The 49,607-nt window shown below is 56.8% G+C and carries 48 protein-coding genes (1 of these 48 only partly in view); 32 read left to right on the plus strand and 16 right to left on the minus strand.

Annotated elements, in window-relative coordinates; translation table 11 throughout:
- From JXO48_07810 to JXO48_07820, 3 genes are all read left to right on the plus strand, one after another.
- Nucleotides 1-837, plus strand: the 3' portion of a protein-coding gene (locus JXO48_07810; protein MBN2283780.1) for an alpha/beta hydrolase. Its footprint begins 90 nt before the window's first position; the window shows 837 of its 927 coding nt (coding positions 91-927); the start codon falls outside the window, past its left edge; it ends in the stop codon at nt 835-837.
- A 66-nt stretch (nt 838-903) separates the two neighbouring features.
- Entirely contained in the window at nt 904-1,659 is a 756-nt protein-coding gene (locus JXO48_07815; GenBank protein ID MBN2283781.1) for a SagB/ThcOx family dehydrogenase, read from the plus strand.
- Nucleotides 1,660-1,985: 326 nt separating this feature from the next.
- Nucleotides 1,986-2,282 (plus strand): hypothetical protein, encoded by a 297-nt coding sequence (locus tag JXO48_07820; GenBank protein MBN2283782.1) that lies wholly within the window; start codon nt 1,986-1,988, stop codon nt 2,280-2,282.
- 57 nt (nt 2,283-2,339) lie between these two features.
- On the opposite strand, the gene JXO48_07825 is transcribed toward JXO48_07820, so the two are convergent.
- Together JXO48_07825 and JXO48_07830 are read right to left on the minus strand one after the other, a co-directional pair.
- Nucleotides 2,340-2,990, minus strand: a complete 651-nt coding sequence (locus tag JXO48_07825) for a nicotinate-nucleotide adenylyltransferase (protein MBN2283783.1) — start codon at nt 2,988-2,990, stop codon at nt 2,340-2,342.
- The gene (locus JXO48_07830) at nt 2,987-4,243 is read right to left on the minus strand and encodes a glutamate-5-semialdehyde dehydrogenase (GenBank protein ID MBN2283784.1); all 1,257 of its coding nucleotides are present in this window, start codon (nt 4,241-4,243) and stop codon (nt 2,987-2,989) included. The genes JXO48_07825 and JXO48_07830 overlap by 4 nt, the downstream gene beginning before the upstream one ends.
- Nucleotides 4,244-4,398: 155 nt before the next feature.
- On the opposite strand from JXO48_07830, the gene JXO48_07835 reads away from it, so the two are divergent.
- Genes JXO48_07835 through JXO48_07845 form a run of 3 tightly spaced genes read left to right on the plus strand, consistent with a single transcriptional unit; the run spans nt 4,399 to nt 6,919 of the window.
- Nucleotides 4,399-5,466: a hypothetical protein gene (locus tag JXO48_07835; GenBank protein MBN2283785.1), complete on the plus strand. Its 1,068-nt coding sequence runs from the start codon at nt 4,399-4,401 to the stop codon at nt 5,464-5,466.
- The gene (locus JXO48_07840; GenBank protein MBN2283786.1) at nt 5,463-6,476 is read left to right on the plus strand and encodes a 4Fe-4S cluster-binding domain-containing protein; all 1,014 of its coding nucleotides are present in this window, start codon (nt 5,463-5,465) and stop codon (nt 6,474-6,476) included. Before JXO48_07835 ends, JXO48_07840 begins: the two co-directional genes overlap by 4 nt.
- A complete protein-coding gene (locus tag JXO48_07845) occupies nt 6,473-6,919 on the plus strand; it encodes a CGGC domain-containing protein (protein MBN2283787.1) in 447 nt (148 codons plus the stop codon). Before JXO48_07840 ends, JXO48_07845 begins: the two co-directional genes overlap by 4 nt.
- Before the next feature lie 77 nt (nt 6,920-6,996).
- Here the strand turns inward: JXO48_07845 and JXO48_07850 are convergent, their stop codons facing one another.
- From JXO48_07850 to JXO48_07860, 3 genes are all read right to left on the minus strand, one after another.
- Nucleotides 6,997-7,686, minus strand: coding sequence for an outer membrane lipoprotein carrier protein LolA (locus tag JXO48_07850; GenBank protein ID MBN2283788.1), 690 nt, complete (start codon nt 7,684-7,686; stop codon nt 6,997-6,999).
- Nucleotides 7,687-7,871: 185 nt separating this feature from the next.
- On the minus strand, nt 7,872-8,948 hold the full coding sequence (locus tag JXO48_07855; GenBank protein MBN2283789.1) for a branched-chain amino acid aminotransferase: 1,077 nt from the start codon (nt 8,946-8,948) through the stop codon (nt 7,872-7,874).
- A gap of 139 nt (nt 8,949-9,087) precedes the next feature.
- Nucleotides 9,088-10,617, minus strand: coding sequence for a YifB family Mg chelatase-like AAA ATPase (locus tag JXO48_07860; protein ID MBN2283790.1), 1,530 nt, complete (start codon nt 10,615-10,617; stop codon nt 9,088-9,090).
- 337 nt (nt 10,618-10,954) lie between these two features.
- On the opposite strand from JXO48_07860, the gene JXO48_07865 reads away from it, so the two are divergent.
- The 4 genes from JXO48_07865 to JXO48_07880 all read left to right on the plus strand — a co-directional run bounded on the left by JXO48_07865 (nt 10,955) and on the right by JXO48_07880 (nt 13,655).
- The gene (locus tag JXO48_07865) at nt 10,955-11,992 is read left to right on the plus strand and encodes a nitronate monooxygenase (GenBank protein MBN2283791.1); all 1,038 of its coding nucleotides are present in this window, start codon (nt 10,955-10,957) and stop codon (nt 11,990-11,992) included.
- A 133-nt stretch (nt 11,993-12,125) separates the two neighbouring features.
- Nucleotides 12,126-12,605, plus strand: coding sequence for a cyclic pyranopterin monophosphate synthase MoaC (moaC, locus tag JXO48_07870; protein ID MBN2283792.1), 480 nt, complete (start codon nt 12,126-12,128; stop codon nt 12,603-12,605).
- A gap of 24 nt (nt 12,606-12,629) precedes the next feature.
- Complete coding sequence (locus tag JXO48_07875) at nt 12,630-13,157, plus strand: hypothetical protein (GenBank protein MBN2283793.1); 528 nt, start codon at nt 12,630-12,632, stop codon at nt 13,155-13,157.
- A 222-nt stretch (nt 13,158-13,379) separates the two neighbouring features.
- Nucleotides 13,380-13,655, plus strand: a complete 276-nt coding sequence (locus tag JXO48_07880; GenBank protein MBN2283794.1) for a Fis family transcriptional regulator — start codon at nt 13,380-13,382, stop codon at nt 13,653-13,655.
- 4 nt (nt 13,656-13,659) lie between these two features.
- Here the strand turns inward: JXO48_07880 and JXO48_07885 are convergent, their stop codons facing one another.
- Nucleotides 13,660-14,460 (minus strand): inositol monophosphatase, encoded by an 801-nt coding sequence (locus JXO48_07885; GenBank protein ID MBN2283795.1) that lies wholly within the window; start codon nt 14,458-14,460, stop codon nt 13,660-13,662.
- A 243-nt stretch (nt 14,461-14,703) separates the two neighbouring features.
- Here JXO48_07885 and JXO48_07890 point away from each other — a divergent pair, with 243 nt between their 5' ends.
- Both JXO48_07890 and tatA read left to right on the plus strand, forming a co-directional pair.
- Complete coding sequence (locus tag JXO48_07890; GenBank protein ID MBN2283796.1) at nt 14,704-15,591, plus strand: DUF4115 domain-containing protein; 888 nt, start codon at nt 14,704-14,706, stop codon at nt 15,589-15,591.
- Between the two features lie 137 nt (nt 15,592-15,728).
- The gene (tatA, locus tag JXO48_07895) at nt 15,729-15,920 is read left to right on the plus strand and encodes a twin-arginine translocase TatA/TatE family subunit (protein MBN2283797.1); all 192 of its coding nucleotides are present in this window, start codon (nt 15,729-15,731) and stop codon (nt 15,918-15,920) included.
- A 99-nt stretch (nt 15,921-16,019) separates the two neighbouring features.
- Here tatA and JXO48_07900 read toward each other — a convergent pair whose 3' ends face one another.
- A complete protein-coding gene (locus tag JXO48_07900; GenBank protein MBN2283798.1) occupies nt 16,020-16,436 on the minus strand; it encodes a single-stranded DNA-binding protein in 417 nt (138 codons plus the stop codon).
- A gap of 222 nt (nt 16,437-16,658) precedes the next feature.
- Between JXO48_07900 and JXO48_07905 the strand changes: the two genes are divergently transcribed.
- From JXO48_07905 to JXO48_07965, 13 genes are all read left to right on the plus strand, one after another.
- Nucleotides 16,659-17,465 (plus strand): undecaprenyl-diphosphate phosphatase, encoded by an 807-nt coding sequence (locus tag JXO48_07905; protein MBN2283799.1) that lies wholly within the window; start codon nt 16,659-16,661, stop codon nt 17,463-17,465.
- Nucleotides 17,458-19,689 carry a DNA translocase FtsK 4TM domain-containing protein gene (locus tag JXO48_07910; protein MBN2283800.1) on the plus strand — a complete coding sequence of 744 codons (2,232 nt, stop codon included), beginning with the start codon at nt 17,458-17,460 and terminating at the stop codon, nt 19,687-19,689. Before JXO48_07905 ends, JXO48_07910 begins: the two co-directional genes overlap by 8 nt.
- Nucleotide 19,690: 1 nt before the next feature.
- Nucleotides 19,691-21,034, plus strand: a complete 1,344-nt coding sequence (gene rimO, locus JXO48_07915; protein MBN2283801.1) for a 30S ribosomal protein S12 methylthiotransferase RimO — start codon at nt 19,691-19,693, stop codon at nt 21,032-21,034.
- 307 nt (nt 21,035-21,341) lie between these two features.
- Complete coding sequence (locus JXO48_07920; protein ID MBN2283802.1) at nt 21,342-21,953, plus strand: TetR/AcrR family transcriptional regulator; 612 nt, start codon at nt 21,342-21,344, stop codon at nt 21,951-21,953.
- A 73-nt stretch (nt 21,954-22,026) separates the two neighbouring features.
- Nucleotides 22,027-23,820 (plus strand): long-chain fatty acid--CoA ligase, encoded by a 1,794-nt coding sequence (locus tag JXO48_07925; GenBank protein MBN2283803.1) that lies wholly within the window; start codon nt 22,027-22,029, stop codon nt 23,818-23,820.
- A 27-nt stretch (nt 23,821-23,847) separates the two neighbouring features.
- Nucleotides 23,848-24,309 carry a MaoC family dehydratase N-terminal domain-containing protein gene (locus JXO48_07930; GenBank protein MBN2283804.1) on the plus strand — a complete coding sequence of 154 codons (462 nt, stop codon included), beginning with the start codon at nt 23,848-23,850 and terminating at the stop codon, nt 24,307-24,309.
- 25 nt (nt 24,310-24,334) lie between these two features.
- On the plus strand, nt 24,335-24,766 hold the full coding sequence (locus tag JXO48_07935; GenBank protein ID MBN2283805.1) for a MaoC family dehydratase N-terminal domain-containing protein: 432 nt from the start codon (nt 24,335-24,337) through the stop codon (nt 24,764-24,766).
- A 17-nt stretch (nt 24,767-24,783) separates the two neighbouring features.
- A complete protein-coding gene (locus JXO48_07940; GenBank protein ID MBN2283806.1) occupies nt 24,784-25,929 on the plus strand; it encodes an acyl-CoA dehydrogenase family protein in 1,146 nt (381 codons plus the stop codon).
- A 59-nt stretch (nt 25,930-25,988) separates the two neighbouring features.
- A complete protein-coding gene (locus JXO48_07945) occupies nt 25,989-27,173 on the plus strand; it encodes a thiolase family protein (protein ID MBN2283807.1) in 1,185 nt (394 codons plus the stop codon).
- Between the two features lie 4 nt (nt 27,174-27,177).
- Entirely contained in the window at nt 27,178-27,597 is a 420-nt protein-coding gene (locus JXO48_07950) for a Zn-ribbon domain-containing OB-fold protein (GenBank protein ID MBN2283808.1), read from the plus strand.
- Between the two features lie 25 nt (nt 27,598-27,622).
- Nucleotides 27,623-29,002 carry an NADH:flavin oxidoreductase gene (locus JXO48_07955; GenBank protein MBN2283809.1) on the plus strand — a complete coding sequence of 460 codons (1,380 nt, stop codon included), beginning with the start codon at nt 27,623-27,625 and terminating at the stop codon, nt 29,000-29,002.
- Nucleotides 29,003-29,074: 72 nt separating this feature from the next.
- Nucleotides 29,075-30,004, plus strand: coding sequence for an amidohydrolase (locus tag JXO48_07960; GenBank protein ID MBN2283810.1), 930 nt, complete (start codon nt 29,075-29,077; stop codon nt 30,002-30,004).
- 199 nt (nt 30,005-30,203) lie between these two features.
- On the plus strand, nt 30,204-31,199 hold the full coding sequence (locus JXO48_07965; GenBank protein ID MBN2283811.1) for an MBL fold metallo-hydrolase: 996 nt from the start codon (nt 30,204-30,206) through the stop codon (nt 31,197-31,199).
- Nucleotides 31,200-31,205: 6 nt separating this feature from the next.
- Here the strand turns inward: JXO48_07965 and JXO48_07970 are convergent, their stop codons facing one another.
- Nucleotides 31,206-32,168 carry a patatin-like phospholipase family protein gene (locus tag JXO48_07970; protein ID MBN2283812.1) on the minus strand — a complete coding sequence of 321 codons (963 nt, stop codon included), beginning with the start codon at nt 32,166-32,168 and terminating at the stop codon, nt 31,206-31,208.
- Between the two features lie 243 nt (nt 32,169-32,411).
- Here JXO48_07970 and JXO48_07975 point away from each other — a divergent pair, with 243 nt between their 5' ends.
- The 3 genes from JXO48_07975 (at nt 32,412) to JXO48_07985 (ending at nt 34,769) form a co-directional block, all read left to right on the plus strand.
- Nucleotides 32,412-33,101: an SOS response-associated peptidase gene (locus JXO48_07975; GenBank protein MBN2283813.1), complete on the plus strand. Its 690-nt coding sequence runs from the start codon at nt 32,412-32,414 to the stop codon at nt 33,099-33,101.
- Nucleotides 33,102-33,179: 78 nt separating this feature from the next.
- Entirely contained in the window at nt 33,180-34,154 is a 975-nt protein-coding gene (locus JXO48_07980; protein MBN2283814.1) for a polyprenyl synthetase family protein, read from the plus strand.
- An 87-nt stretch (nt 34,155-34,241) separates the two neighbouring features.
- Nucleotides 34,242-34,769, plus strand: coding sequence for a gamma carbonic anhydrase family protein (locus JXO48_07985; protein ID MBN2283815.1), 528 nt, complete (start codon nt 34,242-34,244; stop codon nt 34,767-34,769).
- Between the two features lie 38 nt (nt 34,770-34,807).
- Here JXO48_07985 and JXO48_07990 read toward each other — a convergent pair whose 3' ends face one another.
- A complete protein-coding gene (locus JXO48_07990) occupies nt 34,808-35,485 on the minus strand; it encodes a lysophospholipid acyltransferase family protein (GenBank protein ID MBN2283816.1) in 678 nt (225 codons plus the stop codon).
- A gap of 191 nt (nt 35,486-35,676) precedes the next feature.
- Here JXO48_07990 and JXO48_07995 point away from each other — a divergent pair, with 191 nt between their 5' ends.
- Complete coding sequence (locus JXO48_07995) at nt 35,677-36,165, plus strand: MGMT family protein (GenBank protein ID MBN2283817.1); 489 nt, start codon at nt 35,677-35,679, stop codon at nt 36,163-36,165.
- Between the two features lie 86 nt (nt 36,166-36,251).
- On the opposite strand, the gene JXO48_08000 is transcribed toward JXO48_07995, so the two are convergent.
- Genes JXO48_08000 through JXO48_08010 form a run of 3 tightly spaced genes read right to left on the minus strand, consistent with a single transcriptional unit; the run spans nt 36,252 to nt 40,620 of the window.
- The gene (locus tag JXO48_08000) at nt 36,252-37,817 is read right to left on the minus strand and encodes an AMP-binding protein (GenBank protein MBN2283818.1); all 1,566 of its coding nucleotides are present in this window, start codon (nt 37,815-37,817) and stop codon (nt 36,252-36,254) included.
- A gap of 46 nt (nt 37,818-37,863) precedes the next feature.
- The gene (locus tag JXO48_08005; GenBank protein ID MBN2283819.1) at nt 37,864-39,012 is read right to left on the minus strand and encodes an acyl-CoA dehydrogenase family protein; all 1,149 of its coding nucleotides are present in this window, start codon (nt 39,010-39,012) and stop codon (nt 37,864-37,866) included.
- Nucleotides 39,013-39,066: 54 nt separating this feature from the next.
- Entirely contained in the window at nt 39,067-40,620 is a 1,554-nt protein-coding gene (locus tag JXO48_08010) for a long-chain-fatty-acid--CoA ligase (GenBank protein MBN2283820.1), read from the minus strand.
- A 439-nt stretch (nt 40,621-41,059) separates the two neighbouring features.
- On the opposite strand from JXO48_08010, the gene JXO48_08015 reads away from it, so the two are divergent.
- From JXO48_08015 to JXO48_08025, 3 genes are read left to right on the plus strand one after another with little or no spacing between them, the layout of a single operon-like run.
- A complete protein-coding gene (locus tag JXO48_08015; protein MBN2283821.1) occupies nt 41,060-44,188 on the plus strand; it encodes a transporter substrate-binding domain-containing protein in 3,129 nt (1,042 codons plus the stop codon).
- Entirely contained in the window at nt 44,160-44,528 is a 369-nt protein-coding gene (locus JXO48_08020) for a response regulator (GenBank protein MBN2283822.1), read from the plus strand. The genes JXO48_08015 and JXO48_08020 overlap by 29 nt, the downstream gene beginning before the upstream one ends.
- Before the next feature lie 18 nt (nt 44,529-44,546).
- Nucleotides 44,547-46,973: a PAS domain S-box protein gene (locus JXO48_08025; GenBank protein MBN2283823.1), complete on the plus strand. Its 2,427-nt coding sequence runs from the start codon at nt 44,547-44,549 to the stop codon at nt 46,971-46,973.
- Between the two features lie 40 nt (nt 46,974-47,013).
- Here JXO48_08025 and JXO48_08030 read toward each other — a convergent pair whose 3' ends face one another.
- The 4 genes from JXO48_08030 to JXO48_08045 all read right to left on the minus strand — a co-directional run bounded on the left by JXO48_08030 (nt 47,014) and on the right by JXO48_08045 (nt 49,337).
- On the minus strand, nt 47,014-47,487 hold the full coding sequence (locus JXO48_08030; GenBank protein ID MBN2283824.1) for a hypothetical protein: 474 nt from the start codon (nt 47,485-47,487) through the stop codon (nt 47,014-47,016).
- 12 nt (nt 47,488-47,499) lie between these two features.
- Nucleotides 47,500-48,279 carry an enoyl-CoA hydratase/isomerase family protein gene (locus JXO48_08035; protein MBN2283825.1) on the minus strand — a complete coding sequence of 260 codons (780 nt, stop codon included), beginning with the start codon at nt 48,277-48,279 and terminating at the stop codon, nt 47,500-47,502.
- A gap of 158 nt (nt 48,280-48,437) precedes the next feature.
- Nucleotides 48,438-48,647, minus strand: coding sequence for a molybdopterin-binding protein (locus JXO48_08040; GenBank protein MBN2283826.1), 210 nt, complete (start codon nt 48,645-48,647; stop codon nt 48,438-48,440).
- 186 nt (nt 48,648-48,833) lie between these two features.
- Nucleotides 48,834-49,337 carry a hypothetical protein gene (locus JXO48_08045; GenBank protein MBN2283827.1) on the minus strand — a complete coding sequence of 168 codons (504 nt, stop codon included), beginning with the start codon at nt 49,335-49,337 and terminating at the stop codon, nt 48,834-48,836.
- Nucleotides 49,338-49,607 lie beyond the last annotated feature (270 nt).

Consider the following 49,607-nt stretch of genomic DNA (forward strand, 5'->3'; position numbering starts at 1 on the left):
CCGCCCATGCTGCTGATCATGGGGTACAACTCCCAGATGATCGTCTGGGAGGAGCATTTCTGCGACATGCTCGCGTCCCGGGGGTTCCGTGTCATCAGGTTCGACAACCGTGATGTGGGGCTGTCCACGAAACTCGACTGGACGGGGCGGCCCGATATCAGGGCCCTCCTGGAGGGACGGCCGGGGGCGGGGGAAAAGGTGCCTTACACGCTTCACGACATGGCCGGTGATGCCGTCGGTCTTCTCGACGCGCTGGGGATCTCATCGGCTCACATAGCGGGTGTGTCGATGGGGGGTATGATCGGCCAGCTCATGGCGATAGGGTATCCCCATCGGGTGCTGTCCCTGGCATCAATGATGTCCACCACGGGGGACCTGATCCTTCAGCTTCGGAAGCAGGGGGTCAACCCGCTTCTGCTCACGCCCATGCCGGAAGAGCGGGATGCCTATGTGTCGGTCTTCGTCGAAGCATGCAGGCTCCTGAACGGTGACCGGTATCCGATCGATGAAGAGGCCGTCAGGACCCTGGCCGAGAGGAGCTTTGCCAGGGGCGTGTATCCCGACGGCGGTGCCCGGCAGATGGCGGCCATGATCGCGTCGGGAAGCAGAAAACGGGACCTTGCGGCCCTGTCTCTGCCCGTGCTGGTGATACACGGGTCCGATGATCCCCTCATCCCCGTCGCATGCGGTGTCGAGACGGCGGCTGCCGTTGCCGGCGCGAAGCTCATGATAATCGACGGACTGGGACATTCGGTCCCCATGCAGTTGTGGCCGGACATCATTGACGCACTCGCGGACAACGCCCGCGAAGCGGATGCGAAAAAGGAAGGAAGATAGCAAGGTTCGGGCCGGCGTGTTCCGGGGAGGCGGGAGACACACTACCCCGGCGGAAAGGAGAAGGCCATGGAAGAGTCCCTGAAAGAACGGCACCGGTTTTTTCTCAAGGACAGTGTCCGGAAACAGATCGATTTTTCCCGGACCGACCAGAGCCTCGGAAAGGCCCCGCCGCCCATTGAAAAACCTTATGATGCCGGGTCCGTCAGGATCGATCTTCCTTCACGGGATTCCTGGAAGGGGATCGGGGACATCGGCCTCATCAGGGCTATCGACAACCGGAGAAGCCGGCGCAGCTTTCTGAAGGAGCCGCTCACCCTCGATGAGCTGTCCTTTCTACTCTGGGCGACACAAGGTATCCGCATGCGGATCGACGCGGGACACGCCTACCGAACGGTCCCCTCGGCCGGGTGCCGGCACGCCCTGGAGACTTATCTCTGCGTTCTCAACGTAAGCGGCCTTGCCCAGGGCCTGTACCGGTATCTTCCCCTCGAACATCAGCTTCTTGTGGAGTACCGGGATACTGGCCTGGCGGGCAGGATCGTCAGGGCATCCTTCGGCCAGCCCTATCCGGGCGAGGCGGCCGTCACGTTCATCTGGACGGCCGTTCCCTATCGGATGGAATGGCGGTACGGCCCGGCGGCCCACAAGGTGATCGCCATCGACGCGGGTCACGTCTGCCAGAACCTGTATCTTGCCTGCGAGGCGATCGGCGCCGGGACCTGCGCCGTGGCGGCCTATGACCAGGATGGGATGGACGAATTCCTGGGGATCGACGGGGATGAGGAATTCGTCGTCTATTGTGCCCCGGTGGGCAGGGTGTGAGGAACACGGTACCGGAAGTGTCCATGGAGAAGATAGAGCTTATCCTTTTTGATTTCGGCGGCGTGACTTTTTCAAATACTTTGACATAATCGTGAACAGCTATTATGAAGAGAAGAGCAAGCAGGACCTGACCCTCTTCGACGGGGTCGTTCCGCGCAGGGGGGGTGCCGGACGGTTACCGGCAGCCTGAAACGAACACGCATCGGTACAGGAAAATGCGAGACCGGTCCGGAAGAACCGGGACCGGGTAAAGGGGGATTTTTCGCTTCGGTCACAGGAAGCGGTGCCGCCGGCGGGACAGGTCCCCCGGCGCGCGGGGGGTGAAAATGGAAGTCCTTTTCTTTCCCGGAGAGAGGGTTCTCAGGCCCATGCCGCAGGGCGGCTGCCTTGACGTGCAGCTCTCGCTCCTGGACGATCGGGCACTGCAGGTCAAAAAGCCCATTTTTTCCTTTGATGTCCTGGTTTCCTTTGAGAGCGGCGCCATGGTCAGGATATATGGTCTCAGTTACGTGAGGCTCGCCCTCTACAGGAACGTCCATGATTACGTTAAAGGGATAATCGAACGGCAGTGGCACCGTTCAAAGAACGAAAAGGTCCGCCTTGTCCTGATGCTCAATCGCTGAATCGACTGCGCGGTCCGGTTCTTCACGGCACGGACATGAAGATGTGCCGCGATATCGTCATGTTTCCCGGTACAGTTTCTGTTCGTTGATGTATTCCCTGACGGGTTCGGGGACCAGGTACCGGATTGACCGCCCCGCCCGGACACGGCTTCTGATATCCGTGGAAGAGATGTCGAGCTGGGTGACGGCCCGAAAGAGGATGAGATATCCCGTCGGTCCTCTGAAACCGCCCGCTGGGGCGTCATAGACGAACCGAAGGGGGCAATCCCGGGGCAGGATCTTTGACAGGTCGCTCCGGTCGTATCCCGGGCGGGTCATGACGACAAAGTGGCAGAGCGTCAGGAGCTCCTGCCAGTCCCGCCATTTTCTGATATCGGCAAAGGCGTCCCTGCCGAGGATAAAGTAGAGCTCGGTTCCCGGTGGTGCCGTTTCGCGGAAGTCGCATACGGTGTCGATCGAGTACGAAGACCCCTGCCGCCGGCCTTCCATGTCGGAACAGGTGAAAGTCGGGGCCCCCTCGATGGCCCGCCGTACCATTTCCCGGCGGTGAGAAAAGGGGGTTGTTTCCGCACCGGTTTTCAGCGGTTGCTGCAGCGCGGGTATCAGGATCATCCGATCCAGCGACTCCGATTCGATGATCTCCTCGGCACACCTGAGATGACCGTAGTGAACGGGATCGAAGCTGCCCCCGAACAATCCCCATTTCATGACCGTACCTGTCCGTTTCCGTAAATGATGAACTTGGTCGTCGTCAGCTCCTCCAGACCCATGGGGCCGAAGGCGTGCAGTTTTGTGGTGCTGATACCGATCTCGGCGCCCAGTCCCAGCTGGAACCCGTCGCTGAAGCGCGTCGACGCGTTCACCAGGACCGTCGAGGAATTGACCTCGCGCAGGAATCGCTGAGAATTCTCATAGTCCCGGGTAACGATCGATTCCGTGTGCAGCGAACCGTACCGCTCGATATGGGCCATCGCTTCGTCGATGTCTTCAACGACGCGGACGGCGAGGATGAGGTCCAGGTATTCCTCGTACCAATCCTCCTCTCCGGCTGCCTCCATGTCGGGGATGACGGCCCGGGTCCTGTCGCACCCCTTCAGCCGGACGCCGGACGCCCTCATTTTTTCGGTTATGACCGGCAGGAACCGCCCGGCGATGCCGGCATGGACGAGAAGCGTTTCCATGGCGTTGCAGACACCGGGTCGCTGGACCTTGGCGTTCATGCAGATGTCGCAGGCCATGCCGGGGTCGGCCGTCTCGTCGACGAACACGTGGCAGACACCCTTGTAGTGTTTGATAACGGGGATCCGCGACTGGCGGACCACCGCCCTGATCAGCTCCTCACCGCCGCGGGGGATGATGAGATCGATGTATTCTTCCTGGGAAAGCATTACCTCCACCGCCTGCCGGTCCGTGACGGGAATGATCTGTATGGCCGTTCCGGGGATGCCGTGTTTCTCGCAGGCGTCCCGAAGGATGCCGGCGATCGCCAGGTTCGAATTGATCGCCTCGGACCCTCCCCGGAGAATGACGGCGTTCCCCGATTTCATGCAGAGGGCCGCCGCGTCGGCGGTCACGTTGGGACGGGATTCATAGATGATGCCGATGACACCCAGGGGGATGCGCATCCGCCCCACCATGAGCCCGTTGGGTCGTTTCCACATGGAAGTTATCGAACCCACGGGATCGGGAAGGGCCGCGATCTCTCTCAATCCTTCCGCCATTGCGCCGATCGCTGTTCCCGTCAGCGTCAAGCGGTCGATCATTGCCGCTGAAAGGCCCTTCTCCCGCGCATAGGAGAGGTCCCTGGCGTTTTCTTCAATGATGAGGTCGCCCTGCCGGACAAGTCCATCCGCCATATCGTGAAGGGCTTCGTTCTTCCTGTTCGACGGAACCGTTGCAAGCCTGTTTGCGGCCGCCCGCGCCTGTTTCGCTATGGTGATCACTTCATTGCCGACGTCCATGGGTGCCTTTTTCTCCTGTCCGCATCGTGCGGTGTGACCGATGCCCTGAATTTCATGCCCTTTTTGCATTGAACCAAAGAACTTTATAGGATATGAAATGCCCTGTCAAGATTCCAGGGGCTATGGTCTTCAATTGATCCCGGCGGGGAATGCCGATGAGCGATATCCGTGTCAAGGCGGGAAAACATGTCTTTGCCATGATCCAGGACGGAGGATTCGATTTAGACCGGGTGACCACTTTCATCGGTCCCGGCGCCGGCCCCCGCTGGCTCATCGCATCCGGTTTCGACAGCACCCTCGTACGAAGTGACCTGCTGGGGAGAAGAAAACCGGTCCTCCTTGTCGGTTCATCGGCGGGGGCCCTTCGATTGGCCGCCTGGTTGCAGCCGGAGTTTGAAAAAAGTTACCAGGCCCTGGTGGATTCATACCTGTCCCTCGTGTTCAGCCGCCGGGACAACCGCCGGACCATCCTGCGGGCGATCTCGAATCTTATCGACGAGTATGTTGAAAACGACGCGCTTCCCTTTGCCTTGAGAAACCGGCGGTTCCGCATCGCCGTCATTACGGCCCGGTCGCGTGCCATGACGGCCTCCGAGATACCGCCGATCCTGGGCGCCGGCCTCGGGGCGGCCTTTCTTGCCAATGCCGTCCATAGCTCGCTCATGCACCGGTTTTTCAGCCGCGTCGTCTTTTATAACGGCCCCATCGTTCCCCGTTTCTGCCTGGACAGGTCCTTCAGGGGAGAGACGGTTGCGTTGAACGAAATAAATTTCAAGCATGCCCTGCTGGCGACATCGGCGATCCCCCTTGCCGTCTCCGGGGTGAGGGATATATACGGCGCCCGTACGGGCGTGTACCGGGACGGCGGCCTGATGGATTATCACCTGAATCAGCGGTATGCGGCGACCGATGAGGAGGTGACCCTGTTCTTCCACCATCAGGAACGGATCATTCCGGCCTGGATGGATAAAAAACTGCCCTATCGAAAGCCGCGTCCGGGAGTCCTGGATTCCGTCCTGATGGTCCATCTCTCGGAGGACTTCGTCGAGAAGCTGCCCGGCGGCAGAGTGCCGGACCGGACCGATTTCCGTACCTATGCGGGTGATCCGGAGACGAGGATCGCATACTGGCGGAAGGCCGTGGAGCTTGCGGCGCCTTTGGGGGAACAGTTCCTGGACCTGGTTGCCGGCGGCAGGCTGCGGCAGGTCGTTGAGAAACTATGAATTACCGGGACCGGAAACAGGATCATCAGGCCATCCTGCGGGACCGGGCGGAACGGCTTGCGGCCATGCTGTGCGACTGCACGCTCTGCCCGCGCCGGTGCCGTGTCAACCGGCTGAAAGGGGAGAAAGGGTTCTGCGGGATCGGAGACAGGGCCCTCGTCAGCTCCGTCCTCGCCCATCATGGGGAAGAGCCTCCCATTTCCGGCAGCGGCGGTGCCGGAACGATCTTTTTTGCGTCCTGCAACCTTCGCTGCCGCTTCTGCCAGAACTACCAGATCAGCCACCGGGCGGCGGGGACGCCGATGGACGGTGCCGCCCTGGCCGATGAAATGCTGCGGCTGCAGGATGACGGCTGCCATAATATCGAGGCCGTGACGGCGACCCCCCAGGTCGCCGCCCTTGTCGGATCCCTCAGCCGTGCCGTCGAGAAGGGGCTTTCGCTGCCCCTTGTCTATAACTGCGGCGGCTACGAGGACCCGGATGTCATCGATCTCCTTGAGGGGATCGTCGATGTCTATCTGCCCGATCTCAAGTTCGGGCTCGCGGAGGATGCCCTGCGCTTCACCGGGGTCGAGGATTATGTGGAGACGGCCCTGGCGGCGATCGGAAAAATGCTGGCACAGGTGGGGCCTGAGCCGGAGTTCGAGGGGGGGATTATGAGGAAGGGCATGATAATCCGGCACCTGGTCCTGCCCGGAAGTATGGAGAACAGCCGCCGGGTGCTGCGGCTCATCAGGGAGCACCTGTCGGCGGCGGTGCCCCTCAGTATCATGTCCCAGTACACGCCGGTGCCTCCCGTGGCGGATGATCCCGTCCTGGGAAGGAGGGTGACACGCCGGGAGTATGAAGAAGTGGTGAATGAAGCACTCGACCTGGGATTCGAATACCTCTTCGTGCAGGAAGTGAGCGACCTGGCGCTCGCTCCCGACTTTGACCGGGGAAAACCCTTTCAATGGGCCGGCCCCGGTGATACAAAGGAGCCAACAGAAACGTCGAGAGGTGAAACATGAGCGACATAACGAAAATAGGGATCATCATCTGTGATCGCTACCGCCGGTGCGCCGGAGGAAAATGCATCCGGGCCATGAAGAACCGGGAAGGTGCCTTCAGCATATACGGAGACACCCCGCTGGAACTGGTCGGATTCACCACCTGCGATGGATGCCCGGGAGGGAATATTGAATACGCCGGCGAAGAAATGGTGAAGAACGGGGCGCAGGTCATCCACCTGGCCACGGGTTTTATCGTCGGGTATCCGCCCTGTCCTTACATTGACACTTTCAGGAAGTTTCTGGAGGCCCGATATCCCGTAAAGGTGGTTGTCGGCACGCACCCGATCCCGAAAAAATACCTCGACATGCACACATCCCTCGGTACCTGGGACGATCCGGCGACCGAACCCCTTCTGGATCCGATCATGGCTGACGATACCATTCGGCGGGCCTACGATTGACGGCTTCGTGAGAAGTTCCCCCGTGGCGCCCGGCGTTACCCCTTGCCATTGCGACGTGTACGCGAAGGACCCGGGGATCAGGGGACCTCATACACCTCCGCTCCCGGCGGCGGGGTGAAGCTGAAGAGCGGATCGGGAAGGCCGGTATTTGTTTCGATGTTTTCGAGAGAGAGGTCCGTTGTATTGTCGTAGAGGTCCGTAAAGCGGCACCGGATCACGCGGTATCGCTCATCTTCCACCGTCAACCGGAGCGTCTTGATACCCTCGGCGTAATCGGCCGGTGTCAGTATCAGTCCATACTGCCCCGCGGCATCGACGGCGGGTTCGGCGTAGGTGATGGTGAAGTCCTCCGTGAATTTTCCGATCCCGGCGAGGAACCGCAGGGTGATCTTCGAGGTGAGGATCCGCCGTGAATCCTGAACGTAGACCATATTGTCCGCCGGTATGTAAAGCCAGGCCTTCTCCGGATTAACGACGAGTTTCTTGGGGGCGGGGTGTTGATAGTCCCAGACCATGCAGGACGGTTTTTTGATGAAGACGACGCCTTCCTCCCGGATGGTCCGTCCCAGGGTTGCAATGAATGATTCCTGAACGAAGGACGCCCGTATGTCCGTCGTTCCGTCATACTGTTCCTGAACGCGATCGATCAGTTCGGCAAGGGGCGGGGGACCGTTCCCGAAGGCCGCGGAACCCCAGGTGCAGATCACGGCGGCGATCAGCAGCGCGGCGGTGAACAGTTGATAACATATTTCTTGCCGGGAATTCATATGCTCCTGGAGAGAAATCCTGTGGAAAATCGAAATGTAAGAAATAACTTCCGGTAATTATTATTAAATTTTTTGTGCCCGGATATTGTGCTGGGTCATTCAAAATATGAGAAATGAATATGATTTTACCCGTATCAACAGCACTGTCCACAGAGTTGTCAACAGCTCTGTGGACAGCGGGCAGCCTATTCCGATATCGTTATCCTCCAACCGAAAGGATCATCCTTTTCGCCGTACTGAAGATCAAGAAATTCTCGATAGAGCCGTTCCGTCAGGGGGCCTGTTGTGCCATCCTTGATCCTGTACTCGCGGTCCTTATAATAAATTTCTCCCACGGGCGACACAATCGCTGCCGTCCCCGACGCGAAGACCTCCAGGAGGGTCCCCTTGTCATGGGCCTCCATGATCTCGTCGATCGACACGGGGCGTTCCGTCACGGTGACCCCCCAGGACCGTGCCATGGTGAGCACGGAGTTTCTCATGATCCCCGGCAGAATGCTGCCCGAGAGACGGGGCGTAACGAGTTCCTCGCCTATGAGGAAGAAGATATTGCTCGTTCCCACTTCCTCCGCGTATTTGTGAAGCCGTGCGTCGAGCCACAGGACCTGCGCGTACCCCATCTTGTTCGCTTTCTGGGTTGCGTAGAGGCTCGCCGCGTAATTCCCCGCCGCCTTGCAGTATCCCACTCCACCCACGGCGGCCCTGACGTATTCTTCGGTGACATAGATCTTGGTCGGGCCGAACCCATGGGCGTAGTAAGCCCCCACGGGACCGACGATGATAAAGAAGATGTAATCGCTTGAGGCATGCACGCCGAGTGCCGGTTCAGTGGCGATCATGGTCGGCCTGATATAGAGCGAGGTGCCTTCCCCCCGGGGTATCCATTCCTTTTCAAGAAGCACCAGCCGTGTCACGGCTTCCATGAACACCTGTTTATCCACCGTGGGCATACAGAGCCGTTCGGCGGAGACGTTCATCCGCTTGATGTTTTCCTCGGGCCTGAAGAGATGGACGGCCCCGTCCTTTCCATAGTAAGCCTTCATGCCCTCAAATATTTCCTGCCCGTAATGAAAACACATTGATGCGGGGTCAAGGGTCAGGGGCCGATAGGGTTCGATCGAGGCATCGTGCCACCCCTTTTCACGGGTGTAATGCATGATGAAGAAATGGTCCGTGAACACCTTCCCGAACCCCAGTTCCGATTCATCGGTGGGTTTGGATTTCATTTTCTCCGGGGCGACTTTTGTCAGGGTTATTTCCATGGTGCTGTCTCCTCTGGGATTGCTTGCATTCAGCCCGATCTTCCGGCCCGTCCACTGTCGTGCTCATCTGGAACACGGGGAAGCCGCTGCCTCAGGCGCTTTCCGGGCATGTCCCCTCTAAGATTTCCGCACAATAGCATTAAAAAATGCTTCTATCAAGATTTCTGTACTGTATCGCTTCCGACAGATGATGCGATCGGATCCGCTGGTCGCCTTCCAGGTCGGCGATCGTGCGGGCGACCTTGAGGACCTTCGTATAGGCACGGCCGCTCAGGCCCAGCTTATCCATGGCCATCTCGATGAGTCTCCGGGAATCGGCGTCGAGGGAACAGAAGCGACGGATATCGCTGCTGGACATGCAAGCGTTGCCAGCCATACCGTTACCGCCAAAGCGGTCTTGTTGAAGGGACCGTGCCTTTTCGATCCGTGTCCTGATGTTCCGTGAACTCTCTCCCGGTGACTGCGCCGAGATCTGCCGGTACTCGACGGAAGGCACCTCGATGTGTATGTCGATGCGGTCGAGGAGCGGCCCCGATATCCGTCCCCGGTATCGCTGGATCTGCTGGGCGGAACAGCGGCAGTGCCTGCGATGATCCATGTAATACCCGCAGGGGCAGGGATTCATCGCCGCCACGAGCATGAATCTGGCCGGGTAGGTGATGGAGATCGAAGAGCGTGCGATGGTGACGCGGCCGTCCTCCATGGGTTGCCTCAGTACCTCCAGGACGTTTCTCCTGAACTCGGGCAGTTCATCGAGGAAGAGGACACCGTTGTGGGCCAGGCTGATCTCCCCCGGTCTGGGTATCTGGCCCCCGCCGACGAGTCCCGCGTCGGAAATGGAATGATGGGGCGCCCGGAAGGGACGGTGCGCCACCAGGGTGTTCTCCTTTTCGAGCAGGCCGGCCACTGAAAATATCTTTGTTGTTTCGATCGCCTCCTCAAAGGTCGGTTCCGGGAGGATCGTGACGAGCCTCTGGGCGAGCATGGTCTTTCCCGAGCCCGGCGAGCCGATCATGAGGATATTGTGGTTCCCGGCGGCGGCAACTTCCAGGGCCCGCTTCGCCTGCTCCTGCCCGCTCACATCGCCGAAGTCGAAGGGATACGAAGGGAACCGGAGGAACAGCTGTTCCCGTTCGACGGTAAAGGGTTCGATGGGGGTCGTTCCGTTCAGGAACTCAACGACATCGCTCAGGTGCCCGGCGCCGATCACCTCTACGCCCTCGACCACGGCGGCTTCCGGCGCGTTTTCTTCGGGGACGATTATTCCCGCAAGCCCCGTCTTGCGCGCGAGAAAAGCGGCGGACAGGGCGCCGGGGACACCCTTTATCCTGCCGTCCAGGGACAGTTCTCCCAGGATCATGAAATCACGGAGTTTCGCGGGCTTTACGATTTCCTCGACGGCGAGGATGCCCACGGCGATGGGCAGGTCGAAACCGGCCCCCTCTTTTTTGATATCGGCGGGGGCCAGGTTGATGGTCACCCGGTCCTGTGGAAACCGGTATCCGGAATTTCTGATGGCGGAACGGATGCGGTCCTTGCTTTCCCTGACCGCCATGTCGGGCAGTCCGACCGTCGAGAAATGGGGCAGACCGCAGGCTATGTCCACTTCGACATCGACGGGAAAGGAATCTATCCCGATAATGGTGCTGCTCGTAATGCGAACGATCACTGGCAATCCCCCCGTGCCTGTTGTCCGGCTATTGTAGTGAAGCGGACGCGCTTTGGCAAGGCTTTTGTTCGCCTTTTGTCCTGTTATTTCATGATGTTCGCTGATGTGTCAATTTGCAATGCCCTGTAAGGATAAATTGAACGGCGACCCCGACCCCCCGACCCCCGGATTACGGATTATGGATTACGGATTATGGATTACGAATCCCGAATCCCGACCCCCGACCCCCGGATCCCCAGGGTTTTTTAGGTGTGAGGGAAAAATGTGCTTTATCTTTTCTTCAAGAGTGGGTATGGGTATGGGGCGGCATGGCAGGGCGAAAAAAGGAGGAATACTTATGAAAACTCGCATTACGGAACTTCTGGGGATCGACTATCCGATCTTTCTGTCTGGGATGAGCTGGATCAGTGTGCCGGAGCTTGTAGCCGCCGTTTCAAATGCGGGAGGGCTGGGAATCCTGGCGACGGGCCCTCTTGATCCCGATCAGACCCGGGAATCGATTCGGAAGATACGATCGCTGACCGACAGGCCTTTCGGGGCGAATGCCTCTCTCCTGCTTCCCGGCGGGAACAAGAACGCCGAGGTGTTGCTGGAAGAAAAGGTCCCCCTGATAAACTTTGCTCTCGGCAAGGGAGACTGGCTCGTCCGTGAGGCCCACAAATACGGGGGCAAGGTGGTTGCCACGGTGACGAACCTCCATCACGCGAAGCGTGCCCAGGACTACGGGACCGATGGGGTCATAGCCACCGGTAACGAGGCGGCCGGTCACGGAGAGGCGGTAACCACCTTTCTGCTCATCCCGAGCCTTGTTGACGCGCTCGACATTCCGGTCATTGCCGCCGGTGGGATCGCCGACGGACGGGGGTTTGCGGCGGCGCTGACGCTCGGTGCCGAGGGTGTTGCCATGGGGACCCGGTTCATTACGACGAAAGAGAGCGTCGTTCACCAGCATATCAAGCGTCTGACCATTGAAAAGGATGTCTACGATACACTATACTCACGGCGATTTGACGGGCTCTGGTGCCGTATCATGGATACGGAGGGGGCGCGAAAGGCCCTGCGGAAAGGGCTTGACCTTCCGGCGGCCTTTTTCAATGCCCGGATCATCGCGAACCAGCTGAGACTTCCCTTTGTGAAGCTTTTTGTGGGCGTTATGCTCTCAGGATGGAAGAACGCCAAGCAACTTGCCTATTTTGCGAATGCCTTCAAGGCCATACAGATCGCCACGGAAGACGGAGATGTGACGAAGGGATTGCTCCCCGTCGGCCAGGCGACCGGCCTCGTTCACGATGAACCGACCGTGGCAGAGCTGATCGAGCGGATCGTTGCGGAGGCACGGTCCCTGCACGCGGGCCTTGGTGAGAAACTGGCCTGAGAGGCGATCCGACATCCAGCCTTTATCACTCCGGTTGCCGGGGCTCGGTCGTTGCGCTTGACGGGCCCCGCCAACTGTGTTAGCCTTCGTCACCGCGCGATGATATCGTGAGGACACCGGAACAGGTAGTTATATGGCCCAGTTCACGCATCTCGATGAAGATAACAAATCCCGCATGGTCGATGTGACCGAGAAGGAGCAGACCCTGAGGGAAGCCTGTGCCCGGGGACGGGTCCTGATGAAGCCGGAAACGGTGAAAGAGATCGAGGCCGGGGGTATGAAGAAGGGCGATGTCCTCGGGGTGGCGAGGATCGCCGGGATAATGGCCGCCAAACGCACGGGCGATATCATTCCGCTGTGTCACCCCCTGGAGTTGACGGGGATCGACATTCAATTCACCATCGACGCTGCGGCGGGCGAGATAACGATAGAGGCACGGGTGCGAACCGTGGGAAGGACCGGTGTCGAGATGGAAGCCCTGACGGCGGTCAGCGCGGCGTCCCTGACGATCTACGATATGTGCAAATCAGCGGACCGGGAGATCATCCTGACCGACATCATGCTGATGGAAAAAAGCGGCGGGAGAAGCGGCACATATGTGCGCAATAAATGAACATACCTCCTGCGGTGAATGCCGATGAAAACACCACATACCTACCGGACGCGGAAACTGTTCATGATCCCCTTCAGCATCGACCTGCTGCTTCTTTTCGCGCTCATAATCATTTCCTTCATGACGAAAAGCCTCCTGGCCGAACGGATCATCCTGATCCTGATCTGTATACCGCTGCTCTATATTTTTTTCGAATCGCTCTACCGGCGGACGACCATCGGGGAGGAAAAACTCCGGATCGAGAAATTCCTGCGGAAAAAAGAGGTGCCCTGGAAAGAGATCATCAACGTGGATATCATGACCGTCGGGAAGAAGGCCTACCTCCTGCTGACGGCGAAGAAGGGATTTCACATCCTTCCCAACTCGCATGAGAATTTTGTATCACTGGTACGGGACATTGCCGGCCGTGTGGGAAATGAAAATGTCGAAGAAAGAGTGTCCGCTTTTATCGAAAAACCTGTCAGGAGAACGGCCGATATCGTCGCGTCGTGGGTGGCGGTGGTCCTCCTGATGGTGGTGATATTCCTGAAGTTGACGATTTCAGCACCGTGAGACGGATTTTTTATTTTTATGTATTGACGGCGTCATAAAAAGGTCCTATACTCGGTTTCACTTTTCCTCACAGTGCGGCTGGTGAACAATCCCGGGCCCGATCAAGGGGGGCAGGTGGTGCGTGCCCGGGACCTTTCAACCCCTTTGCTGAAATATCTGTGTGGCGATATCCCGCTATGAAGTGGTCGTGTTTTTCTTTTTTCAAAAAAGGATAGTTTTTTAATGAGTGTTCGTGATCGCGATACTGTAAACATTTCCTCATTTCCCGCCATTGAAGAAGTGATCGAAAAGAGACTTGAAGAGATCGTCACGCTCCTTGATTCCGGCAACGGAGAGAACGGCAAACTCTATGATGAGGTCCTGTGCCTGGTAGAACGATGCCTGATCAAGATAGCCATGCGCAGGTCCAATAACATCAAGAAAGCCGCCGCCGACTTCCTTGGTATCAACCGGAACACCCTCCACAGCAAGATCAATAAGCTCGATATTCAGGGATGATGATTCACCGGACAAGACGGTGGTCAAGGGGATCCGTCTCCCGCAGGACGGACAGCAATGCTTCCTGGATATGCCCGTTTGACGCCGCGATGCCCGGTGATTCCAGATAAAACCCGCCGCCGTCGATGCCGGTGACGATGCCCCCCGCCTCTTCCACCATGAGCCAGCCGGCCGCCGTATCCCAGGGGTGCAGCTTCAATTCCCAGAAACCGTCAAAGCGGCCCGCGGCCAGATAGGCGAGATCAAGCGCCGCGGAACCGGCGCGGCGTATCGCCTGGACCTTCAGCGCCAGTTCATTGAAGTAATTGATGTTATTGTCGGGGTTTGTCCTGATGTCGTAAGGGAATCCCGTCGCGAGAAGGCTTTTCGAAAGGTCTTTCGTATCGGAAACGACGAGGCGCCTTTCATTGAGAAAGGCCCCGGCTCCCTTCTCCGCGATGAAGAGCTCATCGAGCAGGGGATCGTATATGACGCCCAGTATGATCCGTCCCTCTTTCTCAAAGGCGATGGAGACGCAGAACTGGGGAAAACCGTGGGCGAAGTTGGTGGTCCCGTCCAGGGGATCGATGATCCATCGATAGGAAGACCCCTTCCGAATGGGGGAGGATTCCTCGGCGAGGATGTCGTGTTCGGGGAAGGCCCCGGTTATGCGCGATATGATCAGTTCCTCCGACAGGGTATCCGTTTCCGTCACCAGGTTGATCGCCCCCTTGTACGCCACCCGGTGAGGACCGTGAAACCGCTCCTTGAGCAACGCGCCCGCTTCCCGCGCCAGGGCCTGTGCAAATTCTCCGTATTCGGACATGTAAGGGCTCCCGTAAAAGATGTTCGGCCGGGGAATATGTTACCGGCATATGAAGGTTCTGACCCATGCCCTTACTTCATAATTGAATAATCTTCAAGATGATTACAGGGGTGGCCGCCGTTGTCGCTCGTTGGGAAGCGCGGCCGCACCGGGGAAAATCAGGAAATACGAAAGCATTTCTGTTGCCTCGCTTCGCATTTAATGATAGAGGATGCATAACTTTTTTACAGTATGCAGGTGTCGATGAAGGACGAGGAAGAGGTACAGAAATCAGCGACCGAAGTCCCGGAGAAAGAGAAATCCCCGCCGGGCTTGAGGCAATTGCGGGAATCGAAGGGGTTATCGATCAAGGCCGCTTCCAGTGAGACGCGGATCAGTCCTTCCGTTCTCACGGCCATCGAGAACGAGGCCTTTGAGCTTCTGCCGGAACCGGTCTATTCACGGGCGTTCATAGGGACCTATGCCCGGTTTCTCGGCGCGGAAGGCCTCGATGTTCTCAAACGGTACAACGAATACACGGCTGAAAAAGAGAGGGGCCGTCTCAGGCGGGAGAGCAGCAGAAAGGAAGCCCGGTCGCAAATGAGGCGCGGTATCGTGCTTCTCGTTGTTCTGATCCTCTGCGCCCTTGCGTTCTTTTCCTACCAATATTTCTTTTCCGGGAATGATTCATCGGGGATAACACAGCAGGTCGGTGTGGTGATGGAGCAGGCGGATCGGCCGGATACCATGCCCGTGGCGGGTTCACCGGTGGAGCCGCCGGTGCCGGAGGACACGGGGGTCATCAGGGGAGAGGAGGCGCCGGCACCCGAGGAAACGGCGATGCCGGAACCGATCGTCCCGCCCGCCCCGGAACCGCAACCCCCGGAGACGCCGCAGTATACCTCTCATCACCTGCATATCGAAGCGACGGAATGGACCTGGCTTGAAATAACCCGTGATGATGATCTTCCCTTTGAAATACTGATGAAACCGGGTGACACCCTTTCCAGGGATGCCTCGGACAAGTTCGTCATGATCGTCGGGAATGCGAGCGGTGTTCGTATCACCTTCAACGGAGAACCGCTCGGTTCTCTGGGAAAACATGGTGAGGTGGTCCTTCTGACACTCCCCCGTGAGAAGGGTGCTCCCTGAACCGTCGCGGCCGGACCGGAAGATGGAAGTGAATGGTGATCCGGGAAAGATAGTTTGACAAAGCCCGGTCAATCCAGTAGTTTCGTGAATACGATACGTGCGGGGAGACACTCCCTGCCGAGTGAGGTGAGAAAGATATGTTCGGTGGTCTTGGAATGCCCGAGTTGCTGATAATCCTCGTGATTATCCTGATCATCTTTGGAGCGGGGAAATTGCCCGAGATAGGCGGCGCCATCGGAAAGGGCATCCGCAACTTCAAGAAATCAGTCACTGAACAGGATGAATCGGGCGGCAAGAAGGATACGGAAAAGATCGAGAAGAAGGACTGACGGCTGTTCGGCTGGCCCCCCTGCCTCTTACCGCATCCTTCACGGCCGTTCCATCGCTGAAGGCGCCGTTCATTCTTTACGCGGCACGGGCCTTCTCATCTAAAAGGGCACGTCGTCATCAGGTGCCTGTGACCCGGAAAAGGACCCCGAACCGGACTCCCAGCCTCCCGGGGCCTGACCGCCGTCGGAATCCTTCCTGTCAAGCATCTGCATGTTCTGTGCCACGATCTCCGTCGTATACCGCTTGTTGCCTTCCTTGTCCTCCCAGGTCCGTGTCTGGATCCTGCCGTCAATATATACAAGACTTCCCTTGGAAAGGTAGTTGCCGCATATTTCGGCGAGTTTTCGAAACGTTACGATCCGGTGCCATTCCGTCCGCTGTTCCTTGTTCCCGTTCTTGTCCTTCCACTGCTCGTTCGTGGCGAGATTGAAAGTCGTCACCATCGTTCCGTCCTGGGTGTACCGGACCTCCGGATCCGCGCCCAGCCTGCCGATAAGTATTGCCTTGTTGATCATGGGACCCCCCTTGCTCAGAATTTCAAAGCATCTTACACGACTCGCTCCATCTTGGCAAATCATTTATCCATGAGGCTTTGAGACCACATTCCCGGTTGACTTCGACGGTAATATTAAGTAGAAGTACAAACTGATGATTTCATGTAACGGGAAAGGTGGAACGGTGCCGGGAGCGGGAATTCTGGAAAGGATACGGTCTGAATCTTGAACCTGTGGGAGGCAGTGCTCCTTGGAATCGTACAGGGACTGACGGAGTTCTTCCCCGTCAGCAGTTCGGGTCACCTGGTAATCGCGCAGGGATACATCGAAGGATTCCGGCAGCCCGGTGTGCTCTTTGATGTCATGGTTCATTTCGGCACGCTGGTGGCCATTGTCTTTTTTCTGCGTTCCGAAGTGGCCGCCATCCTCCGGTCGCTGCTGCCGGGATCGGTGGATCCTCCCGGTGCGGAAGAAATGGTGCCGGTACGGAGGAGGATCGCCCTCTATATCGTTACCGGTACGGCATGCACCGTGGCCATCGCTTTGCTGTTTGAAAACAGGGTGCACCACCTCTTCGCTTCCGCGGGGATCGCCGCCGCCATGCTCCTGGTGACGGGGCTTCTTTTGTTCCTGGCCGACAGGGTGGAAGGGGCGGAGCGCAAGGAAAGCGACCTGACCCTTACCGACGGGATCATTGTGGGGATTGTTCAGGGGATCGCCCTGATCCCGGGCATATCGAGATCCGGCGCGACCATCGCCGCCGGCATGTTCAGAAAGTTGAACGGTGAGACAGCGGCACGATTCAGCTTTCTCATGTCCATACCTGCCGTCGCGGGTGCGATGGTCTACGAGTCGCGATACGCGGGGGCCGTGCCGGCCGGTGAGCTGGGAATCTATTTCGCCGGTGCCGTCGTCGCGGCGATCACAGGGTTTTTGACATTGAGAGTCCTCTTTTTTATAATAAAGGCTCAGAAACTGAGGATTTTCGCCTATTACTGCTGGTTCGTCGGTATTGCCACCCTGGTGCTGAGGACCGTCGCCCATGGCTGACGTAAAAGAGGTTAAAAAAGAATACAGACGTTCCAAGGAAATCGCCGGCGTGGTGCTGCTCGCCCTGGCAGTCTTCCTTGTCGTGTGCCTCGTGTCATACCATCCCGGTGACCCCTCTTTCACGCACCGGCCCGATAAACTGCACCGGATAGCCAATTACGGAGGATTTGTCGGTTCCTACCTTTCCGACTCCTTCCTGCGGCTTTTCGGCATATCGTCCTATCTCTTTCCTCTGCTGCTCGTCGTCCTGGCCTTCAATTTCTTCAGGAACAGGGTTTTTTCGGTCAATCTCGCTGTTACCTTGGGGTTCGGCGGGCTGATCGTTTCAACGGCCTCGCTCCTGTCGGAGCGGTACGCGACTCGTTCGTTCTTTTACGATACCCTCGATCCCGGCGGGCTTCTCGGGTATCACACGGCAAAGATACTGAATTCATACATCAACGCGGTGGGGGCGCACATCGTATTGACCGTCATCCTGCTCATCTCCCTCATGGTGACCCTCGACGTTTCCCTCGTTTCCCTGTCGAAACGCCTCGTCGCGGTCTCAGCGGCGGCGATATCCCGGACCTCCACGTTCTTCCTGATCAGGATGGAGCGACTGAGACGAAAGAAAAAACCCCCACAACCAAAAAAGAAAAAGATCGGCAGGGAGCCTCCCCCCGTCATTGTCGAAGAGGCGGTGCCCCGTGAGAAGGTGAGCGAAAAAAAGAGATACCGGCAGACGGCATTTGAATTCCTCGGGACCGGTGACACCTTTGAAGTGCCTCCCCTGAAGCTCCTCGACGAGATCGAACGGCAGAGCAAGGCGGTCAACAAGGAAAGCCTCATCATGAACGCCAGGATCCTTGAAAAGAAACTGGCCGATTTCGGTGTTGAGGGAAAGGTCGTCGAGGTCAAGCCGGGACCGGTGATCACCATGTTCGAGCTGGAACCGGCGGCGGGTGTGAAGATAAACAAGGTGACCAACCTTTCCGACGATCTGGCCATGGCGCTCAAGGCCCAGAACATCCGTATCATAGCCCCCATCCCGGGGAAATCGGTGATCGGTGTCGAGCTACCCAATCCAGGAAGAGAACTGGTCCACCTCCGCGACGTGATAGACAACGATGAGTTCCTGGAAACGAAGATCAAGCTGCCCATCGCCCTGGGCAAGGATATCGTGGGGAATCCCGTCATCACCGATCTCGCGAAAATGCCTCATCTCCTGATAGCCGGCACCACCGGTTCAGGGAAAAGCGTGTGCCTGAACGCCATGATATGCAGCATTCTTTTCAAGGCGACCCCCCAGGCGGTGAAGTTCCTCATGATCGACCCGAAGCGCCTGGAACTGTCCGCCTATGAAGGCATTCCACACCTCCTTCACCCCGTTGTGGTGAATCCCAAGAAGGCCTCCCATGTCCTGAAATGGGCCGTGGAGGAAATGGAGCGACGCTACCGGGTCATCGGTGAATCGGGATTCAAGAACATTGAATCCTATAACCGCTTCGTCGACAAGGGACAGGCGGTTCCCGTGGTGCAGAAGGAGACCGGGACCGGCGAGGGGGAACCGGGCGAGGAAACACCACCCCCCGAACGGCTGCCCTATATCGTTATCGTTATCGACGAGCTTGCCGACCTCATGATGGTGGCACAGCGCAACGTGGAGGAATCCCTGACCCGCCTGGCCCAGATGGCCCGGGCCGCCGGGATACACCTCATCATTGCCACCCAGCGGCCCTCCGTCGATGTCATCACGGGGATCATAAAGGCCAACTTTCCCACCCGCATATCCTTCCAGGTATCGTCAAAGGTCGATTCCCGGACCATCCTTGACCAGTTGGGGGCGGAAAAGCTCCTCGGCATGGGGGATATGCTCTTTATTCCCCCGGGGATATCGAAATTGACCCGGATACACGGCGCCTATGTTTCCGATGCGGAGATCGGCAGGATCGTGGAATTCATCCGTGCCCAGCAGACTCCCGCTTATGATGAATCGATCGCCGAGTATAACCCCGAGGTCCGCGATGAACGCTTCGGTGATGAGGAATTCGACGAGAAGTACGACGAGGCGGTGGAACTCGTGACCGACCTCGGGCAGGCGTCGATATCCCTGGTCCAGAGGTACCTGAAGATCGGATACAACCGGGCGGCCCGGATCATCGAAAAAATGGAGGCCGAAGGGATCGTCGGGCCTTCCGACGGCGCCAAACCGCGCAAGGTGCTGGCGGGGAAACTGCCGGAATAAATTGAAAGAACGGATACACATCATCAGCCTTGGCTGTCCGAAGAATCTTGTAGATTCCGAAGTAATGGCCGCCGCTCTTGAAAAGGGCGGTTTCCGGGTCACCGACGAGGAATCAGGGGCCCATATCATTCTTGTCAATACCTGTACCTTTATCCGGCCGGCACAGGAAGAATCCATCGACGTGATCCTGCGGGCGGCGTCTCTCAAGGAACAGGGACGCTGCCGGTACCTGATCGTCGCCGGCTGTCTTCCCCAGCGGTACGGGGCGATCCTGGAAAAAGAGTTGCCTGAGGTCGATCTGTTCATCGGCACCGGGGAGGTGCCCCGGATCACCGAGCTGACGACGGCCCTGGTGGAGAACGGAAGGGCGATCCCCCGTTGTGTCGTCGGCAGACCGGACTTTCTCATGACCCGGCATCACCCGCGGCTCCTCCCGGGGGGATGCCGCAGCGCTTACCTGAAGATCGCCGAGGGATGCTCGAACCGGTGTTCCTACTGTGTTGTCCCCCTTGTCCGGGGGGGCTTCCGAAGCCGCGAACCTGACGATATCGTGAAGGAAGCGGCGGGGCTCGCGGTGCGGGGGATACGGGAGATCATCCTGACGGCCCAGGAAACGACGGCCTGGGGCGCTGACCTGAAAGGAAAACCGGCGCTGCCGACGCTGATGAGGGAACTGGCCTCCGTCGACGGCATCGCCTGGATCCGGCTTCTCTATACCTATCCCGGAAGCGTTTCCACGGAGCTTCTCGAAACGATCGCCGGTGAGGAAAAGATATGCGACTATATCGACATACCCATTCAGCATATCGACGACGATATACTGAAAATGATGGGCCGGAGGGACCGCGAGAGCTCGATCAGGGCGGTCATTGCCCGCGCGCGGGACATCATTCCCAGCGTGGCCCTGAGGACGTCCCTCATCGTGGGATTCCCCGGCGAGGGGCGGGCGCAGTTCAGGAAGCTGCGGGATTTCGCGCGGGAGACGCGGTTCGATCACCTCGGTGTTTTTACCTATTCGCGGGAAGAAGGGACGAAGGCTGCCGGTCTGCCCCGCCAGGTGACGCAGCGGACCAAGGACCGCCGCCGCGGCCTGATCATGGAGGAGCAGGCGGAGATATCCCGTGAGATCAACGAAACGCTCGTCGGGACCCGGCAGGAGATCCTTATCGAGGAACCTTCGGACATTCCCGGGTACGATCATGTGGGACGCCTGCGCCGGCAGGCCCCCGACATCGACGGCGTCACCTATATGAAGGGCGGGGGAAGAACGGGAGACATCGTCCTCTGCGAAATAACCGCCGCCGATGTCTATGATCTGCATGGAAAAATCATTAACAACCCGTAATATTGCGGTGACGAACCGTATCACCTGTCATGCCGGACGTGATCCGGCATCCAGTCTGCTCATGAATTCCCTGGTGCACAGTATTAACTACTCATATATTGTTGCCGTATAGAAAGCAGCTTCCTGCTCATGGGGAACCCATTTTACTATGTACGATAAATGCTTTATATATACGGACGTTTTTTAGGCGGTAAGAGAAATTTTTCTTGACAGTCCGAAAAAACATTAGTAATCACTAACCCATCATTAGTGGACAATATATATCTCAGATCCGGGGGCCCTCCGCGGGGCATATTTTCGTAAGACAATGAATATAGTAGATAAAACAAAAGAGCGATATCTCGAATATGAACGACGGCATCAGGAAATACTCGATGCGGCGATCCGGGTGTTCAATTCCAAGGGCTACAATGCGGCTACCACGGCGGAGATTGCCAGGGAAGCGGGGATTTCCGAACCGATCATGTACAAGCACTTTGGAAGCAAACCGGAGCTTTTTTTGGCCTGCTTCCGGTCGATCAGCGATGAGTTGCTGGAGGCATACCGGGAGGTCTACAAAAACACTGTCGATAACGAGGTCGGATATCTGGAAGGCGTTGCCCGTGTGTATATCGATTTCGTTGAGAACAATCCCCATAAATCAATGTTCCTTGTCCATTTGCTGAGTTATCGGGACAAACCGGAATTTGAAAGGGTGTTCATGGATTTCATGGATGCCAGCATAGAGGGTGTCCGGCGCATTATCGAGGCGGCAAAAGAGAAAGGAAGGATACGGTCCACCATTGATGCTCGCATCCTTGCGGGGTTTTTCGTCAATCAGTACTTTACGGTGGTCGCTCTCAAGGAACTCGGGGGATTTCAACAGAGCTTCAATGACGTCTTCTTCGAGATCATTCACAGCATGCTGAAGATTGAGTGATATATTTTTTCCCTTAAAAGTTAGTAGTTACTATTGAGGCCATAGTAAAAGCTAATATCGGAGGGTGGAACATATGACGTTTACCGTTGCCGAGCTTCTGGAGAGACGTATCTCGGAATCGCCTGATCGTGTGTATCTGAAATACCATGACGGACGGGCAGGCTGGAATGGGATTACCTGGAGCGAATACGGGGAGCGCATTGCCGAGTTCTCCCGGGCGCTCCTGGCGCTCGGTGCAGAAAAGGGGGACAGGATTGCGATTATCGGGACCAGTTCGCCCGACTGGTTCGTGACGGACATGTCCATCATGACCATCGGCTGTATCACGGTCCCTATCTATTTTACCAGCAGCAGCGAACAGATCGCCTATATCGTGGATCATGCGGAGGTTCGCTATTTTATCATACTCGGCAGCGAATACCTTCCCGGGGTCCAGTCGGCTTTGAAGCACTGTCACCGGCTTGAAAAGATCATAATTCCCGATGATTTCGACCTTCCCGATGACACCGGTTTCATGAAACGGGAAGAATTTCTGTGGATGCAACGCGGGATCACGCCCGAACAACTGGACAGGGTGAGAAGGAATGTGACCCCCGAGGACGTGGCGGCCTTTATATACACGTCCGGTACAACCGGTCCTCCGAAGGCGGTCATGCTCGTCCACAGGAATTGTTGTGCCGCTGCGAAAAGTGCTGCCGCCTCCATGAAATTCCTCGATGCCCTGGCTGATCCGGTTAACATCACCTGTTTTCTGACGCTTTCCCATGTATTCGAGCGGAGCTATTCCCTGATGACACCAATGGAGACAGGGGCGGTCGTGCATTTCGCGGACCTCTCCAGGGCGCTGGAAGAAATACGGGAAATAAAGCCGACGATCGTTGTCGGGTTGCCGCGGACCTGGGAAAAGATATACGAAGCGATCATGGGGGAGCGGGACAGAATGTCTCTGAAAAAACAGAGGATATTCGATTGGGCCCTCAGAACGGGAATGCAGTTCAACCGGACGATCTATGAAAAAAGGCGTATCCCCTTCCGGCTGAAGGTGCGTCACTGGATGGCTAAGCGGCTGGTCATCGACAAGATCCTGGCCCCACTGGGATTTGAAAACGCCCGTCATTTCATGACGGGCGGCGCCGTATCGTCAAAGGAGATCATAGATTTCTTCTTCTCCCTTGGTGTCTGGATATGCCAGGTTTACGGGCAGACCGAATCCCACGGGATGGGCTCCATTGAAACACGGGAAAAAAGGCGCTTCGGATCGGTGGGCATTCCATTTCCCGGCATCGAAATTTCACTATCCGGTGAGGGTGAAATACTGATGCGGGGTGATGTGGTCTCTCCCGGGTATTACAAAGATCCCGAGCTCACGAGGGAAACCTTCCGTGACGGATGGCTGTACACCGGTGATCTTGGCTATATTGATGAGGATGGCTATCTCTTCATCACCGGCCGCAGGAAGGACATCATCATCACCTCCGGTGCGAAAAATATCACCCCCGCGAAGATAGAGGCCTCACTTATGAGCATTCCCCTCGTCGAACACGCCGTCGTCGTCGGTGACGGCCGGAAATATCTCACGGCACTTTTGACGCTCAACCTGGACGAGGGGATTGCCTTTGCGCGGAAACAGGGACGAGTCGCCGACACCTATCAATCCCTGCTCGCGATACAGGAACTGCGAAATGAAATAGAAAGGCAGGTGAACGAGATCAACGCGACCTTTTCCCGGGTTGAGCAGATCAAGAAGTTCGCCATCCTTTCTCGACCCCTGTCGATAGAGGCCGGTGATCTGACCAGTCTGAACAAGATAAAGCGCTACGCGGTCATCGAAAAATATGCCGCCGAGATCGACGATCTCTATTCATGACCGGCGGCAGCGGAAAGGAGGAACCACATGGCGGTGAAAAAGGACATGGCGGGAACAAAAATAGGAGAATTAGAATTTCCCGTCGAAAGAGGAAAAATAAAGGAATTCGCCGGTGCCATCGGTGATCCCAACCCGGTGTACCGGGACAGGGAGTATGCCCGGGCCCTGGGCTTCAGTGATGTGCTTGCGCCGGTGACCTTTCCCATCGCTTCAAGTTTCCAGATGCCTTCGGACAACTATGTGCTGGAGACGTCGCTTCAGCTGGGCATGGATCCCGGGAAGAGCGTGCATGGAACCTTTGAGATCATTTATGAACGGCCTGTCTGCGCAGGGGAAACTCTGCGCGGCGAGATCGTCGTGGGTGACATTTACGAGAAGGAAGGGAAGCGGGGAGGCACCATGACCTTCGTCGAAATGAAACAGAATTTTTACGATGAGAAGGACGAACTGGTGGTCACGATCAGCAATATTTTTATCGAGAGGTCATAAGGAAGTATTTCGAGGAGGATATCTCATGGAAGAGTCGAAGCTGTATTATGAGGATGTCGCCGGCGATGACATCCTTCCATCATTTCAAATAACTGTGACACGCACGCATATCGTCAAATATGCGGGAGCCGGCGGTGATTTTTTCCCCGTTCATCATGATGAGGAATTCGCAAAAGCGGTGGGGCTGCCATCGGTGTTCGCCATGGGGCTCATGCACGGAGGAATGCTGACCAGGGTTGTGACGGACTGGGCCGGGGACGGTCGCGTGCGGCGGTACAAGATCAGGTTCGCCACCATGGTCTGGCCGGGCGACACGCTCACCTTTGCGGGGCATGTGGTCGGAAAATACGAGCAGGATGGCGCGCATCTCGTTGATTGTGAGCTTTCTGTCGTAAATCAGAACGGGGAGAAGGCGATCACCGGAGAGGCAACCGTCAAGCTGCCCTCGAGAAGATAACCCAAGGAGAGTGACCTATGGATTTTAATCTGACGGAAGAACAGCTGATGTTTGCCGATTCAGTCGAAAAATTCGCCCGGAAGGAGATCGCTCCCGGCGTCGAGGAACGGGAAGAGGTCTCGGGTTTTTCCCGGGACGTGTGGAAAAAAATGTCGGAATTCGGCCTGAACGGACTGTGCATTCCCGTTGAATACGGGGGCGGCGGTGCCGACCCGATAACGACGATCATCGGAACCCAGGCATTTGCAAGGGGCAGCGGGGATGTCTTTCTGGTCGTGGCATGGCTTTCCCATCTGCTGCTGGCCGCCATGCCGATCGTGGATCTTGGCACGGAGGAGCAGAAAAAGAAATATCTTCCCAAGATGGCGTCGGGTGAGTGGATCGGGGCTTACGCGCTGACCGAACCCGAGGCCGGGACCGATGCCACCGGGTTGAGGACCACCGCACGAAAGGAAGGGGATCATTACATTCTGAACGGAAGCAAGACCTTCATCTCCAATGCCCCCATTGCGGATGTCTTCGTGGTCTTCGCATCGATAGATCTTTCCCTGCGGGCGGGGGGGATCACCATCTTTGTCGTGGAACGGAACACCCCGGGGTTAACGACGGGAAAACCCCTCAGGAAATACGATGGTCATTCCTCGCCAACGGGAGAAATCTTTTTCGAGGATTGTGCTGTTCCGGTCGAGAATCTGCTTGGCAAGGAAGGCGAAGGCTTCTTTGCGATGATCTCTTCTCTCGGATGGGAACGCATGGCATTCGGTGCCTGTGTCGGTGCCATGGAATGGGAATTGGAACAATGCATTGCCTATGCCAGGGAGAGAAAACAGTTCGGCAAACCGATCGCAAAATTTCAGCTTGTACAGGCCATGCTGGCGGAGATGAAGATCGATCTCGAGGCGGCACGCTACCTTGTTTACAACCTTGCCTGGAAGAAGCATATGAAAACCGACACGGCCCTTGATGCCGCCATTACCAAGACCTTCGTTACCGAGGCGGCTCATCGCAATTCCCAGAAGGCCGTCCAGATATTCGGCGGCAACGGCTGCATGCGGGAATATCCCGTCGGCCACAACTTCTGGGCAAGCAAAATGGGCGTCATCGGTGGCGGGACATCGCAGATTCAACGGGTCATCATCGGTAGAATGCTTGCCGGGGTATAGGGTTACTGTTCACAGAAAATCAGTGACGTACCGAAATCAAAGAAGGGAGGAGAGGTTGTATGGGAAGTATTCGCGGGAAGACGGCCGTTGTCGGTGTTGGTGAAGTACCCACTGGCATGTACCCCGAACGTTCGTTCATCGATGCGGCCGTCAGCGCTTCGGAAATGGCCATCAAGGATGCGGGGATCAGAAAGGAAGACATCGACACGGTCATTCCGATCGTCGTTGTCTCGAACGCACTGGATAATGCGAACATGATCTGTTCCTGGATGGTCGAGGAACTTGGTCTGGGTAGGACGGCGAAGAGCAACTTTCAGGTCGCGTCGGGCGGTTCGAGTTCGGCCAATGCGCTCAAAACGGCGGCGGCACTGGTCAATGCGGGATTGTCCAAGGCGGTTCTCGTGGTTCATTCCGATCGTCTGGGAACCGGACTGGACCTTGGTATGGCAATTACCATGTTCGCGAAGGTATCGACAAGCCAGGAGTACGAAATGCCCTATGGCTTCAGCCAGCTCGCACTGGCGGGCCTGCTGCAGCAGCGTTACATGCATGACACGGGGACCACGGAGCGGCAGATAGCGGCGGTGGTGGAAACGAACCGGAAGTGGGCGGCGCTGAACCCCAATTCGATTTTCTACAAAAAACCGATCACAATAGAAAAGGTGCTTGAATCCCCGGTGATCTCATCACCCGTGCGGGCCCGCACGATGAACAAGCTCTGCGACGGTGCCTCGGCCTTTATCGTGACCTCCGCCGAGCGCGCACGTGATCTGACCGGACAGCCCGCGTACATCCTGGGGCTGAGCTCCCGGTGCACGCACTTCACAGTCACCCAGCAGCCCGATATATTCAAGGCGTGGTCCCCGGCGGTGGATGAGGCGTACGAAATGGCGGGGATCGGACCTGGTAACGTCGATGTGGCCGAACTGTATGATGCCTTTCCCACCTTTACCCTTATTTCGACCGAACTGACGCAGCTCTGCGGCAGGGGCGAGGCAGGGAAATTTTTTGAAGAGGGCCATGCCGCTCCGGGAGGCAAACTGCCCATTCAAACCAACGGTGCCATGATGGGTCAGGGACATACCGGAGCCGGTGGGGGACCGGCGCTCCTGGTAGAGGCGGTCAGGCAGATCGCCGGGAAGGCCGGTGAACGACAGGTGGACAATGTGCGGCATGTGATCGTCACCGGTTCGGGCGGCGTGGGGATGGACTTCCACATGGAAGTTCTTGGAAAGGAGGTCTGAGCATATGAGTGAATACAAAAAGCCGCTGCCCTTGATCACAAGAACAAGCAAGGTCTTCTATGACGGGTGCAGAGAGGGGAAACTCCTCTATCAGCACTGCCGGGACTGCGGGGAGGTGATATTTTTTCCCAAGGAGCTCTGTCCGAACTGCATGGGACGCGATCTTGAATGGCTCGAATCACGGGGAAAGGGAAAGATCCATACCTTTACCATCGCCTACGCGGCCGCCCCGCCGGAATTCGCCGAGGATCAACCCTATGTTCTTGCGATCGTTGAGATGGATGAGGGGTATCGAATGATGAGCAACATCGTAGACTGTGACTTCGAAACGATCACCTGTGAGATGCCGGTGGAGGTTGTCTTTGATCCTGTGACACCCGAAGTCTCGCTTCCGAAATTCAAGCCGGTAGTAAGAAAAAAATGAATAATTCAAAAAAAGGAGAGGGAATATGAGCAAAAGTAAGTATGATCCAATTTTCGAGCCCATCAAGATTGGCAATGTGGAAATCAAAAACCGCATCGCCATGTGTCCCATGAACATGAACTACACGGGGCCTCAGCATTATGTGAGTGATCAGCAACTGGCGTACTATGCGGCCCGGGCAAAAGGAGGGACGGGACTTATCATCACCGAGGCGACGTTCGGCGTTTGGCATCCGACAGCGGATACATACCGAAAGTATAACAACTTGAGAATGGACAATGAATTGTACGTTGCCGGCATGTCGGAACTGGCAGAGCATATTCATGCCTTCGGTGCGAAGGTATTCGTTCAGATCGCTGTTGGTCCGGGAAGACAGGGTACCAGTGAGCTCGGTGCCGTCCAGCCCGTATCCGCCTCTCCCATTCCTTATAGAACCTATCCGGAAAACATGATCAACGGTATCGACCCGGTATCGATGCTCCGTTCTCTCGGATATTTCGGCGAGATTCTCCAGACCGATGATATCGATGAACTGCTTGCCTTTGCCAACAAAGTGCCTGGTACTCATATGAATGGGCAAACACCTCGGGAAATTACCGTGGAAGAGATAAAGGAACTTGTAAAGGAAATTGGAATAGGAGCAAAGTTGGCAAAGCGAGCTGGCTTCGACGGGGTGGAACTTCATGCCTGCCATGGATATCTGATCCACAGTTTCTTTTCTCCCCGTTCGAACCATCGGAATGACGAGTATGGAGGAGGGTTCGAGAATCGGATCAGATTTCTCCTCGAATGCTTACGTTCAATGAGAAAATACGTTGGACCCGATTATGCGATCGGTGTCAGGTTCAGTGCCTCGGACAATCTCCCCGAAGGGTTTGATGAACAATTTGCCAAGCGTCTCGCAAAACGCTGTGAGGAAGAGGGTGTCAATTATATTCACCTCTCTGATGGTTCATACGAAAAAATGAATAACTTTCTTCCCAACGAAGAAGCAACAGTCGTGGAAAAGGCCGCTGTTATCAACAAGGGCCTGAATATTCCCTTGATATGTCCTTCCGTTCATAATCCCGATAATGTCGTCAATGCCCTCAAGAAGAACAAAGCAGACATGATCTCCATCGGCCGCGGACTTATAGCGGAACCTGAGTGGGTGAATAAGGTCAGAGAAGGGAGGATCAAGGAGATCATCCGCTGTATCCGCTGCAATGAGGGGTGCATCGGCCGGTTTATCCTGGGCCTGCCCTGCCGGTGTATCCTGAATCCCACGGTGGGCCAGGAGCGGTTTATGGACGAGTTCATGCGGCGTCCCATCCTGCCCATCAAGAAGCGGGTATGGCAGACACAGGCGCAAATCGGCAAGGAACCGAGCGTCCCGATGCGGGGCCTGAGACCGGAAGACCTGTAATAACCGGTTCCGGGTCAAGAGAAAATTGAAACGGTCCCTGTTGTCATGGTGGACCTGAAAGGGGGAGAAGCAATGAAAGTATACGACGGTCATGCCCATATTTTCATCAAGGGGGGAATTCCCGAGGCGTATCTGAACGGGATCGCTCGTACGATGAGACTGGTGGTAAAGAACAAATTCAAGGTCGATATGACCATCGACGATGTCCTGAATCAGATGGTCGAACCCTGGTACGATCCGGACGGTTCGAAGCTTCTGGCGACCATGGATGGTGCAGGGATCGAAAAGACGGTCATTTTCGGTTCCGACTTCGGTGCCGCTCTGGGGGACCCGCCGATCCACATCTTTGAAGCCAACAGAAAGTATTCCGAGATCGCGCGGCAGCATCCGGACAGGTTCACGGCGCTGTGCTCCATCGATCCGCGCCGGCCGGGGGCCATGAAACATGCCGAGCAGTGCATCGAGGAGTGGGGGATGAAAGGGTTCAAGCTCCATCCGGCGGCGGGTTTCTATCCGACCGATGAGATCCTCTGGCCCTTGTATGAAAAATGTGCCGGGTGGAACGTGCCTCTCGTTTTTCATACCGGTGCCCAGCCAGCCGCGCCGGTATCCCTGGATACCCAGCGATCGCTCTTTCTTGCCGAGGCGGCCACACGGTTTCCTGATACGAAGTTCATCATGGCCCATGTTGCCATGGATATGTGGGAAGAGGCTGTCATGTACGGGAAGCTGATACCGAACCTCTATTTCGACCTCTCCTATCATCAATTTTCCTATGTCTCATGGGGGGCGGAGAAATTCTATGGATGGGTCCGTTTCCTGATCGATGAGTGTGGTGCCAGTAAACTTCTCTGGGCCACTGACACGCCCCTGCCCACGGCGTTGCTGCCCACCGATCAGTATGTGAAGGTCTTTACCGAACGGCAGACGGATATTCCCTTTACCGATGAAGAGATGGAATTGATCATGTGGCAGAACACGGCGGAGGTGTTCGGAATATAAGTTATTTGATGTACTTTTAGAAAAAGTGTTACAAGCGAAACGGATGGGGCCGGTTTAAAAGGGATTCAGATGAACGCAATGGTCTGCTCCGCCTCCGGGAGAGGCCGGACTTCGTATTTCGCGGGGGTCTGAAATGTCACGGTTATTGACACGATCAGGGATGGCGCATATCCTTGCCGGCATGTTCCTCCTTGTGTTCATGACAATGGTATCGCACGCCGCGCCTCCTGCCAGGACACATCATACCGAGGATGGTTTTCGGAACATTTACGCCTTCGAGCGGCCCGGTATGTCAAATTTCCTCAAGTGGCGCCTGGAGCGGATGGGAAAGGACCACCCGTCTCAGGAGGACTACCTGTTTCCCCTCGCGGACAATAATCCTGCCTTTCTCCGGGGCAACCGGGAGATGAACACCCTGACCTGGGTGGGCCATTCAACGCTCTTCGTGCAGTTGAGGGGGCAAAACATCCTGACGGACCCCCATTTCTCCCGGCGGGCGTCGCCCGTCTCCTGGGCGGGACCCGAGCGGGTGACGCCGCCCGGTATCGCCCTGAAGGACCTGCCGCCGGTGGATATCGTCCTCATTTCGCATGACCATTATGATCACCTCGACCGTGAAACCATCGTGAACCTCCACCGGCGGGAGGGGGGTGAAGATACGCTCTTCCTGGTCCCCCTGAAATTGAAGTCCTGGTTCGAAGACCTCGGCGTCCGGAACGTTGTTGAAATGGACTGGTGGGAGGAGTACGACGCGAAAGGCCTCAGGATGATCTGCACCCCCATGCATCACTGGAGCAAGCGGACCCTCTTCGCCGAGAACGAGACCCTCTGGGCCGGCTGGGCGGTCGATACGGGAGAGTTCCGTTTCATTTTTCTGGGTGACTGTGGATATTCGCCGATCTACCGTGATATCGGCGATGAACTGGGGCCCTTCGACCTTGCCGCCATCCCCATCGGGGCGTACGAGCCGCGCTGGTTCATGCGAAACCAGCACGTAAATCCCGCGGAAGCAGTGCAGGTGCACCTCGATCTGCGGGCGCGGCGTTCCGTCGGTATTCACTGGGGGACCTTTATCCTTACCGATGAGCCTCTTGACGAACCGCCCCTGAGCCTGATGTTGGCCCGGGAACGGCGGAACCTGCCCCCGGAAGATTTTTTCATCCTCCGGCATGGTGAAACGATAGTGCTGGAATGAGAGAGGTTATTCGGCTGCTGTTATTGCCGCGGAACGGTCCTTTCTGAGCCGGTAGAGCCTGAGATAGTGTGCCGGATTCAGCCACTTTCCGTGACCCGGCAGAATACACTTGATCTGATCCACCCGGGCGCGGGCCGCCCGTTCACCTTCCTCTATGAGGTGCCGTGCCCGTGAGAATTCCGACCAGTGGAGGCTCCCCACGTCGGGGCGAATGACCACATCGGCCTCTTTCAGTTCATGCTCGACCAGGTAATAGGTGGTGATGTCGTTGGCGCGGTTGAAGATGTCCTGGGCTGTTTTCAGGTCATTGTCAAGATGGATGTTCTTCGTTATCGCGACGGCGATGACCCTGTCGGCCCCTTCACGGCGGGTGATGGTGACCGGTACGTGCGCGAGAATGCCGCCGTCGGCGAGGAGCCATCCCCCCTTTCTGAAAGGTTCGATGGCGCCGGGAACGGCGCTGCTCGCCATGATCGCTTCCCGGAGGGAACCCTGGGAAAACACCACGGGTTTGCCGGTAACGAGGTCCGTTGCGACAGCCCGGAAGGGGATCTTCGTGTCCTCGATGTCGATGTCGGGGATCAGGTGATCTATCATGAACTGAAACTCTTTCGCTGAAAGGATACCGGGCCTGAAGAGGGCCTGGAACATGAGGATCTTGCTTTTCAGGTAGTTCTGAATCTTGTCGGCTAGTTTCTTGTCCGTGTGCTTGTGAGCTTCCTCGATGGCATTGATGACGGATGACTGGAATTCCGGGCTGTTCAGAAATTCCTCGATGCTCTGCTCAAGCATGTCGGGATCCTGCCCCAACGCGTAAGCGCCGCCGACGAGGGCACCGCTGCTCGTTCCCACGATCATATCTATGGGGACATTTTCTTCTTCAAGTACCCGCAATACCCCGATATGGGCAAATCCCCTGGCACCACCGCCACCCAGGGCAAGACCGATAATCGTGTTCTTTCCTTTCACCGGGCCACCGTCCGCTGTTGCGCTGATCAGTATGATATGCCGCATGTATAAGCTGTTATTTGGGTAATGTCAATGCCGCATCACATGCCGCATCACGGGAGCCCCCCGCGACCGGCGGACGGTCCCACGCCGCCGGAACGGCGCAATGACCGGTTGCAATAGGGACCGCAAGCCCGTATAAAGAGAACTGTCATGGCCCCGGAAAGGGGGAGAGACCGGGAGAAATGAAAGGGGATAACGCTCATGTGCGGCCGTTTTGTCATGGTTGCCTCCCTTGCCGATATAGAGGATGAGTTTGATGTGCAGGGCGGTTCCGGCGAACTGCGGCGCAGTTACAACATCGCACCGGGAAGCACCGTCGCCGCCGTGGTCAATGACGGTTCCAACCGGATCGAGACCTTCCAGTGGGGCCTGGTTCCCTCCTGGACGAAGGACCCCGCCCGGGGCCGGATGATAAACGCCCGGGCCGAGACGGTGGCCGAAAAGCCCAGTTTCAAGGCTTCTTTCAGAAAAAAGCGGTGCCTGGTCATCGCCAGCGGGTACTACGAATGGAAGAGAACGGCGACAGGGAAGGTCCCCTATTATATCCGTGGAATATCGGGGCGCCCCCTCGGCTTCGCCGGTATCTTCGATTCCCGGGTTTCCCCCGGCCGCGAGACACTCCGTACCTGCGCGATAATCACCACGCGACCGAACGACCTCGTCGGCGCCATCCATGACCGCATGCCGGCCATACTGTCCCGGGAAGTGACTTCGCTGTGGCTGGATACTTCGGTCCGGGATGAGGCGAGGCTTCTGCCCCTTCTGGAACCGGTGTCGGGAGATGGGCTCGAGGCATATCCGGTGAGCACCCTGGTCAATTCACCGTGCAATGATTCCCCCCGCTTGATAGAGCCGGCCGGGACCTCCCTGTTGAATGAACCGCCGGTGTAGGAACCGTCAAAAATTTTGACATTTGCACGTCTTTCCCCTATAGGTTTTATATTCGTTTCAGAGAAGAGATGACCCTATATGCAGTTACAGGAAGTACTTGACCGTTACGCCGATGACCTGAGGATCATCGAAGAATATCTTGAGGCCCAGCAACAGTCCTATGTGCACCTGATCCCCGAGATCGCCCGTCATATCATCCAGAGCGGCGGCAAGCGCCTGCGGCCGCTTTTGCTTATCATCTGTTCCGATCTCTGCGGTTACCGGGGTGACCGCCGTTACACGCTGGCGGCCGTCATGGAATTCATTCACACGGCCTCCCTGCTTCACGATGACGTGATCGATCACGCGGACCTGAGGCGTGGCAAGGTCTCGGCGAACAGGGTCTGGGGAAATTCCGCGAGCGTTCTCGTGGGTGATTATCTCTATTCGAAATCATTCAAGATCCTGGCCGAGGATGAGGACACGGCGGTACAGAAGCTTCTTTCCATGACGACCACCACCATGGTGGAAGGGGAGATCGTTCAACTGGTGCGGGTGGGCAATGCGGATATCACGGAAAAAGAATACCTTTCCGTTATCGAGAAGAAAACGGCGGTCCTGATCTCGGCCTCATGTGCCGTCGGTGCGATCCTCGCGCGATCGCCCCAGTCCCACATTGAGGCGCTGGCGCGTTTCGGCATGCGGCTTGGAATGGCTTTCCAGCTCACCGACGACACGCTGGACTATATGGCGGCCGAGGAGGAGTTCGGCAAGGCCGTAGGAAAGGACCTCATGGAAGGGAAAGTAACCCTTCCCGTCATAGAGGCATTCAGGAAAGGCGCGCCGGAGGAACGGACGGCGATGAAGGAGATCATAGAGCGAAAGGCGGCGGGTGACGGTGATGTGGAGCGCATCATGTCACTGATCGGCGCCCATGGAGGCATTCAGTACGCGCTGAGCAAGGCCGGCCATTATATCAAGGAAGCCAAGTCATTTTTGAAACCCTTCGCCGATTCGGCGCCGAAGCAATCCCTTGTCGCGATTTCCGATTACGTCATAGCACGGAGGCTCTGAACCCGCTCCGCGCTTCTGGATCTCAGCGGAAGGCCGGGGTGTGTCCCGGGCGTTCTTCCACGCATGAACAGGGGGAGTTTGACACAGATGGCAATCTACGAATTTGACGGCAGGAAACCCCGCCTCTCACCGGAGACCTTTGTTCATCCCGAGGCGGTGGTCATCGGCGATGTTACCATCGGGAACCAGTGTTTTATCGGTCCCGGTGCGGTTATCCGCGCCGATTTCGGTTCGGTGGTGATAAAGGACGGCACCAGTATCCAGGACAACGTCGTGATCCACGTGAACGGGAACACCGCCGGTGTTCTGATAGAGGAAGATGTCGTGGTGGGGCATGGCGCGATACTTCACGACGTGCGCATTGCACCGCGCTGCGTTATCGGGATGGGTGCCATCCTGCTCTATGAGGTCGTCTGCGGGGAGGGAGCGATCGTCGCCGCCGGCTCGGTCGTCAGGCAGGGCATGCAGATCCCGGCGCGGAAACTGGTGGCGGGCAGCCCGGCAAAGGTCATAAAAGATGTCCCTTCCGAACTGGAGCAGTACATCCGGGAAGGTGTGGCGCTCTATCGCGATCTCAGCCTGCGGTACGGCAAGACGCTGAAACGGATCGGGTAGGTCGGGGCGGGGCCGGCTGTGCCCCTGCCGTTGAACGATCACACCCGTACCGACGGATCCATTCTCTCATATTCTTCGATCATTGTTTCTTCGAGGGATCGGCGCAGGTCCTCGAAGGCGGCGTCGCTCATCTCGGGAGGGACGGTGACGAGCGGTCCGAACCGGAGAAAGACCCGGCTGAAGGGCTTGGGGACCATGAAACGGTCCCAGCTGTTGAAGATGAAGGGGTTCTCGTAGATGACATAGGCGGGGGTAATGGCCGAACCGGTCTGCTGTGCGATGGATATCAACCCCGGTTTTATGATGTGCGGCGGTCCCGTCGGTCCATCAACGATGTGCCCGCCGATCTGCGTTTTCTCCATACCCTCGATCATTCCCTTAAGCGCTTCCTTTCCACCGCGGGTGCTCGAGCCGCGCACCGGCATCCATCCGATCCGCTCCACCACATCGGAAATAAAGGACCCGTCCCTGCTCTGGGAGATCATGATGCAGACCCTCCTCCCCAGCCGTTTGGGTATATAAAAGCCGCCGAAGAACCGCTGATGCCAGCTGCCGATGAGCACGCGTCCCCCCTTGTTCATGTGCTCCGTCAGGGCCTCGAAATTTTCAAATCGGACCCGCACCGTCTTTGAGTACAAGTTCAGCAGATGATAGGCGATGAAGGAGACGGCGGCGCTGTTTAGAATTGTTTTTTTCGTTTTTTTACTTATACTCATTGTGCCCGCTCACGATCGGTTACGAAATGAAGGGTACCATATATGAATCGGGGTGGGGAGTCAAAAGATTAATGGCTGATGGAGGAGACCGGAACGTGACACCGGGAGAAAGAACAGCGAAGGGAAAGAACACTTCCCATCGGTACCGGCTGGTGCCGTCTCCCTTCGGTGATGTCGCCCTGGTCTGGTCCATGCCGGGCGATGATCCCCTGATCGGCGCCGTTCTGCTGCCGCCGGACGGAGGAACGATCGAACAGGACCTTCAGTGCCGCGCCCCGGGGGCCGTCAGGGGTTCACATTCGGTGGTGGATGAGATTGCGGCGCTCATCGAGGGGTACTTCCGGGGCGAAGATGTCCTGTTTCCCTCTGAGGTCTTTGATCATTCCCTCCTCTCCGGTTTCCAGGAGCGGGCGCTCCGGGAGCTGTCCCGGGTACCCCGGGGCAGGGTGATATCGTACGGCGACCTGGCCGAAAGGCTTGGCTCCCGCGCGGCACGGGCGGTGGGAACGGCCATGGCACGGAATCCTTTCCCCTTGGTGTATCCCTGCCATCGGGTGGTCAGGGCGTCGGGAGAGCCGGGGAATTTCGGCGGCGGTCCCGGCCTGAAACGGGCACTGCTTGTGCTGGAGGGGATCCCTTTCGATGATGCCGGCCGGATCGATCCGCGGTATTTCCGGTAGACGCCCGCGAACGTGAGCGGTCCGATACGCCGGTCGATACCGGTCACCCCCCTTTGAAAGACAATGTGCTGATCGCCGGCCGGTTCTCAGCGCTCACCGGCATAGAGATCGCTGTACGCTTCCTTTATCTTGTACTTCAGTACCTTTCCCACGGCCGAGCGGGGCATTTCATCGAGGAAGACGACCTTTTTCGGTACCTTGAACCCCACCATTTTGCTTTTACACAGCGAAAGGATCTCTTCTTCCGTTATTGTCTCTCCCGGTTTGGGCGTGACAAAGGCCGTGATGGCCTCGATCCAGCGTTCGTGCGGCAGCCCGAGGACATGTACTTCCTGCACGCGCGTATCGAGATAGATGGTCTTTTCCACCTCGATGGAAGCCACGTTTTCACCGCCGGTCTTGATCATGTCCTTTTTACGGTCCACGAAGTACACGTAATTGTCCTTATCCAGGTACCCCACGTCCCCGCTGTGAAACCATCCGTATTTGAAGGCCTTTTCGTTCTCTTCGCCGTTCTTGTAATATCCTTTCGTCATTGTCGGCGCCCGGTAGACGAATTCGCCTATTTCTCCCGGCGGCAGGAGATTGCCGTCGTCGTCCATGACGGCGATCTCAACGTGTACCGTCGAATTTCCCAGGGATTTCATTTTGGTCAGTTGATCTTCGGGCTTGAAAACGGAGACCGAGGGAGACATCTCTGTCTGGCCGAACATGAGGCTCAGGTTGGGGCAGATCTTTTCCATGATTTCCCTCAGCAGGTCTTCGGGCATGACCGCCGCTATGTAAGTGGCCATTCGCAGCGATGAAAGGTCGTATTTTCCGAAATCCGGATGGTCCAGCATCTGGCGGTACAGGGGCGGCAGCAGGACGATCTGCGTGACCTTCTCCCGTTCGATGGTTTCCATGATCAATTTCATGTCCAACTGGGGCTGTATGACGATCGTGCTGCCCACAAAGAGCCCCATCAGGCTGTACGCGCAGGCAGCGACGTGGAACAGGGGCAGCACGGCGATCGATGTGTCATGACAGGTGGCGGGCAGGTCGATGAGCACGCTGCTGACCACACAGAATATGTTGAGGTGGGTGAGCTGCGCGGCCCGGGGGAACCGGGTCGTCCCGCCCGTATACAGCATGAGAAGAACATCGTTGTCGTCGATGATGACCTCCGGTTCCTCCGGGGAACCTTTTTCGAGGATCGAATGGAAATCTTCAAATTCTTCCGAGGGCCGGTTGAAGGCGATGACGTGTCGCACCGTCTCGAATTTTGTCAGTGATTCCGTGAAAAGAGAGTGGAGCAGGCCGTCGAATATGAAGACCGCGGCCTCGGCATTGTTGACGGAAAAGGTCATCTCCTCGGTTTTGAAGAACGGGTTCAGCGGCAGGAATATCATACCCGCCTTTGCCGTGCCACAGAGGGCGATGAAGAATTCAAGACAATTCAGGGATGTGAAGGCGACGACGGAGCCCTTGGCAAGGTTCATGTCCAGAAGGGCATTGGCGAACCGGTTCGCTTTCTCGTTCAACTGCTCGTAGGTGAGCCGCTGCTCGCCGCAGACGAGGGCCTCCTTGGTACGATATCTTCGTGTCGTTCTCCTGAGAGAGTCACCGAATGCTATCCTGCGCATCAAATTTGCCGCCAATGCTTCATTCATGGGTTGTCCTCCTTTTCGTACTGATCGTAAGGTAGTGTTCGCCGGTTCATATTCCGAGGTAACGGGATACCAGCTCCTTCATGATCTCCGTCGTTCCCCCCGCGATGGTGACGGGACGCAGGTCCGCGTACAACCGTGCGACGTCGTATTCCGCCATGAACCCGTATCCGCCGTAGATCTGTGTGGCCCGGTACGCGATGCGGTTCACCATCTCGGCGGAACCGATCTTCAGCATGGAGATATCCTTCGTTATGTCCTCGCCTTTCGCGTAGTGGTACGCGCACTGGTACAGAAAGGAACGGTTCATCTCTATTTCCAGCGCCATGTCGACGAGTTGATGCCTGATCACCTGAAATTTTGAAATGGGTTTCTTGAAGGCGATACGCTCCCGCGCATACTCGATCGTTTTATCGAAGATATGCTGCGCGACGGCAACCGAAAGGACGCCGATTGACAATCGCTCAAGCTGGAAGTTCTTCATGATAGCCACGAACCCCTGGCCTTCACCACCGAGCAGATTTTCGGCGGGGACCTCCACGTCCTCAAAGAATATTTCCGCCGTGTCCGAGGCATGGCACCCGATCTTTTCGAGCTTGCTCGCGGTGACGCCGGGGGTTCCCCTTTCGATGACGATGAGAGACACTCCCTTGAAGGCCGGCTCGGCAGCGGGGTCGGTCCTGACCGCCGTCACCAGAAGGTCGCCGTAATACCCGTTGGTAATGAAGGTCTTCTGGCCGTTGATGATGTATGAGCCGCCCTTTTTTTCGGCCTTCGTGGTGATGGCGGCGACGTCCGATCCGGCGCCCGGTTCGGTGATGGCAATGGCGCATACGGCGTCGCCCGTGATGCAGGGGGTGAGCCACCGGTGCTTCTGCTCGTCGCTTCCCATCAGGTCGATGTATTTCGTCGCCATGTCGTTATGGCCCGCAACGGCGATGGTGAGACCGCTCGAGCCGGAACGGGCCAGTTCCTCTCCCATGACGACACGAAATATCTCATCGGCGCCGGCGCCCCCATAGGCCGGGTCGTAACAGAAACCCAGGAACCCCAGGTCTCCCATCTTCTTCCAGATCGAACGGGGGATCTCGCGTTTTTCATCCCATTCCATGGCGCAAGGGGTCACGTGCTGGGCGAAAAACTTCCTGAGCTGCGCCCTGAACTGGTTGTGCTCTTCCGTAAACAGCAGTGATTTCATTATCAGCCTCCATTTCCGTGACAGACTTCTCGGATCAGCGGGTACGTGTGAGCGTTACACTTTTCGTTCTCTCCCTTCCCAGTATTGTGCCCTGAGAACCTCCTTCTGTATCTTTCCCAGCGCGTTCCTGGGGAGCATATCGACGAAATCGACGCTTTTGGGCTTCTTGTAACTGGCGATCATCGACTTGCAGTGTTCGATGACCATTTCTTCGGTCAGTCCGGCACCCGGAGCGGCGACGATGACGGCTTTCACCGATTCCCCCCATGCCTCATCGGGAACGCCGATGACGGCAACGTCGAGGACACCCGGCATCTTGCCGATGGCCTCCTCCACTTCCCGGGGGTAGATGTTCTCGCCACCGGAGATGATCATGTCCGTTTTCCGGTCGGCGATGTAGAGGTACCCGTATTCATCCCGGTAGCCCATGTCACCGGTATGATACCATCCGTCCCGGATCGCCTCGGCGGTGGCTTCGGGCATGTTGTGGTATCCCTTCATGACATTGTCGCCTCTCCCGATGAATTCCCCTACCACCCCGGGAGGGCATTCGTTTCCCTCGTTATCAACCACCTTCACGTCAACGTTGATGATCGGTCTGCCGCAGGAAGCAAGCCTCCTCATTTTATATTCGGGGCCTTCCAGGACATGGTCCTCGGGGATCAGGATGCTGAGCGCCGGACTCGTTTCGGTCATGCCGAAGAGCTGGATGAAATCACACTTGAATTTTTCCATGGCGCGCTTCAAAAGGTCGACGGGCATCGGCGCCGTGGCGTAAATGATCTTTGTAAGGGAGCTGAGGTCATAGTTGTCCAGCGTGGGATGGTCCAGGAGAAATTTGAAGATGACCGGGGTGAAGGCGGTGGTGTTCAGCTTTTCCCGCTCAATGAGCGAGAGGATCAGATCGATATCGAAACTGTGGACGTAGGTCGCCGTGGCGCCCACATACACCAGGTTCATGAGCATGAAGATGGCGATGTGGAATATGGGCAGAAACCCGAGCACGTTCGTGTCCCGGGTGATCTCCATCTCGATTATGGTATTGACCGCATTGGACAGCATGTTCCTGTGGGTGAGCATGACCCCCTTGGGGCGGCCCGTGGTCCCGCTCGTGTAAAGCTGCAGCACCGTATCGTTCTCATCGATGTCGACGTCAGGTTCAACAGAGGGATAGCGTGAGATCAGATCTTCATAATCGATCATGTCGTCATCGATCTTTCCCTCAATGGCGATATACCGGACGGTCCCGGGGGCCTGCTCCCTCATGGGGGCGAAGAGATGCTCGAACCGTTTTGAAAAAAGGACGACGGCGGCCCCTGAATCCTTTATCAGAGAGGCCAGTTCCCTGCCGGAAAGACGCCAGTTGAGGTTCGTCGAAACGGCGCCGATCTTGGCGATCGCGAAGACGGACTCGGCGTAATAGTGAGAATTGTGGCAGATGAGGGCTACCCGTTCATCTTTTTTAACACCCATGTCGAGAAGCGCGTTCGCGAGAGATCTGGCACGATCATTGAACTCCCGGTAGGTAAATCGTTTGTCCTCGAAGACGCTTGCTGTCTTGTCGGGATACCATGTGGCTGCCCTGGTCAGTAGCTCACCGATAAGCATTGTTTACCTCCTTTTGACTTCCTTGGAAACATCACAACAGGACAACAGGGTGGACGGCTTCGTAGAAAGCGTGAAGGCGGGTTACGCGAATCCTGAGAAAACGGGGCGTATCTTTTCATCCGTCGCGATAACGAAGGATGAAGCGCGCCGCTGCCTGTGGACTTTTACGAAGTTGCCCCTCTCATTGAAGCGCCTGCATTCAAAATCCTTGTGAGCTATGGATTGTGTGAATTGTTCTTCGTGAAACCCTTATGAAACTGGAAATTCCCTCCGTGAAACGCGCCCATTAAAGACATTTTGCCCGTATTTGTCAATATATTATTCCCGATACGGAGGCCTGCATTGTATCAAATCCGGCACAGGGTCTGAAAAGATTTGACTTCATTCATAAAAACCGGGTATCGTCAGTCACACAATTCAGCGTGGAACCGGATAGATCATGAGCAGGAACGAGACATTGAATTTCCATCGTTTCCCGGAATCACTGAAATCGCTCACGCTGGCGGTCTTCGTAGTCCTGGCATATCTTGCCGGTCAATCAACTTCAACTGCAGCCGTCCCGGTCAAGGTCGGTATCTACCAGAACGCGCCCAAGGTCTATCTTGATCAGCAGGGCCGCCCGGCCGGTTTTTTCCCCCGGATCCTCAATGCTATCGCTGAAAAAGAAGGATGGGAGCTTGAATATGTTCCCTGTGTCTGGAACGAGTGCCTCGATATGGTCGAAGGCGGCGAACTCGATCTCATGATGGACGTCGCCTGGTCGGAAAAACGGGCGGGGCGGTTTGATTTCAACAAGGAGGTCGTGCTGGGGAACTGGTCCAGGATATATTCCCGGGACGGCATGGTGATTCATTCCGTCCTGGACCTGGACGGGAAGAGGATCGCCGTTGTCAAGGGGTCGATCCAGGCCGTCAGGTTGCAGGATGAGGCGCGGGCCTACAGTATCCTGCCGACCTTCGTGGAGGTGGAAAGCTTCGCAAAGGTCTTTGAACTGGTCGAAAAGGGCGAGGCGGACGCTGGGATCGTGAACCGTCTTTTCGGTACCCAGCAAATGGAAAATTTCGGTCTCAGTGAAACCGGTGTGGTCCTCTATCCATCGAGACTGATGTTCATTGCCCCCAAAAAACGGGGCGGTGACCTGCTCGAAGGGATCGACGAACACCTGAAAAAATTGAAAAAGGACCAGGGTTCCATATATTACACCGCCCTTGAAGAAACCATGGCGCCCGTGGAAAAGCCCGTCTCTCCGGCCCTGTCACTGACCGTCGAGGAGGCGGCCTGGCTTGCCGAACACCCGCATATCACGATTGCCATCAACCAGGCGTGGCCTCCCATGGATTACGTCGATACCCAGGGAGAACCGCAGGGTATCGGCGTTGGGTTTATAAAGGCGCTGAACGCCCGCCTGAACGGCAGATTGAAGATCACGGCCCTTCCCTGGGAACAGATGTATGAAGGGGTAAAGGAAAAACGGATCGATGCGCTCATGGACATCACGCCGCGGCCGGACCGCGAACCCTTCTTTAATTTCACGAAACCCTATGTTACCATCCCCCACATCATAATCGCCCGAAAGGACGCGCCTTTTTACAATACTCTTTCCGACCTGAAGAGCAGGACGGTCGGCGTGGAACGCGGTTTCTTCATAGAACGGGTGCTTCGAGAGAAATATCCCGGGATCAGGGTGGAACTGTTCAATACGACCAGTGACGCCCTGGATGCGGTTTCCAAGGGGACGATCGATGCCTATGTCGGTAATCGGGCCGTGGCCATGTACATTGCGGAACAGGAACTGATCACCAACCTGAAGGGCCACGGCAAGGTCGAGGAAACGATCTCCGTCAATGCCATAGGTGTCCGCAAGGACTGGCCCATTTTGAGAGATATACTGCAGAAGGCGCTGGATGACCTCGGCAGGGACGAGGTCGGCTCCATTCTCAGGAACTGGGTCATCCCCCAGGAAGGGGCCCGGGTCCATCTGTCGCCGGAGGAAATGTCCTGGCTCAAGGCTCATCCCGTTCTCCGTGTCGGCCATGACATCGATTGGCCTCCCGTTGAATACCTGGACGACACGGGGCGGTTTGTCGGGATGTCCGTGGATTTCGTGAAGTTGCTCGGTGACATTATGGGCGTCACAATGGAAGCCGTGGAGCCGCAAAGCTGGCAGACCACGCTGGAAGACATCGAGGCCGGTTCGGTCGATATTCTTGCCTCCGTGACACGCACACCCCAGCGTGAGGGATTTCTTCTTTTCAGCCGGCCTTATCTCAGTATTCCCATGGTGATCGTCACCGGCCGGAGCACCCCCTATATCGGCGGTATGGACGAGCTGGCGCGAAAGAAGGTCGCCGTCGTCAGCGGATACGCGAGTCATGATATTTTACAGTCCCGGCACCCGGAGATCGATCTGATGCCGGTGAAGGACCTTACATCGGGACTCAATGCGGTCGTTCGTCATGACGCGGATGCCTTCGTCGGCAGCCTCGCGGCCGTCAGTCATGTGATCGGCCGTGAAGGCCTGTCGGGCCTCAAGGTCTCCGGTGAGACCCCGTACACCTATAAACTCTCCATCGGCTCCCGCAAGGATCAGCCGATCCTGGCGGAGATCATACAGAAAGCGCTCAACGCCGTCACCGAGGAAGAGCGCAACGCGATCTACAAGCGGTGGATATCGGTGACCTATGAGCGCAGGGTTGATTACGGCCTGTTGTGGAAGATCCTCCTCGGCGCGGTCCTGGTGGTCCTGGTGATCCTCTACTGGAACCGCCGCCTGAGAAGCGAAATAGGGCTTCGCCGGAAGGTCGAAGCAGAGCTGGTGGAAGCGAAAGATGCCGCCGAATCCGCCAATCGGGTAAAAAGCGCCTTCCTGGCCAGCATGTCCCATGAGCTGCGCACGCCGCTCAACTCCATTATCGGGTTTACCGGTATCATTCTTAACGAGCTTGCGGGACCCTTGAACCTGGAGCAGAAAAAACAGTTGCGGATGATCAAGGGAAGCACCCGACATCTGCTGGATCTTATCAATGATATATTGGATATTTCAAAGATCGAGGCGGGCGAACTGGAGGTCTCCCGTGAAACGTTCGATATGCGCGCCGCCGTCACCCAGGTCGTTGACTCACTGACGCCGATGGCCGAACAGAAAGGCCTTTCGCTCTCGGCGGAGATCGCGCCGGATATCGGGATGCTGACCAGTGATGAACGCCGTGTCCGGCAGGTCCTCATCAACCTGGTGAACAACGCCATCAAGTTCACCGAAAGGGGGGGCGTAAGGATCAACTGCCGCACCAGTGATTCCCGTGTGGAGGTTGAAGTGACCGACAGCGGGATCGGCATTAAGGGTGAAGACATGGGCAGGCTCTTCAAGCCGTTCCAGCAACTCGACAGCGGTTTGTCCCGCAGGTACGAGGGGACCGGCCTGGGGCTGTCCGTCTGCAAACGGGTTCTGGACATGCTGGGGGGCACGATCCAGGTGAAGAGCATATTCGGGGAAGGCAGTACCTTTACCTTTACCGTGCCATTACATCCGGAGGATGAACATGACGAAAAAGAAGATCCTGATCATTGAGGACAACGAACAGAACATCTACCTGGCGACATTCCTGCTGGAAAAACAGGGTTTTGACGTGGTCCAGGCACGAAACGGACGGGAGGGACTGGAATCAGCCGTTTCAGAACGTCCCGACCTGATCCTGCTGGACATCCAGCTGCCCGTGATGGATGGATATGAAGTGGCCCGGCGGCTGAAGGGTTCTGAAGAGACGAAATCGACCCCCATCATAGCCGTCACCTCCTACGCCATGGCGGGCGACCGGGAAACCATTCTGGCAGCGGGTTGCGAGGGGTACATTGAAAAGCCCATAGATCCGGACAGCTTTGTCGGGCAGGTTAAAACGTTCCTGCCGTGACGAGAGAGGGGGCATTGCGTGAGCAAGATCCTTGTCGTTGAAGACAATGCCGAGAGTCGGTACCTGCTGGAACGTCTGCTGAGCAGCCGTGGCCATCAGGTGATATCCGCGGAGGACGGCGAAGAGGGCCTGCGGCGTGCCCGGCAGGATATCCCGGATATCATCATTTCCGACATCATGATGCCCGTTATGAACGGATTCCGTTTCTGCCGCGAGGTCAAGAGCGACGACGCCCTCCGGCAGATCCCCTTCATCTTCTATACGGCCACCTTTGTTGATAAGGCCGACGAGAAGCTGGCCATGGGCCTCGGCGCGTCCCGTTTTGTCATCAAGCCCATGGAAGGAGATGAGTTCATCGGGATACTCGATGAAGTACTGGATGAACACCGGCGGGGGGTCCTGCCCGTCCCCGGAGGGCCGCTGGAGGGTGAGGAGACCCTCCTGGAGATGTACGATAACAGCGTTGCCCGGAAGCTTGCGGAAACGGTCGACAAACTCCAGAATGAAAGAAAAGCGCTGATCAGATCGGAGCAGCGCCTCAAGGAAGCGCAGGAACTGGCCCACATAGGCCACTGGGAGCTCAACCTGAAAAGCAGTGTTCTGGAATGGTCCGATGAGATATACCGTATCCTGGGGCTCAAACCCCGGGAGTTTGATGCCTCTCGCGATGCGTTTCTGGTGGCCGTGCACCCCGACGACAGGGACGCGGTCATAGCGGCTTACCGGAACGCGGTGGAAAAAAAGACGCAATACGATATCGAATACCGGCTGTTGCTCAATGACGGGACCGTCAAGTATGTGAATGAGAAGCTCCAGACCATCTATGACGACAACGGCATCCCGGTTTTTTTCATGGGAACGGTTCAGGATATCACGGGGAGCAAGGAGGCCGAGGAGAGGGTCAATCACCTCAACCGCGTGCTGCGCGCCATTCGCGATGTCAATCAACTGATCATCAAGGAAAAGGACAGGGGGCAGCTCATACGAAGGACCTGTGACATTCTGATAGAGAACCGCAGCTACCATAACGCCTGGATCGCGCTTCTGGATAAAGGAGGGAAGTTCATGACCGCCGTGGATGCCGGTCTGGACCGGGACTTTTCGCCCATGGAGGAATTGCTGCGGGAAGGGAAATGGACGGCCTGCGCGAAGAGGGCTCTGGACAGCAGGGACCTGGTCATTAGGGAAGAACCGAAAACGCAGTGTGTCGATTGTCCACTTTCGGGGCATTATGGCGGACGCGGTGCCTGTAGCATCAGCCTCAACCATGGTGGAAAAAATTACGGCCTGCTCTCGGTGTCCGTTCCCGGATTTGCCGTCGGGGATGAAGAAGAGCATGGGTTATTGCGGGAGGTTGCCGGCGACATCGCCTTTGCCCTTTATAGTATCGAGGTCGAGGAAGAACGAAGAGGCATGGTTGAAGCGCTTCGTGAGAGTGAAAGCAAGTTCCGCTCGCTCGTGGAGCAGGCCGCGGAAATGCTCTTTCTTCACGATACCAGTGGCCGGATCATCGATGTCAACCGGGAAACGATAAGAAATACGGGGTATACCAGGGAAGAACTGCTCGGCATGACCGTCTTTGATATCGATCCCGACGCGGGCGACCGCAGGGACGTGGAAATTTACTGGGAAGCGCTGAAACCGGAAGACCCTACAGCCACCTTTGAGGTCAGGCACAGGCGAAAGGACGGTTCGATCTACCCCGCCGAGGTCATTCTCTCGAAGATCGTGCTGGCGAAAGGGCATTGCATGCTTGGGCTCGCCCGGGACATCACCGAGCGCAAGGAGGCTGAGGAGCGGATCGAGCGCTCCCTGAGGGAAAAGGAGACCCTCCTTGCCGAGATCCATCACCGCGTCAAGAACAACATGCAGGTCATGATGAGCCTGCTGTCCCTGCAATCTGAGAATACCGACGATGCCGGGATACAGGCCCTGTTGCGGGAATGCGAGAGCCGCATCCGGTCGATGGCGCTCATTCACGAGCGGCTCTACCTGTCGCAGGACCTCTCCCGGGTCGATGTTCGTGATTACATGGAACGGCTTCTGGAGCGCCTTTTTCAGTCACACGGGGCGGATTCGCGGGTGATAGGGTTTTCGACGCGGATAGAGGATGTTTCCTTCAGCATAGAAACGGCGGTGCCCTGCGGGCTGATCGCGAACGAGCTCATTACGAACGTCCTGCGGCATGCCTTCCCCGGGGGGCGTGCCGGGACGGTGACGGTGGAGCTTGGGCCGGACCCGGCGGCGGAGGGATATGTTCTCGTTGTCGGTGACGATGGTATCGGCATGCCGGAGGAGATCGATCACCGGAACCCGGACAGCTTCGGTCTGCAGCTGGTGAACATCCTGACCCAACAGCTCGACGGCACGGTGGAGCTCGACCGGAGCGCGGGGACCCTGTTCCGCGTCACCTTCAGGGAATTGCAGTACAAACAGAGGATATGACGGAGATATATTCACCCTGTGTGAAGTCCTGATCTTCCGCTCATTTACCTTTGGGGGGCCGCTTGCGGCGCTGCGCTCGCACGAGCCCGAGCTCGCCCAGTTGCCGGTAGATTTTTTCCACTTCCTGAACGATCTCCTGTCGGTTTGCTCCCTGCTCCTCCGCCAGGTCGAGAACATGGTCCGTCGCCCGGTCATAGTCACGCTTGAACCGGTCGTTGATCGCCTTCCAGGGGACGCCGGCGAGCATCCCGGCGATGCGGTCGTCGAAGGGAAGCCTGCCCAGTTTCATGAGGACGGCGATGATGGGATAGCCCATGTATCCCTGCCAGTAGGACGCATTATCGTTTGAGGTGATCTCACGCAGGTCCTCCGACCATGTGACGTCATAGGTCCTGTTCCGGGAGGAGGACTCGACCTGTGCCGATGTCGGGCCGGTGATGGCGACCCGCTCATCCGCCAGGGCGCTCAATGCCTCGTAAACTTTTGCCTTCGGCGGCATCTTCCAGATCGACATGGAAGGATCCTTCTATTTTTCCTTCCACAGGGGGCTTCGCTTTTCCAGGAACGCGCCGATCCCTTCCCGGGCATCCTCCGTGGAGCACAGGCGGGCGAAGGCTTCGTTCATGTATTCAAAGGCCTGGTAGTAATCCAGGTCCGCCGCCGTGTAAAAGGCCTTTTTGGCGATCTGCAGCGCCACGGGACTCTTCTGCGCGAGGGTCGCGGCCCAGAGGCGGGTTTCTTTCTCCAGATCGGCTTCCGGGATGACCCGGTTAACAAGCCCCATGCGAAGGGCCTCTTCCGCGGGGATCAGATCGCCGTAGAACAGCAGTTCCAGGGCCCTTTTTCTCCCCACGGACCGGGAGACGGGGATGACCGGTCCGATGCAGTTCAGCCCCACGTTGATGGCCGTGAGTCCCAGGCGGGCCTTTTCGCTGGCCGTCGCCAGGTCGGCGGCCGCCACCAGGCCGGCGCCGTTGGCCGCGGCGACACCATGCACCTGGGCTATAACGGGCGTGCTCATGCGGCTGATGGTCACCAGCGGGCTCTCCATGCACTCGACCCACTTCCGGTATTCCATGACGCTCTTATCGGAAAAATCGCTGATATCGATGCCGGCGCAGAATGCCCTGCCGGCACCTTTCATGATGATGACGCGCGCCCGCTTATCCGCGTCGAGTTCCCATAGCGCCTGATCGAGTTCCTCCGCGAGGGGAATGTTGAGGGTGTTCAGGCTCTCAGGACGATTCAGTGTGATCACGGCGACATGATCCTTTCCGATTTCAATGATAATGTTTTCGTATTTCATGAAGAGGCTCCTTTTCCGAATTTACGTTACACTATACAGGTGTGGACGTGAGGTCGATACATGAGGCGTGGGGTCGTCGGGCCGCCACGTGTTGTCCGCACTTCAACACAGCGGCAACGCGCAGATGTGCCGAAAGGATTTTTACGCCGGCCGTTACGTTAATCTACACCGATCATCACGTTCGATGCCTTGACAACGGCATACGCCTCTTTACCGACCGCAAGCTGGAGGTTCTCGCTCGCCTTCTTCGTTATGATCGAACAGAGCTCAAGATTCGGAGCGACCTCCAATATCACCTCCACATTGACGGCACCGACCGCGATCCCCTTGATGGTGCCTTTTAAAACATTTCGTGCGCTTATTTTCATGATGACACTCCTTTCTTTTCCCGGCGGCTCGTTGATGATGTGTTACGACGACGCCCGGTCTGACGGGATTCTCGGCGTTTCACGAGGCCCTCTCTTCCTGAGCCACCGCGCCGACGATGCGGCCATTATAGGATATTTTGATGAAAAAGGGTACCGGCCCCCCGGGATGTCACGGGAATCCTTTCTTCACTTTTCACCGGCCGCAGGCTTTTCATGGAACTGGGAAATATATGATGAAAATCCGACGCAATACAGGAGAATGAAAAGACTCAGGAAGGCTTCTTTTGTTTCATTGTAATTGATCTGCAGCAGCGGGTGCAGATCGAAGTGAAAGATGTTGTTCGCGAACTTGTCCGGCAGCGCCACTATATTTGCGAATAGGGCCGTGATTCCGCATGTATAGGAAGGCCATATCCAGTGGTTGATCGATTTTCTGGGAAAGTCGATCTTTTTCTTCATGAAAATGAGGGGAAACAAAAGACCTCCCACAACAGAGGCGATCGACAGCATCTGTCTCGGTATCTTTGAGAACAGGCGCTCATACGTACCGGTCAGATTGTGCAGGTTTAGTTCAGCCTGCTTGTTGACCTCCTGCAGGACCTCGGGTGTCTGAAATTTCAGATAGTGCTGTCCCCAGCTTATTATTCTCCGAGAAAGTAAAACGTGCCGAGGGAAATAAGTATGAACCATATTTGTTGATATCTGTTCCTTGTCGTCCAGGATAGATACATGCCGTAGATGAGGGCGATGAACAGGAATACGTTCGTGATACTCTCGATGAACCCGTATTCCCTGTAGACACCCTGCTCAATGTTCAGGAACGGCACGTTCATTTACATGGGGGTAGATATAAAGAACTATGGGCAGAAAAAGCCATAAGAGCTTCGGCTGCCTGATACGATAGGAAGGTTCGATGTGCGCCATTTTTTGTCCACTCCTCAGTGAATATCCGGTATCGAA

Source organism: Deltaproteobacteria bacterium, from assembly GCA_016933965.1.
Lineage (GTDB): Bacteria > Desulfobacterota > Syntrophia > Syntrophales > UBA2210 > JAFGTS01.

What these genes read in the sequence shown, in the direction of transcription:
- JXO48_08030 (MBN2283824.1), bottom strand. Translation starts at nt 47,487, where the DNA reads ATGTCGATCTGGAAGATGCCGCCGAAGGCAAAAGTTTACGAGGCATTG.
- JXO48_07935 (MBN2283805.1), top strand. Translation starts at nt 24,335, where the DNA reads ATGGAAGAGTCGAAGCTGTATTATGAGGATGTCGCCGGCGATGACATC.
- JXO48_08010 (MBN2283820.1), bottom strand. Translation starts at nt 40,620, where the DNA reads ATGCTTATCGGTGAGCTACTGACCAGGGCAGCCACATGGTATCCCGAC.
- JXO48_07920 (MBN2283802.1), top strand. Translation starts at nt 21,342, where the DNA reads ATGAATATAGTAGATAAAACAAAAGAGCGATATCTCGAATATGAACGA.
- JXO48_07925 (MBN2283803.1), top strand. Translation starts at nt 22,027, where the DNA reads ATGACGTTTACCGTTGCCGAGCTTCTGGAGAGACGTATCTCGGAATCG.
- JXO48_07945 (MBN2283807.1), top strand. Translation starts at nt 25,989, where the DNA reads ATGGGAAGTATTCGCGGGAAGACGGCCGTTGTCGGTGTTGGTGAAGTA.
- JXO48_07975 (MBN2283813.1), top strand. Translation starts at nt 32,412, where the DNA reads ATGTGCGGCCGTTTTGTCATGGTTGCCTCCCTTGCCGATATAGAGGAT.
- moaC (MBN2283792.1), top strand. Translation starts at nt 12,126, where the DNA reads ATGGCCCAGTTCACGCATCTCGATGAAGATAACAAATCCCGCATGGTC.
- JXO48_07815 (MBN2283781.1), top strand. Translation starts at nt 904, where the DNA reads ATGGAAGAGTCCCTGAAAGAACGGCACCGGTTTTTTCTCAAGGACAGT.
- JXO48_07835 (MBN2283785.1), top strand. Translation starts at nt 4,399, where the DNA reads ATGAGCGATATCCGTGTCAAGGCGGGAAAACATGTCTTTGCCATGATC.
- JXO48_07930 (MBN2283804.1), top strand. Translation starts at nt 23,848, where the DNA reads ATGGCGGTGAAAAAGGACATGGCGGGAACAAAAATAGGAGAATTAGAA.
- JXO48_07885 (MBN2283795.1), bottom strand. Translation starts at nt 14,460, where the DNA reads ATGTCCGAATACGGAGAATTTGCACAGGCCCTGGCGCGGGAAGCGGGC.
- JXO48_07900 (MBN2283798.1), bottom strand. Translation starts at nt 16,436, where the DNA reads ATGATCAACAAGGCAATACTTATCGGCAGGCTGGGCGCGGATCCGGAG.
- tatA (MBN2283797.1), top strand. Translation starts at nt 15,729, where the DNA reads ATGTTCGGTGGTCTTGGAATGCCCGAGTTGCTGATAATCCTCGTGATT.
- JXO48_07960 (MBN2283810.1), top strand. Translation starts at nt 29,075, where the DNA reads ATGAAAGTATACGACGGTCATGCCCATATTTTCATCAAGGGGGGAATT.
- JXO48_08015 (MBN2283821.1), top strand. Translation starts at nt 41,060, where the DNA reads ATGAGCAGGAACGAGACATTGAATTTCCATCGTTTCCCGGAATCACTG.
- JXO48_07865 (MBN2283791.1), top strand. Translation starts at nt 10,955, where the DNA reads ATGAAAACTCGCATTACGGAACTTCTGGGGATCGACTATCCGATCTTT.
- JXO48_08045 (MBN2283827.1), bottom strand. Translation starts at nt 49,337, where the DNA reads ATGGTTCATACTTATTTCCCTCGGCACGTTTTACTTTCTCGGAGAATA.
- JXO48_07890 (MBN2283796.1), top strand. Translation starts at nt 14,704, where the DNA reads ATGAAGGACGAGGAAGAGGTACAGAAATCAGCGACCGAAGTCCCGGAG.
- JXO48_07830 (MBN2283784.1), bottom strand. Translation starts at nt 4,243, where the DNA reads ATGGACGTCGGCAATGAAGTGATCACCATAGCGAAACAGGCGCGGGCG.
- JXO48_07990 (MBN2283816.1), bottom strand. Translation starts at nt 35,485, where the DNA reads ATGAGTATAAGTAAAAAAACGAAAAAAACAATTCTAAACAGCGCCGCC.
- JXO48_07880 (MBN2283794.1), top strand. Translation starts at nt 13,380, where the DNA reads ATGAGTGTTCGTGATCGCGATACTGTAAACATTTCCTCATTTCCCGCC.
- JXO48_07850 (MBN2283788.1), bottom strand. Translation starts at nt 7,686, where the DNA reads ATGAATTCCCGGCAAGAAATATGTTATCAACTGTTCACCGCCGCGCTG.
- JXO48_07825 (MBN2283783.1), bottom strand. Translation starts at nt 2,990, where the DNA reads ATGAAATGGGGATTGTTCGGGGGCAGCTTCGATCCCGTTCACTACGGT.
- JXO48_07820 (MBN2283782.1), top strand. Translation starts at nt 1,986, where the DNA reads ATGGAAGTCCTTTTCTTTCCCGGAGAGAGGGTTCTCAGGCCCATGCCG.
- JXO48_07910 (MBN2283800.1), top strand. Translation starts at nt 17,458, where the DNA reads ATGGCTGACGTAAAAGAGGTTAAAAAAGAATACAGACGTTCCAAGGAA.
- JXO48_07845 (MBN2283787.1), top strand. Translation starts at nt 6,473, where the DNA reads ATGAGCGACATAACGAAAATAGGGATCATCATCTGTGATCGCTACCGC.
- JXO48_07875 (MBN2283793.1), top strand. Translation starts at nt 12,630, where the DNA reads ATGAAAACACCACATACCTACCGGACGCGGAAACTGTTCATGATCCCC.
- JXO48_07940 (MBN2283806.1), top strand. Translation starts at nt 24,784, where the DNA reads ATGGATTTTAATCTGACGGAAGAACAGCTGATGTTTGCCGATTCAGTC.
- JXO48_07965 (MBN2283811.1), top strand. Translation starts at nt 30,204, where the DNA reads ATGACAATGGTATCGCACGCCGCGCCTCCTGCCAGGACACATCATACC.
- JXO48_08035 (MBN2283825.1), bottom strand. Translation starts at nt 48,279, where the DNA reads ATGAAATACGAAAACATTATCATTGAAATCGGAAAGGATCATGTCGCC.
- JXO48_08020 (MBN2283822.1), top strand. Translation starts at nt 44,160, where the DNA reads ATGACGAAAAAGAAGATCCTGATCATTGAGGACAACGAACAGAACATC.
- JXO48_07985 (MBN2283815.1), top strand. Translation starts at nt 34,242, where the DNA reads ATGGCAATCTACGAATTTGACGGCAGGAAACCCCGCCTCTCACCGGAG.
- JXO48_07995 (MBN2283817.1), top strand. Translation starts at nt 35,677, where the DNA reads ATGCCGGGCGATGATCCCCTGATCGGCGCCGTTCTGCTGCCGCCGGAC.
- JXO48_08040 (MBN2283826.1), bottom strand. Translation starts at nt 48,647, where the DNA reads ATGAAAATAAGCGCACGAAATGTTTTAAAAGGCACCATCAAGGGGATC.
- JXO48_07840 (MBN2283786.1), top strand. Translation starts at nt 5,463, where the DNA reads ATGAATTACCGGGACCGGAAACAGGATCATCAGGCCATCCTGCGGGAC.
- JXO48_07980 (MBN2283814.1), top strand. Translation starts at nt 33,180, where the DNA reads ATGCAGTTACAGGAAGTACTTGACCGTTACGCCGATGACCTGAGGATC.
- JXO48_08005 (MBN2283819.1), bottom strand. Translation starts at nt 39,012, where the DNA reads ATGAAATCACTGCTGTTTACGGAAGAGCACAACCAGTTCAGGGCGCAG.
- JXO48_08000 (MBN2283818.1), bottom strand. Translation starts at nt 37,817, where the DNA reads ATGAATGAAGCATTGGCGGCAAATTTGATGCGCAGGATAGCATTCGGT.
- JXO48_07955 (MBN2283809.1), top strand. Translation starts at nt 27,623, where the DNA reads ATGAGCAAAAGTAAGTATGATCCAATTTTCGAGCCCATCAAGATTGGC.
- JXO48_07950 (MBN2283808.1), top strand. Translation starts at nt 27,178, where the DNA reads ATGAGTGAATACAAAAAGCCGCTGCCCTTGATCACAAGAACAAGCAAG.
- JXO48_07855 (MBN2283789.1), bottom strand. Translation starts at nt 8,948, where the DNA reads ATGGAAATAACCCTGACAAAAGTCGCCCCGGAGAAAATGAAATCCAAA.